At 72.6% G+C, this 55,333-nt stretch carries 53 protein-coding genes, 2 tRNA genes and 1 riboswitch; of the genes, 21 read left to right on the forward strand and 34 right to left on the reverse strand.

Annotation, left to right across the window (positions count from 1 at the left end):
• Positions 1-65: 65 nt before the first annotated feature.
• The gene (locus ACIQUR_RS12565) at positions 66-1,097 is read right to left on the reverse strand and encodes an SIS domain-containing protein (protein ID WP_403662711.1); all 1,032 of its coding nucleotides are present in this window, start codon (positions 1,095-1,097) and stop codon (positions 66-68) included.
• Between the two features lie 194 nt (positions 1,098-1,291).
• Between ACIQUR_RS12565 and nagB the strand changes: the two genes are divergently transcribed.
• On the forward strand, positions 1,292-2,077 hold the full coding sequence (gene nagB, locus ACIQUR_RS12570; protein ID WP_403662714.1) for a glucosamine-6-phosphate deaminase: 786 nt from the start codon (positions 1,292-1,294) through the stop codon (positions 2,075-2,077).
• A gap of 209 nt (positions 2,078-2,286) precedes the next feature.
• Here the strand turns inward: nagB and ACIQUR_RS12575 are convergent, their stop codons facing one another.
• The 4 genes from ACIQUR_RS12575 to ACIQUR_RS12590 form a co-directional block, all read right to left on the reverse strand.
• Complete coding sequence (locus ACIQUR_RS12575; protein WP_403662507.1) at positions 2,287-3,795, reverse strand: glycoside hydrolase family 3 protein; 1,509 nt, start codon at positions 3,793-3,795, stop codon at positions 2,287-2,289.
• 8 nt (positions 3,796-3,803) lie between these two features.
• Positions 3,804-4,667: a carbohydrate ABC transporter permease gene (locus ACIQUR_RS12580; protein ID WP_403662510.1), complete on the reverse strand. Its 864-nt coding sequence runs from the start codon at positions 4,665-4,667 to the stop codon at positions 3,804-3,806.
• On the reverse strand, positions 4,664-5,659 hold the full coding sequence (locus ACIQUR_RS12585) for a carbohydrate ABC transporter permease (protein WP_399945274.1): 996 nt from the start codon (positions 5,657-5,659) through the stop codon (positions 4,664-4,666). Before ACIQUR_RS12585 ends, ACIQUR_RS12580 begins: the two co-directional genes overlap by 4 nt.
• 78 nt (positions 5,660-5,737) lie before the next feature.
• Positions 5,738-7,024, reverse strand: coding sequence for an extracellular solute-binding protein (locus ACIQUR_RS12590; protein WP_399945271.1), 1,287 nt, complete (start codon positions 7,022-7,024; stop codon positions 5,738-5,740).
• 288 nt (positions 7,025-7,312) lie between these two features.
• Here ACIQUR_RS12590 and ACIQUR_RS12595 point away from each other — a divergent pair, with 288 nt between their 5' ends.
• The 6 genes from ACIQUR_RS12595 to ACIQUR_RS12620 all read left to right on the forward strand — a co-directional run bounded on the left by ACIQUR_RS12595 (position 7,313) and on the right by ACIQUR_RS12620 (position 15,121).
• Entirely contained in the window at positions 7,313-8,086 is a 774-nt protein-coding gene (locus ACIQUR_RS12595; RefSeq protein WP_403662515.1) for a GntR family transcriptional regulator, read from the forward strand.
• 227 nt (positions 8,087-8,313) lie between these two features.
• Complete coding sequence (locus ACIQUR_RS12600; RefSeq protein WP_403662518.1) at positions 8,314-10,536, forward strand: carbon starvation CstA family protein; 2,223 nt, start codon at positions 8,314-8,316, stop codon at positions 10,534-10,536.
• A complete protein-coding gene (locus tag ACIQUR_RS12605; RefSeq protein WP_403662521.1) occupies positions 10,533-10,727 on the forward strand; it encodes a YbdD/YjiX family protein in 195 nt (64 codons plus the stop codon). Before ACIQUR_RS12600 ends, ACIQUR_RS12605 begins: the two co-directional genes overlap by 4 nt.
• A gap of 92 nt (positions 10,728-10,819) precedes the next feature.
• The gene (locus ACIQUR_RS12610; protein ID WP_403662524.1) at positions 10,820-11,317 is read left to right on the forward strand and encodes a GNAT family N-acetyltransferase; all 498 of its coding nucleotides are present in this window, start codon (positions 10,820-10,822) and stop codon (positions 11,315-11,317) included.
• A gap of 158 nt (positions 11,318-11,475) precedes the next feature.
• Positions 11,476-11,552: riboswitch (cobalamin riboswitch) on the forward strand.
• 165 nt (positions 11,553-11,717) lie between these two features.
• Positions 11,718-14,108, forward strand: a complete 2,391-nt coding sequence (locus ACIQUR_RS12615) for a ribonucleoside-diphosphate reductase subunit alpha (protein WP_403662527.1) — start codon at positions 11,718-11,720, stop codon at positions 14,106-14,108.
• Positions 14,109-14,164: 56 nt separating this feature from the next.
• Positions 14,165-15,121, forward strand: a complete 957-nt coding sequence (locus ACIQUR_RS12620) for a ribonucleotide-diphosphate reductase subunit beta (protein ID WP_399945567.1) — start codon at positions 14,165-14,167, stop codon at positions 15,119-15,121.
• Here the strand turns inward: ACIQUR_RS12620 and ACIQUR_RS12625 are convergent.
• Complete coding sequence (locus ACIQUR_RS12625) at positions 15,073-15,276, reverse strand: hypothetical protein (protein WP_403662530.1); 204 nt, start codon at positions 15,274-15,276, stop codon at positions 15,073-15,075. The two genes, ACIQUR_RS12620 and ACIQUR_RS12625, sit on opposite strands and share 49 nt — an antisense overlap.
• Before the next feature lie 81 nt (positions 15,277-15,357).
• On the opposite strand from ACIQUR_RS12625, the gene ACIQUR_RS12630 reads away from it, so the two are divergent.
• On the forward strand, positions 15,358-16,341 hold the full coding sequence (locus ACIQUR_RS12630; RefSeq protein ID WP_403662533.1) for a helix-turn-helix domain-containing protein: 984 nt from the start codon (positions 15,358-15,360) through the stop codon (positions 16,339-16,341).
• 16 nt (positions 16,342-16,357) lie between these two features.
• On the opposite strand, the gene def is transcribed toward ACIQUR_RS12630, so the two are convergent.
• The 8 genes from def to ACIQUR_RS12670 all read right to left on the reverse strand — a co-directional run bounded on the left by def (position 16,358) and on the right by ACIQUR_RS12670 (position 23,999).
• The gene (gene def, locus ACIQUR_RS12635; RefSeq protein WP_403662536.1) at positions 16,358-16,996 is read right to left on the reverse strand and encodes a peptide deformylase; all 639 of its coding nucleotides are present in this window, start codon (positions 16,994-16,996) and stop codon (positions 16,358-16,360) included.
• Positions 16,997-17,106: 110 nt separating this feature from the next.
• The gene (locus ACIQUR_RS12640) at positions 17,107-18,102 is read right to left on the reverse strand and encodes a tetratricopeptide repeat protein (RefSeq protein ID WP_403662539.1); all 996 of its coding nucleotides are present in this window, start codon (positions 18,100-18,102) and stop codon (positions 17,107-17,109) included.
• 118 nt (positions 18,103-18,220) lie between these two features.
• Positions 18,221-19,540: an HD-GYP domain-containing protein gene (locus ACIQUR_RS12645; protein WP_403662542.1), complete on the reverse strand. Its 1,320-nt coding sequence runs from the start codon at positions 19,538-19,540 to the stop codon at positions 18,221-18,223.
• A complete protein-coding gene (locus tag ACIQUR_RS12650) occupies positions 19,537-20,955 on the reverse strand; it encodes an HD-GYP domain-containing protein (protein ID WP_403662545.1) in 1,419 nt (472 codons plus the stop codon). Before ACIQUR_RS12650 ends, ACIQUR_RS12645 begins: the two co-directional genes overlap by 4 nt.
• Before the next feature lie 210 nt (positions 20,956-21,165).
• Positions 21,166-21,483 (reverse strand): mycothiol system anti-sigma-R factor, encoded by a 318-nt coding sequence (gene rsrA, locus ACIQUR_RS12655; RefSeq protein WP_399945236.1) that lies wholly within the window; start codon positions 21,481-21,483, stop codon positions 21,166-21,168.
• Entirely contained in the window at positions 21,480-22,124 is a 645-nt protein-coding gene (locus ACIQUR_RS12660; RefSeq protein ID WP_399945234.1) for a sigma-70 family RNA polymerase sigma factor, read from the reverse strand. Before ACIQUR_RS12660 ends, rsrA begins: the two co-directional genes overlap by 4 nt.
• Before the next feature lie 383 nt (positions 22,125-22,507).
• Positions 22,508-23,167, reverse strand: coding sequence for an alpha/beta family hydrolase (locus tag ACIQUR_RS12665; protein ID WP_403662549.1), 660 nt, complete (start codon positions 23,165-23,167; stop codon positions 22,508-22,510).
• Positions 23,168-23,183: 16 nt separating this feature from the next.
• A complete protein-coding gene (locus ACIQUR_RS12670; protein WP_403662552.1) occupies positions 23,184-23,999 on the reverse strand; it encodes an SOS response-associated peptidase in 816 nt (271 codons plus the stop codon).
• A gap of 78 nt (positions 24,000-24,077) precedes the next feature.
• On the opposite strand from ACIQUR_RS12670, the gene ACIQUR_RS12675 reads away from it, so the two are divergent.
• From ACIQUR_RS12675 to ACIQUR_RS12690, 4 genes are all read left to right on the forward strand, one after another.
• Positions 24,078-24,791, forward strand: coding sequence for a M50 family metallopeptidase (locus tag ACIQUR_RS12675; protein WP_403662555.1), 714 nt, complete (start codon positions 24,078-24,080; stop codon positions 24,789-24,791).
• Between the two features lie 67 nt (positions 24,792-24,858).
• Positions 24,859-26,199 (forward strand): 3-phosphoshikimate 1-carboxyvinyltransferase, encoded by a 1,341-nt coding sequence (gene aroA, locus ACIQUR_RS12680; RefSeq protein ID WP_403662558.1) that lies wholly within the window; start codon positions 24,859-24,861, stop codon positions 26,197-26,199.
• Positions 26,200-26,203: 4 nt separating this feature from the next.
• Positions 26,204-27,214, forward strand: coding sequence for a ribosome small subunit-dependent GTPase A (gene rsgA, locus ACIQUR_RS12685; protein ID WP_403662561.1), 1,011 nt, complete (start codon positions 26,204-26,206; stop codon positions 27,212-27,214).
• Between the two features lie 127 nt (positions 27,215-27,341).
• Complete coding sequence (locus ACIQUR_RS12690; protein ID WP_403662564.1) at positions 27,342-27,665, forward strand: DMT family transporter; 324 nt, start codon at positions 27,342-27,344, stop codon at positions 27,663-27,665.
• On the opposite strand, the gene ACIQUR_RS12695 is transcribed toward ACIQUR_RS12690, so the two are convergent.
• Complete coding sequence (locus ACIQUR_RS12695; RefSeq protein ID WP_403662567.1) at positions 27,631-28,293, reverse strand: TetR/AcrR family transcriptional regulator; 663 nt, start codon at positions 28,291-28,293, stop codon at positions 27,631-27,633. The genes ACIQUR_RS12690 and ACIQUR_RS12695 overlap by 35 nt on opposite strands.
• Before the next feature lie 142 nt (positions 28,294-28,435).
• Between ACIQUR_RS12695 and hisN the strand changes: the two genes are divergently transcribed.
• Complete coding sequence (gene hisN, locus ACIQUR_RS12700) at positions 28,436-29,239, forward strand: histidinol-phosphatase (RefSeq protein WP_403662570.1); 804 nt, start codon at positions 28,436-28,438, stop codon at positions 29,237-29,239.
• A gap of 159 nt (positions 29,240-29,398) precedes the next feature.
• Entirely contained in the window at positions 29,399-29,791 is a 393-nt protein-coding gene (locus ACIQUR_RS12705; RefSeq protein WP_403662573.1) for a cyclic nucleotide-binding/CBS domain-containing protein, read from the forward strand.
• Positions 29,792-29,861: 70 nt separating this feature from the next.
• Here the strand turns inward: ACIQUR_RS12705 and ACIQUR_RS12710 are convergent, their stop codons facing one another.
• Entirely contained in the window at positions 29,862-31,331 is a 1,470-nt protein-coding gene (locus tag ACIQUR_RS12710; RefSeq protein ID WP_403662576.1) for a catalase, read from the reverse strand.
• A 125-nt stretch (positions 31,332-31,456) separates the two neighbouring features.
• Here ACIQUR_RS12710 and ACIQUR_RS12715 point away from each other — a divergent pair, with 125 nt between their 5' ends.
• Positions 31,457-31,873, forward strand: coding sequence for a Fur family transcriptional regulator (locus ACIQUR_RS12715; protein WP_399945206.1), 417 nt, complete (start codon positions 31,457-31,459; stop codon positions 31,871-31,873).
• A 166-nt stretch (positions 31,874-32,039) separates the two neighbouring features.
• On the opposite strand, the gene ACIQUR_RS12720 is transcribed toward ACIQUR_RS12715, so the two are convergent.
• The 4 genes from ACIQUR_RS12720 to ACIQUR_RS12735 all read right to left on the reverse strand — a co-directional run bounded on the left by ACIQUR_RS12720 (position 32,040) and on the right by ACIQUR_RS12735 (position 37,357).
• A tRNA-Met gene (locus tag ACIQUR_RS12720) sits at positions 32,040-32,113 on the reverse strand.
• 46 nt (positions 32,114-32,159) lie between these two features.
• The gene (locus ACIQUR_RS12725; RefSeq protein ID WP_403662579.1) at positions 32,160-34,130 is read right to left on the reverse strand and encodes a sel1 repeat family protein; all 1,971 of its coding nucleotides are present in this window, start codon (positions 34,128-34,130) and stop codon (positions 32,160-32,162) included.
• A 236-nt stretch (positions 34,131-34,366) separates the two neighbouring features.
• Positions 34,367-34,440, reverse strand: a tRNA-Met gene (locus tag ACIQUR_RS12730).
• A gap of 61 nt (positions 34,441-34,501) precedes the next feature.
• On the reverse strand, positions 34,502-37,357 hold the full coding sequence (locus ACIQUR_RS12735; protein ID WP_403662717.1) for a UPF0182 family protein: 2,856 nt from the start codon (positions 37,355-37,357) through the stop codon (positions 34,502-34,504).
• A gap of 128 nt (positions 37,358-37,485) precedes the next feature.
• Here ACIQUR_RS12735 and ACIQUR_RS12740 point away from each other — a divergent pair, with 128 nt between their 5' ends.
• Complete coding sequence (locus tag ACIQUR_RS12740) at positions 37,486-38,055, forward strand: PPA1309 family protein (RefSeq protein WP_403662582.1); 570 nt, start codon at positions 37,486-37,488, stop codon at positions 38,053-38,055.
• A gap of 45 nt (positions 38,056-38,100) precedes the next feature.
• Here ACIQUR_RS12740 and ACIQUR_RS12745 read toward each other — a convergent pair whose 3' ends face one another.
• The 4 genes from ACIQUR_RS12745 to ACIQUR_RS12760 all read right to left on the reverse strand — a co-directional run bounded on the left by ACIQUR_RS12745 (position 38,101) and on the right by ACIQUR_RS12760 (position 41,241).
• Positions 38,101-39,186, reverse strand: coding sequence for a PDZ domain-containing protein (locus ACIQUR_RS12745; protein ID WP_403662585.1), 1,086 nt, complete (start codon positions 39,184-39,186; stop codon positions 38,101-38,103).
• A 21-nt stretch (positions 39,187-39,207) separates the two neighbouring features.
• A complete protein-coding gene (locus ACIQUR_RS12750; protein ID WP_399945196.1) occupies positions 39,208-39,387 on the reverse strand; it encodes a hypothetical protein in 180 nt (59 codons plus the stop codon).
• 91 nt (positions 39,388-39,478) lie between these two features.
• Positions 39,479-39,940 carry a molybdenum cofactor biosynthesis protein MoaE gene (locus tag ACIQUR_RS12755; RefSeq protein ID WP_403662588.1) on the reverse strand — a complete coding sequence of 154 codons (462 nt, stop codon included), beginning with the start codon at positions 39,938-39,940 and terminating at the stop codon, positions 39,479-39,481.
• A 179-nt stretch (positions 39,941-40,119) separates the two neighbouring features.
• Positions 40,120-41,241 (reverse strand): SDR family oxidoreductase, encoded by a 1,122-nt coding sequence (locus ACIQUR_RS12760; protein ID WP_403662591.1) that lies wholly within the window; start codon positions 41,239-41,241, stop codon positions 40,120-40,122.
• 204 nt (positions 41,242-41,445) lie between these two features.
• Between ACIQUR_RS12760 and ACIQUR_RS12765 the strand changes: the two genes are divergently transcribed.
• Together ACIQUR_RS12765 and ACIQUR_RS12770 are read left to right on the forward strand one after the other, a co-directional pair.
• Positions 41,446-42,846 (forward strand): zinc-dependent metalloprotease, encoded by a 1,401-nt coding sequence (locus tag ACIQUR_RS12765; RefSeq protein ID WP_403662594.1) that lies wholly within the window; start codon positions 41,446-41,448, stop codon positions 42,844-42,846.
• Positions 42,843-43,367: an NUDIX hydrolase gene (locus ACIQUR_RS12770; RefSeq protein ID WP_403662597.1), complete on the forward strand. Its 525-nt coding sequence runs from the start codon at positions 42,843-42,845 to the stop codon at positions 43,365-43,367. The genes ACIQUR_RS12765 and ACIQUR_RS12770 overlap by 4 nt, the downstream gene beginning before the upstream one ends.
• A gap of 91 nt (positions 43,368-43,458) precedes the next feature.
• On the opposite strand, the gene ACIQUR_RS12775 is transcribed toward ACIQUR_RS12770, so the two are convergent.
• The 4 genes from ACIQUR_RS12775 to ACIQUR_RS12790 form a co-directional block, all read right to left on the reverse strand.
• Positions 43,459-44,190 (reverse strand): AIM24 family protein, encoded by a 732-nt coding sequence (locus tag ACIQUR_RS12775; protein ID WP_403662600.1) that lies wholly within the window; start codon positions 44,188-44,190, stop codon positions 43,459-43,461.
• Positions 44,191-44,208: 18 nt separating this feature from the next.
• A complete protein-coding gene (locus ACIQUR_RS12780) occupies positions 44,209-44,886 on the reverse strand; it encodes an AIM24 family protein (protein WP_403662603.1) in 678 nt (225 codons plus the stop codon).
• Between the two features lie 8 nt (positions 44,887-44,894).
• Positions 44,895-46,526: a TerD family protein gene (locus ACIQUR_RS12785; protein WP_403662606.1), complete on the reverse strand. Its 1,632-nt coding sequence runs from the start codon at positions 46,524-46,526 to the stop codon at positions 44,895-44,897.
• A 153-nt stretch (positions 46,527-46,679) separates the two neighbouring features.
• Positions 46,680-47,387 (reverse strand): M48 family metallopeptidase, encoded by a 708-nt coding sequence (locus ACIQUR_RS12790; RefSeq protein WP_403662609.1) that lies wholly within the window; start codon positions 47,385-47,387, stop codon positions 46,680-46,682.
• A gap of 3 nt (positions 47,388-47,390) precedes the next feature.
• Here ACIQUR_RS12790 and ACIQUR_RS12795 point away from each other — a divergent pair, with 3 nt between their 5' ends.
• Entirely contained in the window at positions 47,391-48,533 is a 1,143-nt protein-coding gene (locus tag ACIQUR_RS12795) for a TOMM precursor leader peptide-binding protein (protein WP_403662612.1), read from the forward strand.
• A gap of 41 nt (positions 48,534-48,574) precedes the next feature.
• Entirely contained in the window at positions 48,575-49,918 is a 1,344-nt protein-coding gene (locus tag ACIQUR_RS12800) for an ABC1 kinase family protein (protein WP_403662615.1), read from the forward strand.
• Positions 49,919-49,947: 29 nt separating this feature from the next.
• On the opposite strand, the gene ACIQUR_RS12805 is transcribed toward ACIQUR_RS12800, so the two are convergent.
• The 5 genes from ACIQUR_RS12805 to ACIQUR_RS12825 form a co-directional block, all read right to left on the reverse strand.
• Complete coding sequence (locus ACIQUR_RS12805) at positions 49,948-50,154, reverse strand: hypothetical protein (RefSeq protein WP_403662618.1); 207 nt, start codon at positions 50,152-50,154, stop codon at positions 49,948-49,950.
• A gap of 119 nt (positions 50,155-50,273) precedes the next feature.
• Complete coding sequence (locus tag ACIQUR_RS12810) at positions 50,274-50,600, reverse strand: hypothetical protein (RefSeq protein WP_403662621.1); 327 nt, start codon at positions 50,598-50,600, stop codon at positions 50,274-50,276.
• Positions 50,597-50,965: a WhiB family transcriptional regulator gene (locus ACIQUR_RS12815; protein WP_399945165.1), complete on the reverse strand. Its 369-nt coding sequence runs from the start codon at positions 50,963-50,965 to the stop codon at positions 50,597-50,599. The genes ACIQUR_RS12810 and ACIQUR_RS12815 overlap by 4 nt, the downstream gene beginning before the upstream one ends.
• Before the next feature lie 175 nt (positions 50,966-51,140).
• Complete coding sequence (locus ACIQUR_RS12820) at positions 51,141-51,530, reverse strand: hypothetical protein (RefSeq protein ID WP_403662624.1); 390 nt, start codon at positions 51,528-51,530, stop codon at positions 51,141-51,143.
• A 114-nt stretch (positions 51,531-51,644) separates the two neighbouring features.
• Positions 51,645-53,759, reverse strand: coding sequence for an ATP-dependent DNA helicase UvrD2 (locus ACIQUR_RS12825; protein ID WP_403662720.1), 2,115 nt, complete (start codon positions 53,757-53,759; stop codon positions 51,645-51,647).
• 259 nt (positions 53,760-54,018) lie between these two features.
• On the opposite strand from ACIQUR_RS12825, the gene ACIQUR_RS12830 reads away from it, so the two are divergent.
• Positions 54,019-54,273 (forward strand): mycoredoxin, encoded by a 255-nt coding sequence (locus ACIQUR_RS12830; RefSeq protein WP_399945160.1) that lies wholly within the window; start codon positions 54,019-54,021, stop codon positions 54,271-54,273.
• Positions 54,274-54,363: 90 nt separating this feature from the next.
• Here the strand turns inward: ACIQUR_RS12830 and nudC are convergent, their stop codons facing one another.
• Positions 54,364-55,326: an NAD(+) diphosphatase gene (gene nudC / locus ACIQUR_RS12835; protein ID WP_403662627.1), complete on the reverse strand. Its 963-nt coding sequence runs from the start codon at positions 55,324-55,326 to the stop codon at positions 54,364-54,366.
• Between the last annotated feature and the right edge of the window lie 7 nt (positions 55,327-55,333).

Here is a 55,333-nt window from a genome sequence, read left to right on the forward strand (position 1 = left end):
GCCCGCCGGTGCTTCCCCGCGGGCGCTCCCCGGGCGCCCGCCCGCCCCGTGCGGCCCGGCACGCCTCAGTGCGTCTCGGTGACCTTCGCCAGGGCGCGCGGGGCGTCCGGGTCCTGGCCGCGGGCGAGGGTGACCTCGTACGCCAGGAGCTGGAGCGGGAGGATCTCCAGGACCGGCTGGAGTTCCTCGGGCAGCCCGTCCACGGGCAGCACGAACCCGGCCGCGGCGGCCTCGACCTGGGGCCGGGGGCCCACCACGACGAGGTCGGCGCCCCTCCCCCGGAGCCGGTCGAGCACCGGCCGCAGCGCCTCGCCGCCGCGGCCCTCGGTGACCACCGCGATCACCGGGGAGACGTTGTCGACCATCGCCAGCGGGCCGTGCAGCAGGTCCGCGCCCGAGTAGGCGAGGGCGGGGATGTAGCTGGTCTCCATGAGCTTGAGCGCGGCCTCGCGGGCCGTCGGGTAGCCGAACCCGCGCGAGGTGATGACCATCCGCTCGGCGAACCGGTACCGGGCGGCGAGCGTACGGACCTCCTCGCGCCGGGCCAGGATCCGCTCCGCCAGCTCCGGTACGGGCGCGGCGGCCTCCGCGGCCCCGTCGCCGCCGCGCAGCCCCTCGGCGAGGAGGTAGAGGGCGAGCAGCGAGGCGGTGTACGTCTTGGTGGCCGGCAGGGCCCGCTCCGGGCCGGCCAGCACGTCGACGTGGTGCTCGGAGACGGCCGCCAGGGCGGAGTCGGGGTTGTTGGTGACGGCCAGGGTGACGGCCCCGGCGGCGCGGGCGGCCTGGGTGGAGGCGACCAGGTCCGGGGAGCCGCCGGACTGGCTCACGGTGATCACCAGCACGTCCTGGAGCCGGGGGGTGGCCCCGTAGGCGGTCGTGGTGGACATCGAGCTGAGGCCGCAGGGCAGGCCCAGCCGCACCTCCAGCAGGTACTTGGCGTAGAGGGCGGCGTGGTCGGAGCTGCCGCGGGCGGCGAGCAGGACGAAGCGCGGGCGCTTCTGGGCGATGGCCTCGGCGGTGGCGCGGATCGCCTCCGCGCCCTCGGTCAGCAGGCGGCGCAGTACGGCGGGCTGCTCGTCCATCTCGGCGGACATCATCCGCCCGGGACGCTCCACGGCGCTCACCCGTCCAGTCTGGCCCGGCGGCGGCCGGGCGGCACCCCCGGCGGACGCGCGGGAGCGCCCGATCCGGCCGACGATGGAAGGTGCGCAGACCCGGGTGCGAAGGGCCAAGCTCTGCTAGATTGGTCTATACCACCAAGACTTCCTTCTCCCAGATCGGCAGGCCCAGCGTGGAAGTTGTCATCGTCCCGGACGCGAAGGCGGGCGGAGAGCTCATCGCGGAGGCCATGGCCTCCCTGGTACGCCGCAAGCCCGACGCCCTGCTCGGCGTGGCGACCGGCTCGACCCCGCTGCCCATCTACGAGGCCCTCGCCGCCAAGGTCCGCGGCGGCGAGGTCGACGTCACCCGTGCCCGCATCTGCCAGCTCGACGAGTACGTCGGCCTGCCGGCCGGGCACCCGGAGTCCTACCGTTCCGTGGTCCTGCGCGAGGTCGTCGAGCCCCTGGGGCTGTCCGAGGCCTCCTTCATGGGCCCCGACGGCACCGCCGAGGACATCGTGGGCGCGTGCGAGGCGTACGACGCGGCGCTCGCCGCGGCCGGCGGCGTCGACCTCCAGCTGCTCGGCATCGGCACCGACGGGCACATCGGCTTCAACGAGCCCTGCTCGTCGCTCGCCTCGCGCACCCGCATCAAGACGCTCACCGAGCAGACCCGGGTGGACAACGCGCGCTTCTTCGACGACGACATCGACCAGGTGCCCCACCACGTCATCACCCAGGGCATAGGCACCATCCTCGACGCCCGCCACCTGGTGCTGCTGGCCACGGGCGAGGGCAAGGCCGAGGCCGTGGCCCAGACGGTCGAGGGCCCGGTCTCCTCGCTCGTCCCGGCCTCCGCGCTCCAGCTGCACCGGCACGCCACCGTCGTGGTCGACGAGGCGGCCGCCTCGAAGCTGAAGCTGGCGGACTACTTCCGGCACACCTTCGCCAACAAGCCGGCCTGGCAGGGCCTGTAGGGGCGGGGCGCCACGGCGCCGCTCCACACGACGGAAGGGCCCGGCTCCTGGGGGAGCCGGGCCCTTCCGCGTATCCGGGATGCGCCGCTGCCTGGGGGCGGTCCCGGTGCCGGTGATCCGTACGGGCCGGGGCCGTACGGAGCCTGGAACGGCGGGGACGGGGCGCCCCTCCTCGGGCGCCCGGCCCCCGCCGGGGTACGGGTGCGGGGTCAGAGCCCCGCGATCACCTCGGCCGCGGCCGTGCCGCTGACGCGGGAGGCGCCGTGCGTGGCGATGTGCACCGCCCCGCGGGGCTCGGCGCGCGGCAGGCCCATCTCGACCACGACCGTTCCGGGCCGGGCGGCGAGCACGGCGTCGAGGGCGGCGGTCATCCACGGGTGCCGGTGGGCGTCGCGCACGACGAGCACGACCGTACGGTCGCCCGAGGCGGCCAGGATCGCGCCGGCCACGTCCGTGCCCTCGGCGTACGTCCCCGCGGTGGTGTCCGGCAGCAGGGCGGCCAGCGGCCCGGCGAGCCCCCAGGGGGTCTCGTCGCCGACCGCGATGTTCGCGACCGGGCTGAGGGTGGCGACGTACGGGGCCTTCACCGTCACCTCGGCGGTGCGGGTGACCCGTACCGCGCGGCGGGCGGCGACCAGGCCGATGTCCGCCGTGCCGGGCGCGTTCCCCTCCTCGCCGGACGCGCCCGGCCCGTCGGCGACCCGGGCCTGCCGGGTCCAGTCGGCGAGGGCGCGCACCCGGGCAGCGGCGTCGGCGAGCCGCTCCTCGGGCAGGCTGCCCTCGCGCACGGCCGCGACCAGCGCGTCGCGCAGTCGCAGCACGGTCTCCTCGTCGGCGAGCCCGCCGCCGACGCAGATCGCGTCGGCGCCGGCGGCGATGGCGAGGACGGAGCCCCGCTCGATGCCGTAGGTGCCGGCGATGGCGTTCATCTCCATGCCGTCGGTGACGATCAGGCCCTGGTAGCCCAGCTCCTCGCGGAGCAGGCCGGTGAGGATCTGCGGGCTGAGGGTGGCCGGACGGGTGGGGTCGAGCGCGGGCAGCAGGATGTGCGCGCTCATGACGGCCTTGGTGCCGGCGGCCATCGCGGCCTTGAAGGGCACGAGTTCGCGGGCGTAGAGGGTGTCCAGGTCGGCGTCGATGCGCGGCAGGGCGTGGTGGGAGTCCACGCTGGTGTCGCCGTGGCCCGGGAAGTGCTTGGTGCACGCGGCGACGCCGGCGGCCTGGAGGCCCTCGACGTAGGCGGCGGTGTGCCGGGCGGCGAGGCGGGTGTCGGCGCCGAAGGACCGCACACCGATGACCGGGTTGTCCGGGTTGGAGTTGACGTCCGCGGACGGGGCCCAGTTGAGGTTGACCCCGCAGGCCGCGAGGCGGCGGCCGAGCTCGCGGGCGACGTCGTGGGTCAGGCCGGTGTCGTCGACCGCGCCGAGGGCGAGGTTGCCGGGGAAGGAGGAACCGTCGCGCACCTCCAGGCGCGTGACGTCGCCCCCCTCCTCGTCGATGGCGACGAGTACGTCGTCCCGCTCGGCCCGCAGCTGCGCGGTGAGCGCGGCCAGCTGGCCGGGCGAGGTGATGTTGCGGCCGAACAGGCCGACCGCGGTGAGCCCTTCGCCGACCCGGCGGAGCAGCCAGTCGGGGGCGGTGGTGCCCAGGAAGCCGGGCTGGAGCACGGCCAGGGCGTCGCGGGTCAGGGTGTCCGTCTGGTGGGCGGTGATCGTCATCGGGAGGGTCATCCCTTCACTGCGCCCGCGGTGAGACCCGCGGCCATCTTGCGCTGGACGATGAGGAACAGCACGACGATCGGCACGGCCATCATGGTGGAGCCGGCCATCATCGGGGCGAACTCGGTGCCGTTCTTCGTGGTGAAGTTGCCGAGCCAGACGGTGGCCGTCTGGTTCTGCTGGCTCATCAGCATCAGGGCGTACAGGTACTCGTTCCACGCCTGGATGAAGCCGTAGACGGAGGTGGCCACCATGCCGGGGGCGAGCAGCGGGAAGACCACGCGGAGGAAGGCGCCGGTCGGCGTGCAGCCGTCGACCATCGCGGCCTCCTCCAGCTCCTTGGGGATGTTGACGATGAAGCCGCGGAGGGTCCACACCGTGAACGGGAGGATGAAGGTCAGGTACGTGATGATCAGGCCGGTGAGCTTGTCGTACTGACCGAGGTCGTTCAGCAGCAGGAAGACCGGGATGATCATCGCGACCAGCGGGACCATCTGGACGGCGAGGATGCCGACGATCACGATCTTCCGGCCGCGGAAGGCGAACCGGGAGATGGCGAGGGCGGCCAGCATGCCGACCAGGATGCCGATGACGACCACAACGGACGAGACGAGCATGGAGCGCCCGACCGGGCCCCAGAAGTCGGCGATGTCGAGCGCGCGCCGGAAGTTGTCCAGGGTCCAGGTGTGGGGGAAGAAGTGCGGGTCCGGGTCGATGGCGTCCTTGGCCGGCTTGAACGCCGTGTTGAGCATCCAGTAGACCGGGAAGCCGGCGGTGACGAAGACCAGGAGGCCGAGGAGGTTCCAGCCGAGCTTGGACTTCCGGAAGCCCTTGCGGCGGGCGAGGCGCGGGGTCGCGGCGGTCGAGGTCACTCCACCTCTCCGATCTTGAGCATCTGGCGCATGTAGACGGCGACGACGCCCAGCAGGAGCAGGACGGTCACGAGGGCGATCGCGGAGCCGCCGGAGTAGTCGTTGACCACGAAGGCCTTCTGGTACGAGTACGTCGTGAGCAGCTGGAACTCGGCCTCGGGGTTGCCGTTGCGCATGACGAAGACCTGCGGGAAGACACCCATGTCCCAGATCACCGAGAGGGTCGTCAGCATGACGATGATCGGCTTGAGGATCGGGAGGGTGACGTGGCGGAACACGCCCCACGCGCCGGCGCCGTCGAGGCGCGCGGCCTCCTCCAGCTCCTTGGGCACCTGGGTGAGGCCCGCGCTGAGGGTGATGACCACGAACGGGACCGCGCCCCAGACCACCAGGAGCATGATCACCGCGAGGCCCTGGGGGCCGCTGGCGAACCAGTTGTGGCCGATCATCTCGACGCCCGGCAGCTTGCTCAGCAGGTAGTTGAGCACGCCGTAGTCGGCGTCGAAGAGCCACTTGAAGACGGCGGTGGCCACGATGATGGGCATGCCCCAGCTCGCCACCAGGGCGATGCTGATGAGGGCCTTGACCCAGCCGGAGACCCGCTGGAGCAGCAGGGCGATCAGCATGCCGAGGACCATGGTGAGGACGACCGCGCCGCCGGCGAAGAGGACGGTCCGCAGGACCACGGCCCAGAACTCCCCGTCGCCGAGGATGGCGGTGAAGTTCTGGAAGCCGACCCACTCGGCGTCCTTGAAGCCCCACAGTTCGGACTTGCCGAAGCTCTGGAAGGAGAGGGAGACCAGGCGCAGCAGCGGGTATCCCATGACCAGCACGATGACGAGCAGGCAGGGGGCCAGCAGCAGCCAGGGGGTCACGGAGCCCCCGCGGCGGTCCCCTCTGCGCGGCGTGCCCGTACTCCCGGTCGCGGCTTTGGACGAAGGCGTTTCCTTCGCCGGTGGCAGATCGGCGGTGGTGGTCTGTGCGGCACTCATCGCGCGCTCCTCAGCGGTCCCTCTCTTGGTACGGGCAGCAGGGCCCCGCCTTCAGCGGCGGGGCCCTGCCCGGTCAGGTCACTTGGTGTTGATGACCTTGTCGATCGCGGCGTCGGCGGCCTTGGCCGCGTCCTCGACCGACTTCTTGCCGGTGCCGATCTCCTGGAGCATGGTCTGCAGGACCTTGGCCTTCTCGACCTGGCCCCAGCCCGGAGCGGTGGGGACGAACCAGGAGGACTCGGCCGCGGTGGCGGCGACCTGGGTCTTCGGGTCGGCCTTCAGCGGGCCGAGGTCCGTCTTGTTGTTCGGCAGGTTGCCCTTGGCGATGAGGCCGGCCTGGCCCTTGGCGCCGGTGAAGGCGTTGATCCACTCGGCCGCGATGTCCTGGGCGTCGGACTTGGACGGGATCGCCAGGTCGGAGCCGCCGAGGAAGACCGGGAGGTTCTTGCCGTTCGGGCCGGGCATCACGAAGTTCTCGAGCTTGTCGGCGAGCTTGCCGACCTTGTCGTTCTCCGGCGTGGCCGCGGTGCCGCCCTCCCACGCCGCGGCGAAGATCGCGGCGGAGTTGCCCTGGCCGAAGACGACCGGGCGGTCGGCCTCGTCCTTGGTCTTGTCGGCGTGCATGTACTTGTCGAGGATCTCCTTGTACTGCTTGAGACCCTTGAGCGACTCGGGGGAGGACAGGGAGGACTTCCACTGGCCGCCCTCGTTCTTGGCGATGGCGCCGCCCGCGTCGTAGACGAAGGACATGGCCGCGTACCAGTCGGGCGAGGGCTGGTACCAGGCGCTGAACTTCGCGCCCTTCTTCTTCTGGATGGCGTCGAGCGCGGCGGTCAGCTCGGCCCAGGTCTTCGGGGCGGCCTTGACGCCCGCCTCGGCGGCGACGTCCTTGCGCCAGGTCCCGACGCGGCCACCGGCGTAGTAGGGGACGCCGTAGGTCTTGCCGTCGTAGGTGACGGACTCCTTCAGGGCGTCGAGCCACTGCGCGGAGTTGTCGAACTTGGACGGGTCGACCTCGGCGAAGGCACCGGTCGACATGTAGCCGATCATCTCGGAGTTGCCCATCTCGACAACGTCCGGGGCCTTGTCCGTGGCGAGCACGGCGTCGAGCTTGGCGTTCTTGTCCGGCCAGCCGTAGTACTCGTGCTTGACCTTCAGGCCCGGGTGCTTCGCGATGATCGCGTCGTCGGCGGCCTTGACCAGGTCCGGCCAGTTGTTCTGCGCGTCGACGGTCAGCCAGACGGTCAGCTCCTTGGCGCCGGAGGCCTTGTCGCCGCCCTCCTTCTTGCCATCGGTGCCACCGCACGCCGCGAGACCGATCACCATGCCCGCGACACCAACCGCCGCGATGAGCTTGCGCTTCACGCCACCCTCCTCAGGGATGCCTGCACTCCCCCTGCCCGCCGTACGTGAAATACGCCAAGTACTGCCGTGGGGCCGGGATCTGATCCATATTGGTTTAGACCAGTAGCCTGGAGCTTGGCCTAGACCTTTGGGGGTGTCAAGGGTCTAATAAACGAGGTGCCAGTCCGTTACCGGACCGACACCTCAGGGAGGGGCGACGTCCGTGCTCCGGCCCGTGTCACGATGTGACCGCAAGAGACGGAGGAGCCGGTGACGGCTGTGAAACTGGAGTCGGGAAGGACGGCGGCGATGGCCACCGAAGGGGCGCTTACCGAGCCCGAGGGCGGGGCGGCCACACGTACCGCCCGCGTGCCCAAGTACTACCGACTCAAGCGGCATTTGCTCGATATGACCGAAACGCTCCCCCCGGGTACCCCGGTGCCCCCGGAGCGGACCCTCGCGGCCGAATTCGACACCTCCCGGACCACCGTCCGGCAGGCCCTCCAGGAGCTCGTGGTCGAGGGCCGCCTGGAGCGGATCCAGGGCAAGGGCACCTTCGTCGCCAAGCCCAAGGTCTCCCAGGCACTGCAACTGACCTCCTACACCGAGGACATGCGCGCCCAGGGCCTGGAGCCGACGTCCCAGCTGCTCGACATCGGCTACGTGACCGCGGACGACACCCTCGCCGGGCTGCTCAAGATCGCACCCGGCGGCCGCGTCCTGCGCATCGAGCGCCTGCGGCTGGCCAGCGGCGAGCCCATGGCCATCGAGACCACGCACCTCTCGGCCAAGCGCTTCCCGGCCCTGCGCCGCTCGCTCGTCAAGTACACGTCGCTCTACACCGCCCTCGCGGAGGTGTACGACGTCCACCTCGCGGAGGCCGAGGAGACGATCGAGACCTCCCTGGCCACCCCGCGCGAGGCCGGCCTGCTCGGCACCGACGTCGGCCTGCCCATGCTGATGCTGTCCCGGCACTCCCTCGACGCGGACGGCGAGCCGGTGGAGTGGGTGCGGTCCGTCTACCGCGGCGACCGGTACAAGTTCGTCGCACGGCTCAAGCGGCCGGCGCCCCCCTCGGCCTGACGCCCGGGTCGGCCCGATGCGCGGGCCGGCCGGACCGGGTCGGGCGGACCCGGGTCGGCCGGACCCGGGTCGGCTGACCTGCCCGGACACCGGGGACCCCGTACCGGATTGCGGACGGGGTCTTACGCCCGGCGGTCCGCTCCCCGTAGATTCCCTGCGATTGCGTAGATGATCACGAGGGGACGAGGGTCATGCCGGAACCGGAATCAACAGGTACACAAGGGGACATGGCGGGCTCGGCCGGTACGGCGGGCTCGCCTTCTCCGTCTCCGCGGCCGGGTCCGTCCGGCCGTCTGACGCCGAAGTCCGTCGCCGTCTGGACGCTGGTGGCGCTGGTCGGCGCGGCGGGCTGGACCGTGCTCGCGCTCTCCCGGGGCGAGGAGGTCTCGGCCGCGTGGATGCTCGCCGCGGCCCTGGGCTCGTACGCCATCGGGTACCGCTTCTACTCCCGCTTCATCGCCCACCGCGTACTCGGCGTCGACAAGACGCGGGCCACCCCCGCCGAACGCCTTGACAACGGTGTCGACTTCCACCCGACGGACCGCCGGGTGCTCTTCGGCCACCACTTCGCCGCCGTCGCGGGCGCCGGCCCGCTGGTCGGCCCGGTGCTGGCGGCCCAGATGGGCTACCTGCCCGGCACCATCTGGATCGTCGTCGGCGTGATCTTCGCCGGCGCCGTGCAGGACATGGTGACCCTCTTCTTCTCCACCCGCCGCGACGGCCGCTCGCTCGGCCAGATGGCGCGCGAGGAGATCGGCCCGGTGGGCGGCGCCGCCGCCCTGATCGCGGTCTTCGCCATCATGATCATCCTGCTGGCCGTGCTGGCGCTGGTCATCGTCAACGCGCTCTCGCACTCCCCGTGGGGCGTCTTCTCCATCGGCATGACCATCCCGATCGCCCTCTTCATGGGCGTCTACCTGCGCGTGCTGCGGCCGGGCCGGGTCACCGAGGTCTCCCTCATCGGCGTCGCCCTGCTGCTGCTCGCGCTCGTTGCCGGCGGCTGGGTCGCCGAGTCCTCCTGGGCCGAGTTCTTCACCCTGAAGCCGACCACGCTGGTGCTCTGGATGGTCGGGTACGGCTTCCTGGCCTCGGTACTGCCGGTCTGGCTGCTGCTCGCCCCGCGCGACTACCTGTCCACCTTCATGAAGGTCGGCACCATCGCGCTGCTGGCGCTGGGCGTGGTCATCGCGATGCCGACGCTGAAGATGGACGCGGTCACGTCGTTCGCGTCGCGCGGCGACGGGCCGGTCTTCGCCGGGTCGATGTTCCCGTTCGTCTTCATCACCATCGCGTGCGGCGCCCTCTCCGGCTTCCACTCCCTGGTCTCCTCGGGCACCACCCCGAAGATGGTCCAGAAGGAGACCCAGGTCCGGATGATCGGCTACGGCGCGATGCTGACCGAGTCCTTCGTGGCCGTGATGGCCATGATCGCGGCCTGCATCATCGAGCCCGGCCTCTTCTTCGCGGTCAACTCCCCCGCGGGCGTGGTCGGCACCACCGTGCAGTCCGCCTCGGAGGCCATCGCGGGCCTGGGCTTCACCATCTCCCCCGAGGCGCTCGCGCAGGCCGCCAAGGACGTGGAGGAGGCCACCCTGCTCTCGCGCACGGGTGGCGCGCCGACCTTCGCCCTGGGCATGTCCGAGATCTTCTCGGCCGTGATCGGCGGCGCCGGGATGAAGGCCTTCTGGTACCACTTCGCGATCATGTTCGAGGCGCTGTTCATCCTCACCACCCTGGACGCGGGCACCCGCGTGGGCCGGTTCATGCTCCAGGACACCCTCGGCAACGTCTACAAGCCGTTCCGACAGGTCAGCTGGAAGCCCGGCGTCTGGATCGCGAGCGCGCTCGTCTGCGGCGCCTGGGGCTACTTCCTGTGGGTCGGCGTGAACGACCCGCTGGGCGGCATCAACCAGCTCTTCCCGCTCTTCGGCATCGCCAACCAGCTGCTGGCCGCCGTCGCCCTGGCCGTCTGCACCACGCTGCTGGTGAAGTCCGGCCGCCTGAAGTGGGCCTGGGTGACGGGCGTCCCGCTGGCCTGGGACGCGGCCGTGACGCTCACCGCGAGCTACCAGAAGGTCTTCTCCGAGGACCCGCGGGTCGGCTTCTTCGCCCAGCGCGACAAGTACCTCGCCGGCATCGACGCGGACAAGGTGCTGCCGCCCGCCAAGTCCATGGACGACATGCACACGGTGGTCACCAACTCCACGGTCGACGGCGTGCTGTGCGCGCTGTTCGCGATCCTGATCCTGGTGGTGCTGTTCGACGCGCTGTGGGTGTGCCTGAAGGCCGTCCGCAAGCCGGAGTCGGTGGTGCTGCACGAGACGCCGTACGTCGAGTCGAAGATCATCGCCCCGGCCGGCCTGATCGCCACGGCCGAGGAGAAGGCGGAGCTCGCCGCCGCGGGTCTCGACACGGGCGGCGGCCGCGTGAAGGAGCCGGTCTCCTCATGACCGCGGCAGGCCTGCTGGGCCGGATCCGTTTCTACGTCCGCGAGTTCACCGGCGAGGCCGCGTACGAACGGTACGTCGCCCACGCCCGCGGCCACGACCCGGACGCCCCCGTCCCGACCCGCCGCGAGTTCGAGCGGGCCCGCACGGACGCCCGCGAGGGCGACCCGCGCGAGGGCTTCCGCTGCTGCTGAGCCGTACCCCGGGCCCGGGGTGCCGCCGGAGGGCCGTCACCGCACCACGCGGGGGCGGCCCTCCGCCGTACGGCTGCTGCACACTGGACGCCATGGACATCGTGATCAGGGAAGCCCGGCCGGACGAGTACGCGGAACTGGGCGAGATCACCGCCCAGGCCTACCTGAAGGACGGCCTGCTCGACCAGAACGAGACGGACGACTACGCGAACACCCTGCGGGACGTGGCCCGCCGGGCCGCCCACGGCGAGATCCTGGTCGCCGTCGCGGACGACCGGCTGCTGGGCGGCGTCGCCTACGCGCCCCCGGGCAGCGAACTGGCCGACATCGCCACCGGGGGCGAGGCGGAGTTCCGGATGCTGGCCGTCGCCCGCGAGGCCCGCGGCCGCGGTGCCGGCGAGGCCCTCGTACGCGCCTGCATCGACCGCGCCCGCGCCACCGAGGGCGTCACCCGCATCGTGATGTCCACCCAGCCGGCGATGCGGGGCGCCCAGCGCCTGTACGAACGCCTGGGCTTCACCCGCACCCCGGAGCGCGACTGGTCGCCGGTCCCGCGGCTGGAGCTGCTGACGTACGGGCTGGACCTCTAAGGCCCCGCCGGTCACCCCCGCCCGCCTTCTCGACGGTGCCTCTCCGGCGATAGCGGAGAGGCACGACGCCGGGACTCCCCGTCGCGGGCGACACAACATCTAGGGGGTCACACAGACCACCGCCCCCACATGTATGCTCATCCTCGCTGTCGCCGCAGGGGAATCCGGTGCGAATCCGGAACTGTCCCGCAACGGTATGAAGTGCACGCATACGCGCACTCCCAGTCCGAAGACCTGCCGACGGCGCGCCCGGGTCGACCGAACCGGGCGCCGACCACGTCCGGGCCTCGCGGTTGGGCCGGTGGACGCCATGCGGAGCACGCGTACCTGCCACGCCCGCATGCGCCCCCGCACGCCCCGCCACGCAGGCCGGGAGCCGAGCGAGGGAGAGCCCCCCATCGTGACCATCGCGCCTGCCGCACCGCGCGCCGAGTCCGACCCGTCCGAGGCCGAAGGCCCCGGCACCGCGCTGCTGCGCACCCTCACCGACCTCACCGCCGACCTCCCCGACACGGACCCCGGCCGGGTCGCCGCCGCCGCGCTCCGCGGCCGGAGCGCCGACGCGGACGAGGCCGAACTGCGGGGGCTCGCCACCGAGGCGGCCGCGGGGCTCATCTCCGAGGACCCGGCCTACTCCCGGCTCGCCGCCCGGCTCCTGACCCTCGCCATCGCCGACGAGGCCACCGGCCAGGGCGCGACCTCCTTCTCCGCCTCCGTCGCCGTGGGCCACCGCGAGGGCCTGATCGCCGACCGCACCGCCGAGTTCGTCCGCCTGCACGCGGCCCGCCTCGACTCCCTCGTCGAGGCCGCCACCGCCGAGGGCGCCGACGACCGCTTCGGCTTCTTCGGCCTGCGCACCCTGCACAGCCGCTACCTGCTGCGCCACCCGATCACCCGCCAGGTGGTCGAGACCCCCCAGCACTTCATGCTGCGCGTGGCGTGCGGCCTCGCCGCGGACGACAGCATCGAGGCGGTCGAGGAAGTCGCCTCGCTGTACCGCCTGATGAGCCGCCTGGACTACCTCCCGTCCTCGCCGACGCTCTTCAACTCCGGCACCCGCCACCCGCAGATGTCCTCCTGCTACCTGCTGGACTCCCCGCTGGACGAGCTGGACTCGATCTACGGCCGCTACCACCAGGTGGCGCGCCTGTCGAAGCACGCGGGCGGCATCGGCCTCTCGTACTCCCGCATCCGCGCCCGCGGTTCGCTGATCCGCGGCACCAACGGGCACTCCAACGGCATCGTCCCGTTCCTGAAGACCCTCGACGCCTCCGTCGCCGCGGTGAACCAGGGCGGCCGCCGCAAGGGCGCCGCCGCCGTCTACCTGGAGACCTGGCACGCGGACATCGAGGAGTTCCTGGAGCTCCGCGACAACACCGGCGAGGACGCCCGCCGCACCCACAACCTCAACCTGGCCCACTGGATCCCGGACGAGTTCATGCGCCGCGTGAACGCCGACGCCGAGTGGTCGCTGTTCTCCCCCGCCGACGTCCCCGAGCTGGTCGACCTGTACGGCGACGAGTTCGACGCCGCCTACCGCAAGGCCGAGGCCGCGGGCCTGGCCCGCAAGACCATGCCCGCCCGGGACCTGTACGGCCGGATGATGCGCACCCTCGCGCAGACCGGCAACGGCTGGATGACCTTCAAGGACGCCTCCAACCGGACCGCGAACCAGACCGCCCTGCCGGGCCGCGTCGTGCACTCCTCGAACCTCTGCACCGAGATCATCGAGGTCACCAACGACGACGAGACCGCGGTCTGCAACCTGGGCTCGGTCAACCTCGGCGCCTTCGTCCACCCGGAGATCCAGGACATCGACTGGGCCCGCCTGGACGACACCGTCCGCACCGCGGTGACCTTCCTCGACCGGGTCGTGGACATCAACTTCTACCCGACCGAGCAGGCCGGCCGCTCCAACTCCAAGTGGCGCCCGGTCGGCCTGGGCGCGATGGGCCTCCAGGACGTCTTCTTCAAGCTGCGGCTGCCGTTCGACTCCCCCGAGGCCAAGGCGCTCTCCACGAAGATCGCCGAGCGGATCATGCTCGCCGCGTACGAGGCCTCCTGCGACCTGGCCGAGCGCAGCGGCCCGCTGCCGGCCTGGGCCGAGACCCGGACCGCCCAGGGCGTGCTGCACCCCGACCACTACGGCGTCGAGCTGCACTGGCCGGAGCGCTGGGACGCGCTGCGCGCCCGCGTGGCGAAGACCGGCATGCGCAACTCGCTGCTCCTGGCCATCGCCCCGACCGCGACCATCGCGTCCATCGCCGGCGTCTACGAGTGCATCGAGCCCCAGGTCTCCAACCTCTTCAAGCGCGAGACCCTCAGCGGCGAGTTCCTCCAGGTCAACGGCTACCTGGTGGAGGAGCTGAAGAAGCTCGGCGTGTGGGACGCGCAGACCCGCGAGGCGCTGCGCGACGCCTCCGGCTCGGTGCAGGGCTTCAACTGGATCCCGGCCGAGGTGCGCGAGCTCTACCGGACCGCCTGGGAGATCCCGCAGCGCGGCCTGATCGACATGGCGGCGGCCCGTACGCCGTTCCTCGACCAGAGCCAGTCGCTGAACCTGTTCCTGGAGACGCCCACCATCGGCAAGCTCAGCTCGATGTACGCGTACGCCTGGAAGCAGGGCCTGAAGACCACGTACTACCTGCGCTCGCGCCCGGCGACGAAGATCGCCCGCGCGGCCTCCGGCACGGCCGTCCCCGCTGCCGCCACTCCCCTCCCGCAGGCCGTCGACGCCGACGCGCTGGCCTGCTCCCTTGAGAACCCCGAGTCCTGCGAGGCCTGCCAGTGAGCACCACCCGATCCCAGAACCTGCTCGACCCGGGCTTCGAGCTGACCCTCCGCCCGATGCGCTACCCGGACTTCTACGAGCGCTACCGGGACGCGATCAAGAACACCTGGACGGTGGAGGAGGTCGACCTCCACTCCGACGTGGCGGACCTGGCCAAGCTCAGCCCGGCCGAGCAGCACATGATCGGCCGCCTGGTGGCGTTCTTCGCGACCGGCGACTCGATCGTGGCGAACAACCTGGTCCTGACGCTGTACAAGCACATCAACTCCCCGGAGGCGCGCCTGTACCTGTCGCGCCAGCTCTTCGAGGAGGCCGTGCACGTCCAGTTCTACCTGACGCTGCTGGACACCTACCTGCCCGACCCGGAGGACCGCGCGGCGGCCTTCGCGGCGGTCGAGAACATCCCCTCGATCCGCGAGAAGGCGCAGTTCTGCTTCAAGTGGATGGACTCCGTCGAGAAGATCGACCAGCTGGAGACGGCCGCCGACCGCCGCCGCTTCCTGCTGAACCTGATCTGCTTCGCGGCCTGCATCGAGGGCCTGTTCTTCTACGGCGCCTTCGCGTACGTGTACTGGTTCCGCTCGCGCGGCCTCCTGCACGGCCTGGCCACGGGCACGAACTGGGTCTTCCGCGACGAGACCATGCACATGAACTTCGCGTTCGAGGTCGTGGACACGGTCCGCAAGGAGGAGCCCGAGCTCTTCGACGACGCGCTCCGGCAGCAGGTCACCGACATGCTCAAGGAGGCCGTCGAGGCCGAGCTGCAGTTCGGCCGCGACCTGTGCGGCGACGGCCTGCCCGGCATGAACACCGAGTCCATGCGCGAGTACCTCCAGTGCGTGGCCGACCAGCGTCTGGTCCGCCTGGGCTTCGCCCCGGTCTACGGCTCCGAGAACCCCTTCTCCTTCATGGAGCTCCAGGGCGTCCAGGAGCTGACCAACTTCTTCGAGCGCCGCCCGTCGGCCTACCAGGTCGCCGTGGAGGGCACGGTCGACCTGGACGAGGACTTCTGAGTCCGCACCCGGACCCCTTCCGCGCCGGACCGGCCGGCGGCTGCCCCGCGCAGCTGCCGGTCGGTCCGGCGTTCGCGGTGGAGGCCGTACAGGGCCGGAGCCGACAGGAGGGTGAGGACGGACAGGACCGTGAGGTGGTTCAGGAACGTGGTCATGGGACCACTCTCCGGCGCCCGCGAAGATCCGGACAGTGGCAGGACTGTCGTAAGACATCGAATTACTGCCACACTGGGCGCATGCTGAAGGCCGCTCCCGCACTCAAGAACGTCGCCGTCGCCCTGGTCGACGGGGTCGCCCCCTTCGAACTCGGCATCTTCTGCGAGGTCTTCGGGATCGACCGCGGCGAGATGGGGCTGCCCGTCTACGACTTCGCGGTCTGCGGGGTCGAGGAGCCCCAGGTGGTGGGCGGCGACCAGCTGTTCACGATCGCCACCCGGTACGGGACCGAGCGGCTCGCCGAGGCCGACCTGATCTGCCTGCCCGCCGACCGGCGGGCTCCCGCCCGGGACTACCCCGAGCCCCTGCTGGACGCGCTGCGCGCCGCCGTGGACCGGGGAGCACGCGTACTCAGCGTGTGCAGCGGGGCGTTCGTCCTGGGGGCGGCCGGGCTGCTCGACGGGCGCCGGTGCACCACGCACTGGATGCACGCCGCCGCGCTGCGGGAGAAGTACCCGCTGGCCCGGGTGGACCCGGACGTGCTCTACGTCGACGAGGGCCCGGTCGTCACGGCGGCCGGCACGGCCTCGGGCATCGACGCCTGCCTGCACCTGGTGCGGCAGGCCCACGGGGCGGAGGTCGCCAACACCATCGCGCGGCGCATGGTCGTACCGCCGCACCGGGACGGCGGACAGGCCCAGTACATCCGGCGGCCGCTGCCCCGCACCGCGTGCGACGTGGTCGGGGACACCCTCGACTGGATGGTCCGGAACCTCGACGGGGAGATCACCGTCGAGCAGCTCGCCGAGCGCGCGCACATGTCCCCGCGCACCTTCGCCCGGCGCTTCCTCCAGGAGACCGGCACCACGCCGTACCAGTGGGTCCTGCGCCAGCGGGTGCTGCTGGCGCAGGAGTTGCTGGAGTCGACGGACGACACGGTCGACGCGATCGCCGGCCGCTGCGGCTTCGGCAGCGCGGCGGCGCTGCGGCACCACTTCCTGCGGGCGCTGGGCACCACGCCCAACGCCTTCCGCAGGACCTTCCGCGGCCCGCGGGCCGCCTGAGACCGCGAGGCGGCGACTACGCGTTCGGGACCGTCTCGTAGCGCGGCGTGCCCTCTTCCATCTGGCGCAGGGCGTCCTTGCGGTCGCGCTTCGAGAGCCGGTCGATGTAGAGGTAGCCGTACAGGTGGTCCGTCTCGTGCTGGAGGCAGCGGGCGAAGTAGCCGGTGCCGCGGACCTTGATCGGGTTGCCCTGGGCGTCCTGGCCGGTCACCTCGGCGTAGTCCGGGCGGGCCAGCGAGGCGTACGCGGTGGGGACGGAGAGGCAGCCCTCGTTCGAGTCGTCCAGGACCCGCTGCGAGGCCGGCAGCTCGACCAGCTTGGGGTTGACCACGACACCGGTGTGCCGCACGCCCTCGTCGTCCGGGCAGTCGTACACGAAGACCTTCAGGTCCACGCCGATCTGGTTGGCGGCCAGGCCCACGCCCTCGGCGGCCTTCTGGCTGGCGAACATGTCGTCGATCAGCGAGGCGAGCTCGTCGTCGAACTCGGTGACGTCCTTGCACTCGCGGTGCAGGACGGGGTTGCCGACCACGGTGATCGGGCGGGCGGTGCCGCGCTCGCGGTGGGCGAGCTCGCGCGCCTCGCAGTCCTCGGTGTCCACGACGTATCCGTCGTTGACCTCGCCGACCTGCTGCTCCGTCTCCTGCTGGGCCATGTCCGCCGTACGCCTTCCCTCAAGTCACCGTCTGTACCCGTACAGCCTACGGGCAGGCGCCCGCGCCGGGGCACCTGCCGGGGACCCCTCCGGGGCGGGGCCCTGCGGGGTCAGCAGACCTCTTCGAGGTCACGCCACTCCCGGGTGTCCGGGCTGTCGGCCACCCAGCCGTCCAGGAGGCCGCGCACCAGCCCCGCCGGGGCCGCGATGCCGCATTCGCGCTCCGGCACCCACAGGGACCCGGAACCGGCCGTACGGTGCCCCAGGGGGCCGGGATGGCCCGGTTCGCTGTGGTCGTGCGGGTCCACGTGCTCGCCGTCGCCCTCGCCGCTGGGCATGGCGCTCTCCGAACACGTCCGGCACAGCAGCCGCACCGACGAGGACCAGTCCTCCGCGGCGAATCCGGCGTCCGAGGCCAACTGCTCCAGGGCGTCGCGGTCCGCCTCGGTGGCCGCCTCCAGCAGCACCACCCAGGTGGGCACCGGCGAGGGCGCCCAGAGCTCGATCTCGTCGAAGACCGGGTACGAGGGCCCGGCGGCCGTCACGCGCTCGCCGTGCGGGACGCCGTCGTGCAGGACCACCTCGCCCCAGCGGCGCCCGGAGGACGGCAGCGGGATCGAGAGGACCTCCATCCGGGCCGGATCGAGCCTCCGGCCCCACACGACCTCCGCCTCGCCCTCGGGCGACAGGCGCACCGCCGCGCTGCCCAGCTCCATGCCCACGGGCTCGCCCGTGGACGCCCCGCCGCGGGGGTCGCCGGGCACCTTCAGTCCGTACGCCTGCCAGGCGCGCCGGGCCAGCGGCCAGTCCTGGAGCGCGGTGGCCGCGATCCCCACGTTCCACCAGTCGGGGGCGCCCGTCTCGCGGTCGAGCAGGGCCACGGCCCGCAGCCCGGCCGCCCTGGCCTGTTCCCAGTCGTGCCGGAACTTGTGCAGCAGGGCCAGGTTGAACCAGGACTCGGAGAGCCAGGGCTCGAGGTCCGCGGCACGCGTCAGCAGCGCCCCGGCGTCGTCGTACCGGCCGTCGCCGATCAGCGTGAACGCGCGGTCGGTCGCCTGCCGCCACGAGGCGGAGGGCCGATGCCGTACCTTCCCGAAGATCCTCACAATTCCCGCCTATGGGGGCACCCCCAGTGCTAGCTGGGGGACCTACGGTGCAGCCTTGCGGACTCTCTTACTTCGCATCCAACCATGCCCACTCGGACGGCCGCTCATTACCCATGGGTTACCCGTGTGGGGAGGCACTGACTCCGGCCCTCCCGGACGGGCCCCCGCCGCGCTGCAGCACCCGTGCCAGGCACTCGACGACCTCGGGCTGGTAGTCGTGGGCGGTGCCCAGCCTGAGGTGCTCCAGGGCGGCCAGCGAGCCGGCCGGGTGACGGCCGGGGCCCACGAGGTCGTCGTACGCGTTGACCGCCCGGACGATCCTGGCCGCGACCGGCTGCTCGCGGTACGGCTCGGCCTGCCGCTCCACGACGACGGCCACCTCCGCGGGCACCCCGGTCTGGCGGGCGACCTCGCCGCCGAGCCGGGCGATCCGCTCCCGCTCGACGGCGGGCAGCACGGCGGTGGCGCCGCTCGGGACCGGGTCGACCAGGGAGAGCTGGCCGATGTCGTGCATCAGCGCCGCGTACTCCAGCACCGTCAGCTCGCGCTCCGACAGACCCAGTTCGCGGCCGACGGCGCAGCTGAGGGCGGCGACCCGGCGGGAGTGGCCCGGCCTCGTGTAGCCGGCGATCTCGGTGGCGCGGGCCAGGGAGGTGATGGTCTGGCGGTACGTCGTGCGGATCGCCGAGATCCGCCGGAAGGACAGCTGGGTGAGCAGCAGCGGCACGCTGAACACCGGCAGCGCCCACAGCCCCGCCACCCCCACGCCGAGGGCCATCACCACACCACTGGCGCAGATCGCCGAGCCGATGCCCAGCAGGGCGCGCAGCTCGTCGCGGAGCAGGGGCCCGTACGGCCATCCGGTGCGCGCCCCGGCCAGCGCGGCGGCCAGCACCGCGTCGCACAGGGCGGTCAGCCCGAGCAGCAGGACGAGGTACACCGCGAGCAGCGGGCCCTGGCCGAGCAGGTCCCCCAGCCGGCCGGAGTTGTAGAGGGGCTGGAAGCAGACGGCGGCGAAGGTGACGGTCAGCACCCGGCGGGCCACGTGGTCCAGGGCGGGCCCACGGCCGAGGGCCACGTGCGGGACCACCCCGACCAGCGCGGCGGCCACGACCACGGCCACGATCTGGAGCACCCCGTGGTGGGTGGGCTGCCCGGCGTTCTGGCCGAGCAGGGCGTACGCGAGGGCCCCCGCGGAGCCGAGCGGCGCGGGCTGGCGGCCGCCGGCCGGGGCGTGCCCGGCGCCCTCCGCGGAGTCGCGGCGGGCCAGCTCGCCGATGGTGATCAGGACGCCGAAGGCGAGGGCCGTACCCGGTTGCACGACGCCGTGCCAGAGCGTCCAGCCGAGCCCGGCCACGGTCAGCGCGCCGGCCGCGCCCCGCACCAGGGCCACGGTGGCGCCGCGGGACCGGACCGTACGCGCGCCCGCGGCCCTCACCGGCCCCCTCCCCCGGGGCGCCCGGCGCCCCGCCCGGCCCCGCGGGCCGCGGGCGGCACCGGGGGCCCGCCGGGGCGGGGCAGCGGCACGTTCCCGCGCGGGGCGGCCACCGCCACGGTGTCCTCGTCGGAGGTGACCGAAGGGTGCCAGCCCTCCCGCTCGACGGCCCGCAGCAGGGCGCCCACCATCGCGGGGTCGAACTGGGCGCCCGCGCAGCGCAGCAGTTCGGCGAGCGCGGTCTCCACCGGCCGGGCCCTGCTGTAGGAGCGGGTGGAGGTCATCGCGTCGAAGGCGTCGGCCACGGCCACCACGCGGGCCAGCACGGGGATCTGTTCCCCGGTCAGCCCGTAGGGGTAGCCGGAGCCGTCCACCCGCTCGTGGTGGTGCAGGATCGCGGCGCGGGCCTCGCCGAGGAAGCCGATCCCGCGCACCATCTCGTGCCCGTACTCGGGGTGGAGTTCGATGACGCGGCGCTCCTCGGGCGTCAGGGGGCCGTCCTTGCGCAGCAGCCGGGTGGGGACGCCGAGCTTGCCGACGTCGTGCAGGATGCCGGCGAAGCGCACCACCTCCAGCCGGTCCTCGGGCATGCCCAGCTCGCGGGCGATCATCGCGGAGGCCTGGCCGACCCGCTCGCTGTGTCCCCGCGTGTAGCGGTCCTTGATGTCGACGGCCTGGACGAGGGCGCGGATGGTGGCCTGGTGGGCGGCGCGCTCGCGGTGGTACTGGGCGAAGACCCAGCAGGAGATGTACATCGGCAGCAGGACGAGCAGCGCCGCGGGCGCCCCGTAGGGGCTGTGCCAGAGGACGGCCATCATGAGCCCGGCGAGGCCGTGTACGCAGAACGGGGCGAGGGAGCGCGGCAGCAGGCCGTGCCAGGCGGTGCGGGCGGGCCGGCGCTCGGCGAGGGCCAGGACCCCGCCGTCCAGGGCGGTGAGCACGAGGCAGAAGGCAGCGGCGGCGGCCGCGGCCGGCAGGAGCAGGTACGGGAAGTCCGGGACGCGCAGCGGAGCCGCCCCGCCGAGGGCCGCGGGCCCGCGCAGGAGTCCGTACGCGTGTCCGGCGGCCCAGGCGGCGACCGCCTGCTGGGCGGCGTGCCAGACCCGGCGGACCGTCGCGGGCCGCTGCTCGACCTTCCCGGCGAAGGCCCCCGGCGCGGCGACGAGGGCCGCGGCGGCGGGCGGCAGGAGGAAGACGGCGGCCAGGACGACGGGGAAGAAGGCCCCCATGCCCTCCGGCACCCGGCTCCCGAGGAACGGGCAGACCCGCACCAGTTCCACCGCGAGGTAGAGCGAGGCGAGCAGGCCGACGGTCGGCCAGGGGGTGCCGGCATCGAACAGCGCGGGGCCGGCACAGCCGAAAGCGCCGAGAACGGCGCACAGGATATAGACACGCGCCCCCGGCGGAAGTGCCCGCATGGCGCTCTCCTCCCCGTGTGCCTGGGCAAGCCCGGTACCGAATCGAATCGGCGGTACCGAATGGGGAGAATATGGGGCCCGACCACGTGCCGGGCCGCATTTTCACATTGCGCCGTCCGGGTGCCCCCGGATTAGCACCTTCGGGTGAACGACGTTACGTTCCGGAAGCGTCCGTCGGAGTGAGCGCCCGGGTGGGACCCGCGTGGGCGTTCAGGTCGTGGCGGGTCCCGCGGCGGCGGGTCCCGCGGTGATGTCCTGGTCGGGAACGACCTGGCCGGAGCGGATCAGCTCGATCCGGCCCATCACCTTGGAGCGCAGGTCGCTGGGGACGTCGTCCGATCCGCAGCAGCGCTTCACCAGCTTCTTCACGGCCTGTTCGAGGCCGTACTTCTCCAGGCAGGGCGAGCATTCGCCGAAGTGCGTTTCGAACTTCGTGCAGTCGCTGTCCGGCATCTCGTGGTCGAGGAACTCGTAGAGGTGGTCCAGGACCTCAGAGCAGTCCGTCTCGTGCGGCTCTCCGCAGCTCATGAGCCCGAGCCTTTCCGATCGTTCGACTCTCCCGCGCCGGCCGGGACCAGCCCGCGGTCACGGGCGTAGTCCTCAAGCATTCCGCGGAGTTGGCGGCGGCCACGGTGCAGTCGCGACATGACCGTACCGATGGGTGTACCCATGATGTCCGCGATCTCCTTGTACGCAAAGCCCTCTACGTCGGCGAGATAGACGGCGATGCGGAACTCCTCCGGAATGGCCTGGAGGGCTTCCTTCACGTCCGAATCGGGCAGGTGGTCGAGTGCCTGCGATTCGGCGGAGCGCAGACCGGTCGACATGTGCGACTCGGCGCGGGCCAGCTGCCAGTCCTCGATCTCCTCCGCCGCGCTGCGCTGCGGCTCGCGCTGCTTCTTGCGGTAGGAGTTGATGAAGGTGTTGGTCAGGATGCGGTACAGCCACGCCTTGAGGTTGGTGCCCTCGCGGAACTGGTGGAAGGACGCGTACGCCTTCGCGTACGTCTCCTGTACGAGGTCCTCCGCGTCGGCCGGATTGCGCGTCATGCGCAGCGCGGCCGAGTACATCTGGTCGAGGTAACCGAGGGCGTCCCGCTCGAAGCGCGCATTGCGCTCGGCGGCCGTCTCCTCCACATGGCCGTCGTCGGTGCCAGTGACAGGACCCACCTCCTCCAACGCCGTGGCGGGACCGTACGCGGACCCGCTCGAATCGGAGAATAGTCGACCCTCCCGGCCGTCCGCCGCCCGGACAGGGGCCTGCCTGGGCGTCGGCAGTACCGTGCGAGCCCAGCCATCGCTGGAGGATGCCCCCAGGTCAGCGGCCTGCGGGCGGTCCGGGCAGATGGTCGAACCCATGCGGTCCCTCTCCTCTGGCGAGCTTCGTGTACGTGCCGACGTCTGGCACAACAGAGGGTTCCTTCGGCACATTCCCCCGGGCCCCCCGGTTTGTCAGGTGTCGGTCACCACACGCCGGCCGGGAATGGAGCGGGGCCTTCCGGAAAACCCGCCGGGCCCGCGGCCGGAGGGCGTACCGGCCGTACGCACCCGGCTCAGGGCGACAGCCGCTCCAGCCAGTCCCCGACCGCGCCGGCGATCAGCTCCAGGGCCGCCTCCTGGCCCGCCTCGGCCTTCTTCGGCACCGCGAAGCCGTGGTCGCCGGCGGGCACCTCGACCAGCTCGTACGTGCCCTCCGGGAACTCCTCCGGCCGCCCGAAGGGGTCCCGGCCGCCCTGGACCACCAGGGTGGGCAGGCCCGCGCCGGTGAGCTCGTCGGCCCGGGACTTCTCCGGCCTGCCCGGCGGGTGCAGCGGGAAGGCCAGCGCCAGCACGGCGTGCGCACCCAGCTCGGCCCCGGTGCGGCAGGCCACCCGGGCGCCCGCGCTGCGGCCGCCCGTGACGACGGGCGGGCCGGGTGCGGTGAGCGCGGGCCAGAGCGCCCGCCAGCCCTCGTCGAGGACCTTCGGCGCGGCGGCCACCTTCCGGCCGGCCACCCGCCACGGCTGCTCGACCAGTGCCACGGTGATCCCGCGGGCGGGCAGGGCCGCGGCCAGGGCCTGGAGGTCCCGGGCCTCGATGCCGCCCCCGGCGCCGTGGCCGAGGGCCAGGACGAGGCGGGCGGCGCGGGCGGGGTGCCAGGTGATCCTGGCCTCGCCCGCGGGGGTGTCGACGGTCTCGGTACGGGGCGCGGTGCGGGGTGCGGAGGGCGTCACGGGGCCATCCTGCCCGTCACCAGAGGGTGCCCAGCTCAGGCGCGGCCAGCTCGTGCAGCAGTTCGGGGCCGTTGTTGCGGACGTTGCTCACGGCCGTGGCGACCGGGTAGGCCCGCATCAGGCCCTCGGGGGGCGGGGCCAGCAGGCCGCGCAGCCGGTCCAGGTCGGTCTGCCGGGGGTCGAGCCAGGCGTCCCACCGGTCCGGGGTGAGCATCAGGGGCATCCGCGGGTGTATCTCGGCCAGGGAGGCCGGGCCGTCGGCCGGGGCGACGCCCAGCGGCGCGGTCTCCGCCTCGGTGGTGATCACCGAGCAGGTGACCCACCAGGCCGACGGATGGTCGTCGGGCACGGTGCGGTCGCGCCAGAACTCGTATATCCCGGCCATCGCGAAGACCGACCCGTCGGCCGGCAGCACGAAGTACGGCTGCTTGCGCGGGCGCTTGCGCTTCCCCTCGACCTCCAGCTGCCGCTCGTCCGCGCCGGTGACCCACTCGTAGTAGCCGTCGGCCGGGACGATGCAGCGGCGCTGGGCGAAGGGGCGCCGGAAGGAGGGCTTCTCGTGCAGCGACTCGGCCCGTGCGTTGATCATCCGGGCGGCGCCGTCGGGGTTCTTGGCCCAGGAGGGGACCAGTCCCCACCTGAGCGCGCGGAGCTGGCGAACCGGGCGCGGGTCCTGCGCGTCCTTCAGGGGGCGGTCGAGGACGACGTACACCTGCTTGGTGGGCGCCACGTTGTAGTCGGGCTCCAGGGCTTCCGTGGGCTCCCACTTCTCGATCCCGAAGGCCTCGACCAGGTCCTCCGCCCCGCGACTTGCTGCATAGCGTCCGCACATGCCTGCCACACTGCCATGTCCCTCCCCCGGCCAACGCCGGGAGGTACCCCCAGCCCCTTCGAAGGAGTCAGCCACCAGATGGACAGCAACGCGATAGGCAGCCTCTGGGACCGGCTCACCGGGCTCCAGCCCGCACCCGACACGTGGCTGGTCGTGGCCACGGCCCTGGCCGCCCTGGCCGTCGTGGTGCCGCGGCCCGTGTGGCGCCTGTCGCGCAACGCGATCACCATCGCGCACGAGGGCGGCCACGGCCTGCTCGCCGTGCTCACCCGGCGCCGGCTGGACGGCATCCGGCTGCACTCGGACACCAGCGGCCTGACCGTCAGCCGCGGCCGCCCGACCGGTCCCGGCATGATCCTCACGGCCGCCGCCGGGTACACCGCTCCTCCGCTGCTGGGCCTCGGTGGCGCCTGGCTGCTGTCCGGGCACCGGATCACGCTGCTGCTGTGGGCGGCGACGGCCCTGCTGGCCGCGGTGCTGGTGATGATCAGGAACGCGTACGGGGTGCTGACGGTGGTCCTGACCGGCGGCGCGTTCCTGCTGGTGTCCTGGCTCGCGCCGACCGACGTCCAGGCGCTGTTCGCGTACGGGGTGGTGTGGTTCCTGCTGCTCGGCGGGGTGCGGCCGGTCTTCGAGCTGGGCGCCCAGCGGCGGCACGGGGGCGCGCCCGACTCGGACGCCGACCAGCTGGGCCGGCTCACCCACGTGCACCCGGTGGTGTGGCTGCTCTTCTTCCACGCCGTTTCCCTCTGCTCGCTGATCGGAGGCGGGCGCTGGCTGCTCGGCCTGTGAGTTCAGGGCGTGAGACGACCCGCTTCCGGGCAGGGGGGCGCCTGGCCGAGCAACTAAAGTGAGGGGCATGACCCAGACCCCCGCGCTCCCCGCCCTCTGGCCCGCCCCGCTCGCGGACGGGCCCGTCCGTGCCACCGTGACCGTGCCGGGGTCCAAATCGGTCACCAACCGCGCCCTGGTGCTGGCCGCGCTGGCCTCCGAGCCGGGCTGGGTGCGCCGCCCACTGCGCTCCCGTGACTCCCAGCTGATGTCCGACGCGCTGCGCGCCATGGGCGTGGGCATCGAGGAGACCGTGTCCTCCAGTTCCGCGGGGGCCGGCGAGAGCGGCGAGGCCTGGCGGGTCATCCCGGCCGGACTGCACGGCCCGGCGACGGTGGACGTGGGCAACGCGGGTACGGTCATGCGCTTCCTCCCGCCGGTCGCGGCCCTCGCCGACGGCCCCGTCCGCTTCGACGGCGACCCCCGTTCGTACGAGCGCCCGCTCGGCCAGGTCATCTCCGCGCTCCGCACGCTGGGCGCACGGATCGACGACGAGGGCCGCGGCGCCCTCCCGCTGACGGTGCACGGCGGCGGGGCCCTGGACGGCGGCACGGTCGAGATCGACGCCTCCTCCTCCTCCCAGTTCGTCTCCGCGCTGCTGCTCTCCGCACCCCGCTTCAACCAGGGCGTCGAGGTGCGGCACGTGGGCGAGACCCTGCCGTCGCTGCCGCACATCCGGATGACGGTGGAGATGCTGCGCGCGGCCGGCGCCCAGGTCGACACCCCCGAGGCGGGCGGCGAGAAGAACGTCTGGCGGGTCTCCCCCAGTGCCCTGCTCGGCCGGGACCTGGTCGTGGAGCCCGACCTGTCGAACGCGCAGCCGTTCCTGGCCGCCGCGCTGATCACCGGCGGCACGGTGACGATTCCCGACTGGCCGCGCCGCACCACCCAGCCGGGTGACGAGCTGCGCCGCATCTTCACGGAGATGGGCGGCTCCTGCGAGCTGACCGACGAAGGCCTGGTCTTCACCGGCTCGGGCCGGATCCACGGCATCGACGTGGACCTGGGCGAGGTCGGCGAGCTGACCCCCGGCATCGCGGCGGTGGCGGCCCTGGCGGACTCCCCGTCGACCCTGCGGGGCGTGGCGCACCTGCGGCTGCACGAGACGGACCGGCTGGCGGCGCTGACCAAGGAGATCAACGAGCTGGGCGGCGACGTCACGGAGACGGCCGACGGCCTGCACATCCGCCCGCGGCGCCTGCACGGCGGGATCTTCCACACGTACGACGACCACCGGATGGCCACCGCGGGCGCGATCATCGGCCTGGCCGTCGAGGGCGTGGAGATCGAGAACGTGGCGACGACCGCCAAGACCCTCCCCGACTTCCCGGCCATGTGGACGGGCATGCTCAAGGGTTCGGGAGCCTGACGCGATGCGCCGGTACGGCAAGCACACCGACGAGGACGACATCCGGGCCCGCCCCAACCCGAAGGGCAACCGGCCCCGGACGAACATCCGGCCCAAGCACGAGGACGCGTCCGAGGGCTTCGTCCTCACCGTCGACCGGGGCAGGCTGACCTGTCTGGTGGAGGACCGCACCGTCACCGCGATGAAGGCCCGTGAACTGGGCCGGAAGGCCGCGGTGGTGGGCGACCGGGTGGGGCTCGTCGGTGACCTGTCCGGCAAGAAGGACACCCTGGCGCGGATCGTGCGCATCGAGACGCGCAAGTCGGTGCTGCGGCGCACCGCGGACGACGACGACCCGTTCGAGCGGGTGGTGGTCGCCAACGCCGACCAGCTGGCGATCGTGACGGCGCTGGCGGACCCGGAGCCGCGGCCCCGGCTGATCGACCGCTGTCTGGTGGCTGCGTACGACGCGGGCCTGGAGCCGCTGCTGGTGCTGACCAAGTCGGACCTGGCGCCCGCGGACAAGATCCTGGAGACCTACGCGACGCTGGGCCTGGCACACGTGGTGGTCAACCGCGACGAGCTGCACAACGGGGACGCGGCGGACCGGGTGCGGGAGCACCTGACCGGCCGGATCACGGCCTTCGTCGGCCACTCGGGCGTCGGCAAGACCACGCTGGTCAACTCGCTGGTGACGGAGGACCGGCGGCGCGCGACCGGCCACGTGAACGCGGTGACCGGCCGCGGCCGGCACACCACCACCTCCGCGCTGGCGCTGCCGCTGCCCTCGGGCGACGGCTGGGTCATCGACACGCCCGGCGTCCGGTCCTTCGGCCTCCACCACGTGGACCCGTCGCGCGTGATCCTGGCCTTCCCCGACCTGGTGGAGGGCACGGAGGGCTGTCCGCGCGCGTGCAGCCACGACGAGCAGGACTGCGCGCTGGACGAGTGGGTGGCCGAGGGGCACGCGGACCCGGCGCGGCTGTACTCGCTGCGGCGGCTGCTGGCCACGCGGGAGCGGCGCGAGGGCGACTGACCCCAGGATCCGCCGGGCCGCGGGCCCGTCGCGTGGCAGGCCGACGTTTGCCGGGCGGGGGGTCTGGTAAATGCATAATCGCACCAAGTGACGCGAAGCGGTCACCGAATGCGGGGAGGCATGCATCATGGCGTGGCTGCTGGTCGTGGTCGCGGGGATCCTGGAAACCGGTTTCGCGGTCTGCCTCAAGCTCTCGCACGGCTTCACCCGCCTGTGGCCGACGATCGCCTTCGCGTGCTTCGCGCTGGGCAGCTTCGGACTGCTGACGCTGGCCCTGAGGAAGCTGGACGTGGGCCCGGCGTACGCGGTGTGGACGGGCATCGGGGCGGCCGGCACCGCCATCTACGGAATGGTCTTCCTGGGGGACCTGGTCTCCACCCTCAAGATCGTCTCGATCACGCTGGTGATCGTCGGGGTCATCGGCCTCCAGCTCTCCGGCTCCGCGCACTGAACCCGCCGGGCGGGCCCGGCCTGAACTCGGCGGCCCGGGGCTCGCCGGGCCGTTCGGCGATGCCGAGGAGTTCGCGCAGGGCCGCCTCGCCGGGTTCCTCCGGCGGCGCGATCACACAGGACAGGGCCACGCGTACGGCCAGCTCGCAGCGGCGTACGGTGCCCTCCTCCGGTTCCAGCGCGGCGGCGGCCCGGTCCCGTACCGCCCGGGCCAGTTCGGCCGGTCCGGGCACTCCGGCGTCGGCCCGCCGCTGCGCCGGCACCGCGGAGGGGGCGCGCGCGGGCCCGGGGCGCGGCACCGGGAGCCGGTCGTCCCAGCAGCCGGTGAGCAGGGCCCGTACGAGGGGGTGGGCGCGGGCGGCGCGTACGGTCCACTCGGCCACGGCCAGCAGGCGTTCGCGGCCGGCCGCGTGGGAGACCAGGGCCCGGTCCACCCCGTCGAGGTACCAGTCGGTCTCGCGCCGGAGCAGGGCCCGGGCGAGGCCGTCCTTGCCGCCGAACTCGTTGTAGAGGGTCTGCCGCGACACTCCCGCGGCAGCCGCCACGTCCACCATCCGCACGACCGGCCAGGGCCGGGCCGTGAGCGCCGCCCGTGCGGCTTCCAGCAGGGCTTCCCGCGCTGTCGGCATCCCCGCGCCTCCCTCCCCGGCACGGCCGGGAACCTCACGTCCTCGCCAGCGTTGACGGGCCCGGTGACGCTGTCAAGGAGTGCCGCGGGGGTGAGCGCGGGGCCGTGTGGTCGGCCCCCTTCCGGGCCGATACTGTTCGGCCATGCCCGAGTATGACGATGATCTGCGCCTTGCCCATGCCCTGGCGGACGCCGCCGACGAGGTCACGATGGCCCGCTTCAAGGCTCTGGACCTGAAGGTGGAGACCAAGCCGGACATGACTCCGGTGAGCGAGGCGGACACGGCCACGGAGGCCGCGGTGCGCCGGCTGATCGAGGAGGCGCGGCCCTCGGACGCGATCCTCGGCGAGGAGTACGGGCTGGTGGGCGACGGTCCCCGGCGCTGGGTCGTCGACCCCATCGACGGCACGAAGAACTACGTCCGCGGGGTGCCGGTCTGGGCGACCCTGATCTCCCTGATGGCGGCGGACGAGAACGGCCGGTTCCGGCCGGTGGTCGGCGTGGTCTCCGCCCCGGCGCTGGGCCGCCGCTGGTGGGCCGCCGAGGGCGCGGGCGCGTTCGGCGGCGGGAGCCTGGCGGCGGAGGGCCCGATCGGGGTCTCCAAGGTGGCTTCGCTGGGCGACGCGTCCTTCGCCTACTCCTCGCTCACCGGCTGGGAGGAGCAGGGCCGGCTGCCGGGCTTCCTCGACCTGACCCGGGCCTGCTGGCGGACCCGCGGCTACGGCGACTTCTGGCCGTACATGATGGTGGCCGAGGGCTCGCTGGACCTGTGCGCCGAGCCGGAGCTGAACCTGTGGGACATGGCCGCCGTCGCGGTGGTCGTCCAGGAGGCGGGCGGCAGGTTCACCAGCATCGACGGCGTGGACGGGGTGGACGGCGGCAACGCCGCCGCGTCGAACGGCCTGCTGCACGACGAGATGCTCCGGCACCTGCGCCCCCGCGACTGACGGCCGCTCCCGCTCACCGAGCGTGCCCCCTTGATGGCCCAGGGCCGCCGTGGGAATCTGAGAATCCTCCGCTTGTGCGCTTGTGAATCCGTTCTCTAGCAACGGCCGATCCGGCGCTCCGCCCGAGCGGGGGTCTCACCCTAGGAGGTGGCTCTCTTCATGCTCGTCCGCGACGCCATGAGCACACTGATCCTGACCCTCGGCCCCGCCCACACCCTCAGGCAGGCGGCCTGCCTGATGTCCGGCCGCAGGGTCGGGGCGGCCGTCGTCCTCGACCCCGAGACCAGCGGCATCGGCATCCTGACCGAGCGCGACATCCTCAACTCCGTGGGCGCGGGGCACGACCCCGACCGCGAGACCGTCTCCGCCCACACCACCAACAACGTCGTCTTCTGCACCCCGGACGCCACGCTCCAGGAGGCCGCCGAGGCCATGGCGCACGGGGGTTTCCGGCACCTGATCGTCCTGGAGGACGGCGGCGCGGTGGGCATCGTGTCCGTCCGCGACATCATCCGCTGCTGGGTCCCGGCCCGGCGTACGGTCCCCGCGTAGGGATGAGCACGGCGGCGGGCCGGCACCCCCGGGGGTGCCGGCCCGCCGTTCGCTCCGGCGAGCGGCCGCGTCAGCCGCGCAGGGCCTGGACGGCGGCCTCCAGCCGCTTGCCGAAGTCTCCGTCCGCCCTGCGGAAGTTCTCGATCGCCCGCTCGGCGATGTCGTCGCGGGAGACCTTGGCGATGAAGCCGGACAGGTTCTCGACGAGCCGGCCCTTCTCGTCCTCGGACATCAGCCGGTAGAGGTTGCCGGCCTGCACGAAGTCGTCGTCCTCGGCGTGCAGCGGGGCGGCGTGGTCGCCGGTGACGCCGGTGACCGGCGTACCGGCCCACAGCGGCCGGTCGGTCTGGTGCGGGCCACCGAAGGAGTTCGGCTCGTAGTTCTTGGCGCCCCCGTGGCGGCCGTCGTAGAGGAAGCCGTCGCGGGAGTTGGTGCGCGCCTCGGTGGCGTGCGGGCGGTTCACCGGCAGGTGGTCGGCGTTGATGCCGACGCGGTAGCGGTGCGCGTCGCCGTACGCGAAGAGCCGGCCCTGGAGCATCTTGTCCGGCGAGGGGCCGATGCCGGGCACGAAGTGCGCCGGGCTGAAGATCGACTGCTCGACCTCGGCGAAGATGTTCTCGGGGTTGCGGTTGAGCTCCAGCTTGCCGATCTCGATCGGCGGGTAGTCCGCGTGCGGCCAGACCTTGGTCAGGTCGAACGGGTTGAAGCGGTACGTCGCCGCGTCCGCCGCGGGCATGATCTGGACCTGCACGGTCCAGGTCGGGAAGTCGCCGCGCTCGATGGACTCGCGCAGGTCGCGCTGGTGCGAGTCGGGGTCCTCGCCGGCGAGCCGGTTGGCCTCGGCCTGGGTGAGGTTCTTGATGCCCTGGTCGGTCTTGAAGTGGTACTTGACCCAGAAGACCTCGCCGGCCTCGTTGTTCCACTGGAAGGTGTGCGAGCCGTAGCCGTTCATGTGGCGGTACGAGGCGGGGATGCCGCGGTCGCCGAACAGCCAGGTCACCTGGTGGGTGGACTCGGGCGAGAGGCCCCAGAAGTCCCAGACGTTGTCCGCCTCCTGGGAGCCGGTGTACGGGTCGCGCTTCTGGGTGTGGATGAAGTCGGGGAACTTGATGGCGTCCCGGATGAAGAAGACCGGCGTGTTGTTGCCGACGAGGTCGTAGTTGCCCTCCTCGGTGTAGAACTTCAGCGCCCAGCCGCGGGGGTCGCGGCGCGCGTCGGCGCCGCCGAGGCTGTCGGCCACCGTCGAGAAGCGCAGGAACGTCTCCGTCTGCTTGCCGACCTCGGACAGGAACTTGGCCCGGGTGTAGCGGGTGACGTCGGCCGTGACGGTGAAGGTGCCGTACGCGCCGGCGCCGCGGGCGTGCACGACGCGCTCCGGGATCCGCTCGCGGTTGAAGTGGGCGAGCTTCTCCAGCAGCAGCTGGTCCTGGACCAGCACCGGGCCGCCGACGCCGGCCGTCTCGCTGTTCTGGTTGTCGGCGACCGGAGCCCCGGCCTCCGTGGTGAGCGGTCCCTGCGTCACGTGCGCCTCCTGCGTCATGTCCTGACTTGTCCTGTCCTCGACTGCGTCGGAACCGATCCTACGATAGACATTGTCCAAGTCAAGCAAGGGTCCAAGTCCGCACTGATTCGGGATCAAGGTCGCCCCGCTGTTACGCTGGCGCCATGAGTGACCTGCTCGAAAGACTTCGCGGACGCGGCTGGCGCATGACGGCCCAGCGGCGCGTCGTGGCCGAGGTCCTGGACGGCGACCACGTCCACCTCACGGCCGACGAGGTCCACGCGCGCGCAGTGGTCAAACTGCCCGAGATCTCCCGCGCGACCGTGTACAACACGCTGGGCGAACTGGTGTCGCTCGGCGAGGTGCTGGAGGTCTCGACCGACCGGCGCGCCAAGCGGTACGACCCCAACGCCCACCGGCCGCACCAGCACCTGGTCTGCGCCCGCTGCGGCGCCATCCGCGACGTGCACCCCGCCGGCAACCCGCTGGCCGACCTCCCCGACTCGGAGCGCTTCGGCTTCGTGGTCTCGGACGTGGAGGTCACCTACCGCGGCCTCTGCCCGGGCTGCGCCTCGGCCTGATCGGTCCCTCCGACGCCAGCATGCCCCCCGGTGATCCACCGGGGGGCATGCGCGTACGCGGGTATGTCAGGTCATGCCGGCCGGCGGCGGGCGCCCGACGGCGGCACCGCGGGGGCCGGGAACACGACGAAGGCCCGGATCCTGAGGATCCGGGCCTTCGCGCTAGTAGCGGGGACAGGATTTGAACCTGCGACCTCTGGGTTATGAGCCCAGCGAGCTACCGAGCTGCTCCACCCCGCGTCGGTGAACCCCACACTACGTCACGGTCGCCGAGCAGGGCAAATCCTTACGCGGTGAGCTCCTCGTCGAGGGCCTCACGCAGCCGCTCGGCCCGCGCGGCCACCTCGGAGGGACCCAGTTCCATCGCCCGGGCGCACCACTTGCGCCCCTCGTTCAGGTCGCCGTGGCGGGCCGCGAGCAGCGCGAGCCGGAGCGCGGCACGGCCGTGCCCGGCCACCGCGGCGCGGGTCCACCACAGGGCGGCCTCCGGCTCGCTGCCCTCGCGGGCCAGCAGCAGCCCGAGGTTGAACGCGCCGTTGCGGCTGCCCGCCTCGGCCGCCTCGCGGTACCAGCGGGCGGCGGCGCCCAGCTCGCCCCGGCCCGCGGCCAGCATGCCGACCCGGACCTGGGCGCGCCGGTGCCCCTGCTCGGCCGCGCGCTCGTACCACTCCTCGCTCTCGGTCTTCGCGGGCGGGCCCGCACCCAGCCCGGGAGGCTCCGGGGGCGGCTGGAGGGACTCCAGCAGCGCGGCCAGGCGGAAGGCGGCCTCGGCGCTGCCGCCGCCCGCCGCGCAGCGCAGGTGGCGCTCGGCCGCCCGCTCCTCGCCGTCCCTGACCAGGGCGATGCCGACCTGGAGGGCCGCGTCGGTGTGCCCCGCGGCGGCGGCCCGCTCGTACCACTTCAGGGCGGAGCGGTCCTCGTCGCGGCTGGCGAAGAGGATGCCGAGGTTGAACGCGGCGTCCACGCTGCCCGCCTCGGCCGCCTTGGAGAACCAGGGCTCGGCCCCGGCCGCGTCCCCGGCCTGGAGCAGCAGGATCGCCAGCGCGTTGGCGGCCTCGCGGTGACCGGCGTACGCGGCGCGGCGGTACCACTGCTCGGCCTGCGGCACCCGGTCCTGGGCGGCGCAGAGCAGCCCGAGGTTGTACGCGCCGTTGTGGTCGCCCGCGTCCATGGCGGCGCGGTACCACCGCTCCGCGGTCTGGGTCTCCCCGCGGGCGGCGTGCAGCGCGCCCAGGGCGTTCGCCGCGTTCCCGTCGCCGTCCTCGGCGGCCCGCAGCCACCAGGTGGCCGCGCCCTCCTCGTCCCCGGCGTCGCGCAGCAGGAAGCCCAGGGCGCAGGCCGCCCGGGCCTCGCCCTGCTTGGCGGAGGACAGGTACCAGCGCCCGGCCTCCTTCAGCTCGCCCCGGGCCTCCAGCAGGCTGCCCAGGTGCAGGGCGGCCCGGCGGTGCCCGCGGGCCGCGGCCTGCCGGAACCACTGCTCGGCCTCGCCCGGGTGCTTCTCGGCACCCGTGGCCGGGCCCTTGGCGGACTTCGCGCGCAGCCGCCTGGCGAGCCGGTAGGCCGCCTCGCGGTGGCCCTGCTCGGCGGCGGCCCGCAGCCACTTCTCGGCGCCCTCGTCGCCGCGGTGCTCCAGCAGGTCGGCGAGCGCGTACGCGCCCAGGGCGTGCCCGGACTCGGCGGCCTGCCGCAGCCAGTACTCGGCCGCGGGCTCGTCCCCGCGCTCGCGGTAGTGGCGGCCCAGGGCGTGCGCGGCGGGGGCGGAGCCGGCGACGGCGGCCACCCGCCACCAGCCGGCGGCCTCCTCGGGGTAGCCGCGCTGGAGCAGCAGGACACCCAGGTTGTTGGCCGCGGCCCGGTCGCCCTCGCCGGTGGCGCCGCGGAGGTAGGGCTCGGCGCCGTCGAGGTCGCCGCGGCGCAGCAGCAGCGCGCCGAGCACGCTCATGGCGCCGGGGTCGCCGGCGTCGGCGGCGGGGCGGTAGCGGGCCTCCAGCTCCACGTCCTCGACCGCCTCGTTGACGGCGTCGGCCAGCGCGGAGTCGGGCCCGGCCGGCGCGGAGTCGGCCGCGGTCGGCGCGGGGTCGGCCGCGGCGGACGCGGGCGCGCCGGCGGCCGCACGCGCGGTGCCGTGGGCGGCGTCAGCCGCCGCGTCGGCGTCGGGCCGGTGGTCCGCCGTCCCCGTCACCTTCGCTTCGTCGGAATCCGCCCGCACAAACCGCCCTGTCTCCAGCAGAGTTGACCTGTCCCCCATAAATCCCATCGTCGCATCACCTGCAACCCGCGTACACCTGGTATGTCGCAGCCAGTGAGGTCACTACAGCGTTTTGTCGACATGCCCACAGAGAGATAAGTCAAACACGGACCCGGCCCAACTCCCCCCGCATGGGGGACACATACCGAAACCGGCATATGACGAAGGCCACTCGGGTCCGTTCGCGGGCGCTCCCGGAGGTACGACGAAGGCCCGGATCCTGAGGATCCGGGCCTTCGCGCTAGTAGCGGGGACAGGATTTGAACCTGCGACCTCTGGGTTATGAGCCCAGCGAGCTACCGAGCTGCTCCACCCCGCGTCGGTGAAACCACCGTATCACGACGCGGGGCGGAGCCTTCCCGATCGACCGGGCGGCGCGGCTACTGCTTGGGCTGGGGTGCCTTGGCCTCGGCCTCGGTGGCCCGCTTCAGCGCCGCCTCCAGCTCGTCCTGGGCCTTGCCGTACGCCGCCCAGTCGCCCGCCTTCAGCGCCTTGTCGGCGTCCTCCAGCGCCTTGCTCGCGTCGGCCAGGGCCTGCTTGACCGTCGGGTTCTGGGGAACCGTGTCCGGCGGCTGCACCGTGCCGTCGGCCGGCGGCTTGGTGGTCGGGGGCTCGGCCCCGAAGACCACGTTCAGCGCCTTCTCCAGGGTGTCCTCGAAGGCCGTCTGCTCGCCGTAGGTCACCAGGACCTTCTTCAGCAGCGGGTACTTGAGGCCGCCACCGCGGACGTACACCGGCTCGACGTAGAGCATCCCGCCGTCCAGCGGCACGGTGAGCAGGTTGCCGTACTCCACCTGCGAGTCGCCCCGGCTCAGGATGTTGATCTCCTGGGCGATCTCCGGCTTCGAGTTGAACCGCGACTGCACCAGCTTGGGTCCGTCGACCGGGTTGGCCGTGGGCAGCTTCAGCACCCTGATGCTGCCGTAGTCGGACGTCGCCGGGTCGGCGTTGACCGCCATGAACGCGGCCAGGTTGTCACGGCCGTTGGGCGTGAACGTGGTGGTGAGGGAGAAGTCCTGCGCACCGCGGCCCGGCATCTTCATGGAGAGGTAGTACGGCGGGACCGCCGTGCCCTCCTTGGTGGTCGGGTCCTTCGGCACCGCCCACACCTCGCTGCCGCTGAGGAACGTCTGCGGGTCCTTCACGTGGTAGCGGGTGAGCAGCTCGCGCTGGACCTTGAACAGGTCCTGCGGGTAGCGCAGGTGCTGCATCAGGCTCTGCGGGATCTCCTTGCGGGCCTCGACCGTGCCGGGGAACGCCTTCATCCAGGTCTTGAGGACCGGGTCCTGGGTGTCCCACTGGTAGAGCTTGACCGTGCCGTCGTACGCGTCGACGGTGGCCTTCACCGAGTTGCGGATGTAGTTGACCTGGTTCTCCTGCGCGACGACCGCGCGCTGGGAGTTGGTCAGGGAGTCCGCGGTGGTGTCGCCGAGGGTGGTGCGGGAGGCGTACGGGTAGCCGTTGGTGGTGGTGTACGCGTCCACGATCCACTGGATGCGGCCGTCGATCACCGCCGGGTAGGCGGCGCCGTCGATGGTCAGCCAGGGGGCGACCGCCTCGACGCGCTCCTTGGGCGTGCGGTGGTACAGGATCCGCGAGCCCTCGCCGATGGCGCCCGAGTAGAGGATCTGCGGCTCGCTGAAGGTCAGCGCGTACGCGGCGCGGTTGAGCGGGTTGTCGAGGTTGACGCCGCTCTTGCCCTCGTACCGGGTCTCGACCTCGCGCCTGTCGTCGGAGTAGTCGAGTTCGAGCTGCGGGCCGCCGACGATGGAGTACTGCCTGGTCTCCTCGCCGTAGTAGATCCGCTGCTCGTACTTGCCCAGCTCGCCCTTGGAGGGCAGGCCGGCCTCCGTGAAGACGGGCTTGCCGTCAGGGGTGACCTCGGTGCCCTTGGCCGCGACCGCGCCGTAGCCGTGGGTGTACCGGAAGTGGTCGTTGATCCAGTTGTTCTTCGGGATGCCCTGGAGGTTCAGCTCGCGCAGGCCGATCACGGTGTCCTGGCCCTTGTACCGGTCGACGGCGAGGGTGGACGGGAAGCCGTAGTAGCCCTTGTTCTGCTGGAGCTGCTGGAAGGCCGGCGACACGATGTTCGGGTCGAGCAGGCGGATGCTGGCCGTGGTGTCGGCGTCCTGCCGGAGCTTGTTCTTGTCCGTGGTGTTCGCCGTACCCGGGTACTCGGTGACCTGCGTCTTCTCGATCCCGTAGGCCTCCTGGGTGGCCTTGATGTTCTTCTGGACGTACGGCGATTCCTTGGCCTGCTCGTTCGGCTGGACCTGGAACTTCTGGACGATGGCCGGGTAGAGGCCGCCGATCAGGATCGCGGAGAGCACCATCAGGCCGAAGCCGATCACCGGCAGCTGCCAGGTGCGGCGCCACAGCGTCGCGAAGAACAGCGCGGCGCAGATCGCGGCGATGCAGAAGAGGATGGTCTTGGCCGGCAGGTAGGCGTTGGCGTCGACGTACCGGAGGCCGGTCCAGTTGTCGGCCGCCTTGAAGTCGCTGGACTTCACCGCGAGGCCGTACCGGTCGAGCCAGTACGCGACCGCCTTGAGCGAGACGAAGAGGCCGAGCAGCACCGACAGGTGGCCGGTGGCCGCGGCGGTCGCCCGGGCGCCGGGGCTGGTCAGGCGCAGCCCGCCGTACAGGTAGTGCACGACGACGGCGGCGATCAGCGACAGCACGATGGCGGCGAAGCCGAAGCCGAGCAGGAAGCGGTACCAGGGCAGGTCGAACGCGTAGAACGACACGTCGAGGCCGAACTGCGGGTCCTTCTTGCCGAAGGCGACGCCGTTGACGTACATCAGCCAGGTGCGCCACTGGCCGGCGGCCGACGCGCCGGCGATCAGCCCGACGAGCGCGGCGATCCCGGTCAGCAGCCACTTCTTGTACGGGGCGATGCCCATGCGGTAGCGGTCGAGGCTCTGCTGCTCCAGCGACATGGCGCTCAGCGGGGGCCGCAGCCGGTGGGCCAGCCAGATGTTGAACCCGACGGCACCGGCCATCAGCAGGCCGAACACGGCGAAGAGCCCGGTCTTCGTCCACAGGGTGGTGGTGAAGACGGAGGAGTACTGCACGGACCTGAACCACAGCCAGTCGGTCCAGAAGCCCGCGAACATGATGAACGCCATGGCCAGGACGGCCAGGACGCCCAAGGTCATCAGCAGGGTCCGGGCACGCCGGGACGGGCGGCCGACTCTGATCCGTGGCCCGGACGGGCCTCCGCCGCGGTCCGGCATCTGGAAAGCCAAGGTGCGCACCTCGAAGTCGCTGTGTGTCGGTAGAGCGGGCACCCGATCGTAGAGCCCACTCGTGCAACTTACTGAGGCTTCGGTCAGTTCCCGGTATCGGGCGGAAAGGAGGCAGGATGTTGCCCATGTCCAACGTTTCCCCCTCCGGCACCCCGATGGCGGCCAGCCCGCTCACCCGTGCCGTCCTCGAAATCGACGAGTACGCGGCCGGCCTCGGCTGGGACCAGCCGACCCGGCTGTTCGCCCTCGTCGACACCGCGAAGCTGCGCGCCCAGGAGCCGCAGCTGGCCGAGCAGCTCGGTCTCGACCGGACCGACAGCGGCGCCGCCACCCTGACCCCGGTCCTGCAGGACGAGCTGCCGGCCGGCACCGCCCTGGACGAGTTCCTGGGCACCATCGCCTGGCCGGACGCCGTCACGGGCTGCGCCCTGACGGTGGAGCGGCTGATGCTGCCGCCGTCCGCCGAGGCCGCCGTACCGCAGGACCTGGACGAGGAGCGGCTGGCCGAGTGGGTGGCCCGGCACCCGGAGCGGCAGGAGGTCCGGATGACCGTGGCCGTGCTGCGCGACGGGGCCCGCGAGTCGGCCGTACGGCTGCGCGAGAAGGACTCCGCGAGCGAGGTGCTGACCGGCGCGGACCTGGTGCCGGGGCTGGCCGAGGCGCTGGCCTCGACCTTCGAGGCGTAGCGCCCCCGGCGGGCGCGGGACGCCCTCAGCGGGTGCGGGACGCGGTCAGGGCGTGCACTGCGGCAGCCCTGCCGTGTCCCCCTTGCCGATCTTCTTCAGGGCCTGCACCGCGTCGCCGATCGTGCCGACCTTGACCAGGGTCAGGCCGTCCGGGGTGTTCTTCGCGGCGGAGGAGCAGTTGTCCGCGGGGGTGAGGAAGTACCGGGCGCCCGCCTCGCGCGCGCCGATGGTCTTCATCTGGATGCCGCCGATCGGGCCGACCTTGCCGTCGTCGTCGATGGTGCCGGTGCCCGCGACGAAGTTGCCGCCGGTGAGGTTCCCCGGGGTGAGCTTGTCGACGATGCCGAGGGCGAACATCAGGCCGGCGCTGGGGCCGCCGACGTCGGCGAGCTTGATGTCGATGGTGAACGGGAAGGTGTGGTCGGTCCCGGCCCGGATGCCGACGATCGCGTGACCGTCGTCGGGGGCCTTTCCGGCGGTGATCACGACCTTCTCGCCGCCCTTGGGCTCGCGGTGGGCCTTCTCGGCGGCCGCGGCCTCCTTGGCGGGGATGACGTCGAAGACGACCTTCTCGCCCGGCTTGTGCCGGGTGACGAGGGCGGCGACGTCCCCGGGGGCGTTCACCGGAGTGCCGTCGACGGACTTGACCACGTCGCCGGCGTGCAGCCGGCCCTCCGAGGGGCTGTCCTTCACCACGGAGGCCACCACGACGCGGGCGCTGACCGGGATGCCGAGCTCCCTGAGCGCGGCCACCTTGGCGCTCTCCTGGGACTGGCTGAACTCCTCGGCGTTCTCCTGCGTCGACTCCTCTTCCGTCTTGCCGTCGGGGTAGAGGTTCTCGTGCGGGACCACGATGTTGCCGCCGGAGAGCCAGCCGTACACGGCCTCGACCAGGTTCATGTCGTAGTCGGCGCCGGTGACGCGGACGGTCGTCATGTTGAGGTGCCCGGTGGTCGGGTACGTCGTGCGGCCGGAGATCTGCAGGACGGCCTCGCCGTGGGACTCGCCGAGCGTGTTGACCGTGGGGCCGGGGCTCATCTCCGAGTACGGGACCTTGATGAAGATCCCCGCACAGAGGAACGCGAACAGCACGAGGGTCGAGGCGAGCATCGTCGCGGTGCGGCGTGGCATGGAACGACAGTACGGGACGTGTCAGAAGGCGTCGGAACCGGAGTGCGCCTTGTCGGCCCGGTCCATGGCCTCGCGGAACCGGGCGTACCCCGCCAGCTCCGATATGTCACCTGAGGTGCGGTCCCGGGCGGCCCAGCTCGCCCATATCGCAGCTCCTACGGCGGCGAACAGCGGAATCAGCAACCAGGCCAGCGACGCCATTCCGGGCCTCCCTCCCATGGACCGACACGCGGTGTGTGTTGTGGAATCCAACGCTGGTCCTCGGGGCGGGGTTACGCAAATCGACGGGGCGTCAGCAGGCGCCGACCCACTCCTCGGTGCCGTCGGAGAAGCGCTGGTGCTTCCAGATCGGGACCTCGTGCTTGAGGTCGTCGATCAGCTTCCGGCACGCCTCGAAGGCCTCGCCGCGGTGCGGGCAGGACACGGCGACGACCACCGCGAGATCGCCCACGGTCAGATCGCCCACCCGGTGGACGGCGGCCAGGGCCCGGACCGGGTACTCGGCCACGACGCGCTCGGCGATGCGGCGCATCTCCGCCTGTGCGGTGGGGTGGCAGGAGTAGCCGAGGGAGTCCACGTCGGCCCCGCCGTCGTGGTTGCGCACCGTGCCGACGAAGAGGGTCGTGCCGCCCGTGGCGTCGTCGCCGACGGCCTTGAAGACCTCGTCGAGCGAGAGCGGGGTCTCACGGATCTCGAGCAGCCGGATCGGGTCCGCTGCGGCCTGCTCGCCGGGGTGGTCGAAGTGCGGTGCCATACCGTCCATCGTGCCCTACGGCCGGGAGATCGCCCAAGGGGCGTTTCGACCGGTGCGCGGGGCCGCGGATATGGAGCCTCCTACAGGCCGGAGGGCCGGGTCCGCGCCGGGCCGGGGGCCTGGCCCGGGGCCGGTGCGGGCGGCCGCGGCCCGGGTGCCGGGGGCCCGGGTCCGTACGGTCAGATCCCCCGGCGCTTGCGGGCCCGGCGCACGACGGCGGCCGCGCCCAGCAGGGCGACCGTCGCACCCGCGGCACCGGCGGCGGTGGCGTCCTTGCGGCCGAGCCGGCGGCCGGCGACGGTGTGGCGCCCGGCCACCTCCTGCAGCAGCTCCGCGAGGACCTCCTCGTTGGTCCACCGGGGGCGCCAGCCCGCGTCGTGCAGCCGGCTCACGCTCACCACCCAGGGGTGCATCGTGTACGCCAGGTCCCCGGCCGGAGACGGGGTGAGGCCGATCCGGTGCAGCCGGGCGGCGGCGCCCAGGGCCACGGCCGAGGGCAGCTCCATCCGGCGGATGCCGCTGAGCTCCTCGACCTCCTCCTGTTCGAGCCAGCCCTCGCAGCCCACCGCCAGCTCGCCCTCGACCTTCTCCAGGGCCGCGTACTCCAGGGCGCTGACCAGGTCCTCGACGTGGCAGAACTGCCAGGTCGGGCGGGAGCCGGCGACGACGAGGAGCCGCGGGGACTCGAAGTAGCGGGTGAGCGCCGTGTCCGTGCCGCCGACCAGCACGGCGGGGCGGACCACCGAGACGTTCAGGCCCGGGTGGGCGCGCGGGGCCCGGCGGCCCAGGCGCTCGATCTCCAGCAGGTCGCCGACGCCGGTGGCCTCCGCGGTGGCGCGCAGCTCGGCGTCCTCGGAGAGCGGGATGTCGTTGTCCGGGAGCGCGCCGTAGACCATCGCGGAGGTGCACAGCACGACCCGGCGCACGCCGGCCGCCGCGGAGGCGGTGAGCACGGTCTGGGTGCCGCGCACGTTGTACGCCGTACGGGCGGCCGGGTCCGTCTCCAGGTCGAGGTCCAGCGCGAGGTGGACGACGACGTCGGCGCCGCGGAGCTTGTCGGCGATGGCCGGGTCGCGGACGTCGAGGACGTGCCACTGGGCGGCGGCGCAGTCGCCCCGCCGCTCGTCGATCGCGACGACCTGCCTGACCTCGTCGGACTCGGCGAGGCGGCGCACGAGCGCGGCGCCCACGCCCGAGGCGGCGCCGGTCACGGCCACCACGGGACCGCGTACGCCGCCGTTTCGCCTAGGGCGAACCTCGTCGTCGTGCGCTGCTCGGAGCTGTGGATCTGGGGAACTCACCGGGCGTCTCCAGCGGTTGTCTTCAGTACGGGCGCGTCGTGACGCGTACGTACCAGGTGATGTCCATCCTGCCGCAGCCCCGGAGCCGGCGGAGCACCGAGCCCGGAACCGGGTGTGGTGTCTACGCTGGTGGTGTTGTCGGACCATTGTTGTCGGACCATTGCCGTCGGTTCCCGCCGGCGGCCTGACGAGCCGAGGAAACCCGTGAGTGACACCCCATTCGGATTCGGCCTTCCGCCGGAGGAGCCGGAGAACGGCGACGAGGGCAAGAAGAAGGGCGGCCAGGGCGGCCCGAATCCGTTCGGGTTCGGCGGGGCCGGGCTGCCGGGCGGTGCGGACAACCCGTTCGCCGCGATGTTCGGGTCGGTGAACCCGGCCGATCTGGGGGCGGCCTTCCAGCAGCTCGGCCAGATGCTGAGCTACGAGGGCGGTCCCGTGAACTGGGACATGGCCAAGGACATCGCCCGCCAGACCGTCGCCCAGGGCACCTCGGACGGCGTCAAGGACTCCAGCGTCGGCCCCGCCGAGCGGGCGGCCGTCGAGGAGGCCGTGCGCCTGGCGGACCTCTGGCTGGACGGCGTGACCTCGCTGCCCTCGGGCGCGGGCACGGCCGTGGCCTGGAGCCGCGCCGAGTGGGTCGAGGCGACCCTGCCGGTGTGGAAGGAGCTCGTCGACCCCGTGGCCGAGCGCGTCGGCGCGGCCATGGGCAGCGTCCTGCCCGAGGAGATGCAGGCCATGGCGGGCCCGCTGCTCGGCATGATGCGTTCGATGGGCGGGGCCATGTTCGGCCAGCAGATCGGCCAGGCCGTGGGGACGCTCGCCGGCGAGGTGGTCGGCTCCACCGACGTCGGGCTGCCGCTGGGCCCGGCCGGACGTGCCGCGCTGCTGCCGCTCAACATCGAGGCCTTCGGCAAGGACCTCGGGGTGCCGTCGGACGAGGTCCGGCTGTACCTGGCGCTGCGCGAGGCCGCCCACCAGCGGCTGTTCGCGCACGTGCCGTGGCTGCGCTCGCACCTGTTCGGCGCGGTCGAGGGGTACGCGCGGGGGATCAAGGTCGACACCTCGAAGCTGGAGGACGTGGTCGGCCAGCTCGACCCGGGCAATCCCGAGCAGCTGCAGGAGGCCCTCCAGGGCGGCATGTTCCAGCCGCAGGACACCCCCGAGCAGAAGGCCGCGCTGGCCCGCCTCGAGACGGCGCTCGCGCTGGTCGAGGGCTGGGTGGACGCGGTGGTCCACGAGGCGGCCAAGCCCCGGCTGACCTCGGCGGACGCGCTGCGCGAGACCCTGCGCCGGCGCCGCGCCTCGGGCGGTCCCGCGGAGCAGACCTTCGCCACGCTGATCGGTCTGGAGCTGCGTCCGCGGCGGCTGCGGGACGCGTCCCGCCTGTGGGCCTCGCTGACCGACGCGCGCGGGGTGGACGGCCGGGACGGGCTGTGGGAGCACCCGGACATGCTGCCGACGGCGACCGACCTGGACGACCCGGACGGCTTCGTGCACCGCGAGCAGCTGGACTTCTCCGAGATCGACAGGATGCTCGGCGAGGCTGCCGAGCGGCGCGGTGAGCAGGACGGCACGGGCGAGGGCAAGGGCGACGACGAGAAGTGAGCCTGCACGACGACGCGGTCCTCGTCCTCAAGGGGTACGAGGACCAGCCCGAGCTGCGTGACGTCTACCTGGAGCACCTCGCGGCGCACCCGGACGGGGTCTACAAGCCCTGCACCGCCGGTCACGTCACCGGCAGCGCCCTGGTGATCGACCCGGTCGGCGGCCGGGTGCTGCTGACCCTGCACAAGAAGCTGGGCATGTGGCTCCAGATGGGTGGTCACTGCGAGCCCGGGGACGCCACGCTGGCGGACGCCGCGCTGCGCGAGGCCCGTGAGGAGTCCGGCATCGCGCACGGCCTGACCCTGCTGCCGGGCGGCCCGGTGCGGCTGGACCGGCACCCGATCCCGGCCCCGTGCAACTGGCACCTGGACGTCCAGTACGCGGCGCTGGCGCCGGCCGAGGCGGTGGCGGAGATCAGCGACGAGTCGCTGGACCTGCGCTGGTTCCGGTACGACGAGGTGGCCGGGGTGGCCGACGAGTCGGTCGTACGGCTGCTGGAGGCGACGCGGGCCCGGCTCTGACGGTGCCCGTACGTCCTGCCCGTACGACGGGGGCGGTCCCACGGTGTGGGACCGCCCCCGTCGCGTACCGGCGGGTGCCGGGGAGAGCGGATCAGGCGCGGCTGCCGCCCATGGAGTTGCCGCGCAGGCCGAAGCCGAAGGCGCCGCCGCGCAGGTGCAGCGGGGGCATCAGCTCGCTGGGCTGCACCAGCACGTACCCCTGGCCCTGGAACTGCATCTCCCAGCCCTCGCCCGTGGCACCGCGGCGGCGCCAGACCGAGGAGGTGGAGGTCGGGGCCTGCATCTGGGTGCGCAGCGTGGTGGACCAGGCGATGACGGCGTCCGCGTCCGCGCAGATGTTGCTGTTCGGCGTGACCTCCAGGACCAGCGGCTCGCCCGAGGTGAGCAGGGCCACCTGGCCGCTGCCGGTGAGCTCCAGGTTGTAGGCGCCGGCCGAGGCCACGCCGACCGCGCTGTCCACGGCGACGATGCCCACGCCGAGGGTGGAGTCGAAGGCGAGGACCGAGGCGCTGTCGACGGTGATGCCGCCGCCGACGTCCATGACGTGGATGTGCTGGGCGAAGTTGGCCAGGTAGACCTGTCCGACGCCCTTGCACTTCATCAGTTCCAGGCGCTCGTGCGTCATCCGCTCGACGTTGCGCCAGCTGCGGTTCTTGTACTGGCTCTGGAAGTCCACCTGGCCCTCGAAGGCGACCATCGCGCCCTGGCGGGCGAGGACGGAGCCGGGGCCCTGGCCGATCTCGACCTTGAGCAGCTGGGAGTTCTGCAGGGTGTAGCGCCCGGTCGACTGGACCGGGACGTGTGCGAAGAGTGTGCTGTGCATGGTGGCTCGGTGCTCCTCTCAGCCCCGGATCTTGAAACGGTCGCCGGTGTCCTCGCTGGGCTGGACGACCACGAAGCCCTGGCCCTTGAAACCGATCTGCAGGGCCTCGCCGCTGCCCCGGCCGATCAGGGCGCTCGCCTTGACGGTGCGCTTGGCCTTGAGGTCGAGGCCGGTGGTCCAGGCGACGAGCGCGTCCGGGTCGACGTACGTCTCCCGCTCGGCGCAGTCGAGGACGGTGGGGATGCCGCGGCTGACCAGGGCCACCCAGCCGGTGCCGCGGATGACCAGGTTGGTCAGGCCGGAGCCGGAGAGCTTGGCGATGCCCTTGACCGGCTCGATGGCGAGCTGGAGGGAGGCGTCGCAGGCCAGGAGGGTGGCGCCGTTGACCGAGAGGGCCTCGTTGTTGAGGTGCAGGACGACCACGTCGGCTCCGTAGTCGGCGAGGTAGAGGTCGCCGTCGCCGCGGCAGAGCATCAGCCGGCCGCCCTCTCCGGTGACCATCTCCTCGGCGGAGCGGCGCAGCGTCGCGGGGGCGGCGTCGAACTGGACGTAGCCGTTGTACGCGATCATCGAGCCGGCCTTGGCGATGAGGTCCTGGCCGGTGACCATCGTGACCTTGAGGGTCTTCGCGCTGTGGACGGCCATCCGGACCCCGGTGGGCGCGGCGCTGTGGGCGTTGAGTGTGTACGTATCCATGGCCTGCCTCACGCCTCGAAGGGCTGGACGACGACGAAGTTGCCGGGGGCGCCCCGGAACTGGAGGTTGACCGCCTCCGACTGGGCGCTGGCGTAGCCGGAGCGGCGCAGGCGCAGTGCGGTGGTCGTGACGGCCTGGGCGCCGGCGGACCAGGCGATCACCGCGTTGCCGTCGACGTACGTGGCCTGGCCGACGGGGAGGACCACCGGGGTGCCGCGGGTCTTGACCACGACGGCGCCGGTGCCGGAGAAGGCCATGGCGAAGAAGCCGCCGCCGGGCAGGCCGGCGCCCTCGATGCGGCGCACCTCGGTGTCGAGGTTCTCGTCGAAGGCGAGGACGCCGTGGGCGCTGGTGTAGATCTGCTCGCCCTCCAGGCGGATCACGAAGACGCGGCTGGCCTCGTCGGCGAGGAAGACCTCGCCCTCGCCGGAACAGCGCATGAGGGACATGCCCTGGCCCGTCAGCTGGCCGGTGAGCTTGCCGAGCAGGCCCGAACCCTTGTGGGCGAAGTCGATGTCGCCCTGGTAGGCGACCATGCTGCCCTGCTTGGCGAGGATGGCGTGGCCCTTGGCGAGGGTGGCGCGGACCTGCTGGGGGTTCTGCTCGGTCCAGCGGTCCCCCGCCGCCGCCTCGGCGTACTTGGTGAGGACGACCCGCAGGCCGGCCTCCGGGGGTACGGGCGCCAGCTGCTGGCCGCCGAAGGGCTGGCCGGGGATGCCGGGGGGCGGGGTGCCGGGCGGGGTGGTGCCGGGGTAGCCGGGCGGGGTGGTGGCGGCGGGGTAGCCCGGCGGGGTGGTGGCCGGCGGTGCCGCCGGGGCGAAGGGGGCCGGGACCGCGGCGGGGGGCGCGGACGGCGCGCCGAAGGGGGCGGCCGGCGCCGGAGGCGCGGTGGGGGCCACGGGTGCGGCGGGCGCGGGCGGCGCCGCGGGCGTGAAGGGGGCCACGGGGGCCGGGGGCGCGGGCGGCGCGCCGAAGCCGGCCGTCTGCGGGGTGGGGGTGCCGAAGGCCGGGGCGGGCGCGGGGACCGGGGCGGGCGCCACGGGGGCCGCGGGGGCGGGTGGCGGGGCGAAGCCGGGGACGGGCGCGGGAGCCGCGGGCTGCGCCTCGGGCTCCTCCGCGACCTCCCCGCCGAAGTTCTGCAGCAGGGCCGCGAGGCCGCCGTCGAAGCCCTGGCCGACCGCCGCGAACCGCCAGACGTCCTTGAGGTAGAAGTCGCCCAGCATCACGGCGCGCTCGGTGCTGAACTCGGCACCCGTGAAGGCGTACCTGACGACCTCCTCGCCGCCCGCGACGACCCTGATGTAACCGGGGCCGACCTGCGACATCTGTCCGGCGCCGTCGATCGTGGCGGTGAAGCTCAGCTTGTGGATCGAGGCCGGGATCCGGTCGAGCGTGACGCGGAAGGACTCGGTGTCGCCGGCCTGGGGGCCCAGCTGCTGGATGGCCTCCTCCGGGGACTTCGGCTGGTTGAAGAAGACGAAGTAGCGGTCGTCCGACAGCCGCTCGTCGGCGTCGAGGCCGAAACAGCTGATGTCGAACGTCAGCCCGGGGCCCGAGATCTGCACGCCGACATAGAGGTCCGTCCCCGCCGTGAGGTCACTGATCTTGGCCTTGTGGCCGCGTTGGAATTCCCTGGCCATGCGTACGACCGTCCCCCATCCCGAAATGTGAATGCGTTCAGCGAGTCAGGCTAACGGCAATCTTCGAGATCCAGCCAAGCCGGTACGCAGCCGGTACATTTCACGTCCCGTCACCGGTGGGGTGGCGGTCCCGCGTTACGGGGCGGAGGCGCGTCAGGTCTCGCGGGGGGCCGGGAGGTGCGGGAGGCGGTCGGCCGCGACGACGCCCTCCAGGTAGCCGCGGGCCCGCTCGGTACGGGGGTACGCCTCCAGCAGCCGCCAGAAGCGGGGGCCGTGGCCCGGGACCAGCAGGTGGGCCAGCTCGTGCAGCAGGACGTAGTCGACCACGTACTCGGGCATGCCCTGGAGACGGTGGGACAGGCGGATGCTGCCCTCAGCGGGGGTGCAGGAGCCCCAGCGGGTGTTCTGGTTGGTGACCCAGCGGACCGAGGCGGGGCGGGCGCGGCCGTCGTAGTACTGCTCGGACAGGCGCGCGGCGCGCGCGGTCAGCTCGGCGTCGCCGAGCGTCCGCTTGCTCTCCTGCGCGGCCAGTTTGTCGAGCATCAGGCCGACCCAGCGCTGCTCCTCGGCCTCGGACATCCGGGCAGGGATGAGGACGACCGTGCGGTCGCCTTCCCGGTAGGCGGAGACGGTCCTGCGGCGGCGCGCGCTCCGGCGGACTTCGACGGCGCTGTGCGGTGGATCGGCGGACACGCCCAAGACCGTACCGGGTGGCCGTGGCCGAAGTCCTCCCCCTGCCGGGTTTGAACGATTAATAGCCTTAATTCCTGCCGCCTGTGGACAACCCCCGGCCGGGGGTTCCGGGGACGGGCATTCTCGCTGGTGTGCGGGAGGGTCCCGGCATCCACGGAAGTGAGGCATGTGATGTATCCGAAGGTGAAACCTGCATTGGCGCGCGCCTGGCGCGATCTCCAGACGGTCCAATTCGGGGTGGCGCCCGCGCACGCGGTGGTGTTCGGTCCGCTCGACAACGCCGCGGGCGGATTCCTGGACCTGCTCGACGGCACGCGCGCGCTGCCGGCGCTCCGCGAGGCGGCCGCGGCGCTCGGGCTGCCCGAGGGGCACGCCGACCTGCTGGTGCGGCGGCTCGCCGGAGCGGGGCTGCTGGACGACTCGACCGCCGGCGGCCCGGCCGCGCAGGCGATGCGGCGCCGGATGGACATGGTCGAGCGGTTACGCCCGGACCTGGGCTCGCTGTCGCTGGTGCGGCGGGAGCCGGGCGGCGCCCTGCGCGGGCTCGCGGCCCGGCGGGCCGCGCGGGTCCAGGTGCGGGGGCTGGGCCGGGTGGGCGCGCTGGTCGCGGCGGTGCTCGCGGGTGCCGGGGTCGGCCGGGTCGAGGGGGTGGACGGGGGCGTCGTGGAGCCTAGTGACGTGGCGCCCGGCGGCCTGCCGCAGGACTCGGTGGGGATGCGGCGGGACGACGCGGTGCGGCAGCTGGTGCGGGCCGCGGCTCCGGCGGCGCCGCCGAGGAGCGGGCCGGCGGCCGGTGCCGGGGCGGCGGAGCCGGGGCTGTCCCTGGTGGTGGTCGCGCCGCGGCGGGGGCTCGCCGGGTACGCCCCGGACCCGGCGGAGACGGCCGACTGGGTCGGCTCCGGTACCCCGCACCTGTTCGCGGGGGTGCTGGAGGGGACGGGGGTGGTGGGGCCGCTGGTGCTGCCGGGGGAGACCGCCTGCTCGGGGTGCCTGGAGCGGGACCGGGTGGCGCGGGACCCGGCGTGGCCGAGGCTGGTCACGCAGTGGCGTTCGGGGCGGGGGCGGGCGGGTCCCTCGTGCGACATGGGGGTGGCCACCGCGGTGGCCGGGCTGACCGCGGCCCATGCCCTGGCCTTCCTCGACGGCCGGTTGCCCGCGTCCGCCGGGGCGCGCTGGGAGGTCGCGGTGCCCGAGCTGGACTGGCGGCGGGACCCCGTACCCGCGCACCCCGACTGCCCCTGCGGGGCGGCCCGGAGCGGAGAGGGGGAGCGCACCGGCGTCGGTCGAGAGCCGCAGGACACAATGGCCGGGTAACCGCCGTCCGCGGCGCGGCTGTGTGGGAACTGGAGGGGCGCATGTCTGATCTTCCCCGGAAGGCGGTCACCCGTACCGTCAAGCTGGCCGCGCTGCCCTTGGGCATCGCGGGGCGGGCCACCTGGGGTCTGGGCAAACGGATCGGCGGGAAGTCCGCGGAACTCGTGGCGCGGGAGCTGCAACAGCGCACGGCCGAGCAGCTGTTCCGCGTCCTCGGGGAGCTGAAGGGCGGCGCGATGAAGTTCGGGCAGGCCCTGTCCGTCTTCGAGTCGGCGCTGCCGGAGGAGGTGGCCGGCCCGTACCGCGCCGCGCTGACCAAGCTCCAGGAGGCGGCTCCGCCGCTGCCGGCGGGGACGGTGCACCAGGTGCTGGCCGAGCGGCTGGGCGAGGACTGGCGGGACCTGTTCCTGGAGTTCGAGGACAAGCCGGCCGCGGCTGCCTCGATCGGGCAGGTGCACCGGGCGGTGTGGCACGACGGGCGGGAGGTCGCGGTCAAGGTCCAGTACCCGGGTGCCGGTGAGGCCCTGCTGTCGGACCTGACGCAACTGGGCCGGTTCGCCCGGCTGCTGGGGCCGCTGATCCCCGGCATGGACCTCAAGCCGCTGATCACGGAGATGCGGGACCGGATCGAGGAGGAGCTGGACTACGCACTGGAGGCGGAGGCCCAGCGGTCGCACGCCGACGTGTTCGCCGACGACCCCGACGTGGTGGTGCCGGACGTGGTGCACCAGGGCGAACAGGTGCTGGTGACCGAGTGGATGGAGGGGACACCGCTGTCGGAGGTGATCTCCGACGGCACGCAGGAGCAGCGGGACGCGGCCGGTCAGCTGCTCGCGCGCTTCCTGTTCTCGGGCCCGGCGCGGACGGGGCTGCTGCACGCCGACCCGCATCCGGGGAACTTCCGTCTGCTGGAGGACGCGGACGGCGGCCTGCGGCTGGGCGTGCTGGACTTCGGCACCGTCGACCGGCTGCCGGGCGGTCTGCCGGCGACGATCGGCCGCTCGCTGCGGATGGCTCTGGAGGGCGACGCCGAGGCGGTCTACGAGGAGTTGTGCGCCGAGGGGTTCGTGCGGAGTTCGATCGAGCTGGATCCGGACGCGGTGCTGGAGTACCTGCGGCCGATCATCGAGCCGGCGGACCTGGACGAGTTCACCTTCACCCGGGGCTGGATACGCGGGCAGGCGGCGCGGATCGCCGATCCCCGGTCCCCGGCGCACCAGTTGGGCAAGCAGCTCAACCTGCCGCCGGCCTACCTGCTGATCCACCGCGTGACGCTGAGCACCATCGGGGTGCTGTGCCAGCTGGGCGCGACGGTGCGGCTGCGGGAGGAACTCCAGGCCTGGCTGCCGGGATTCCTCGCGGAGGAACCGGCCCTCGGGGACTGAGCCACCACAGGGTCACCACCTGGTCCGGGTCACCACCAGGACGAGTCCAGTCTGCCCTCGATGGCCCGGATGTTGGCCCGGGCACAGTCGTCGCAGAAGAACTGTCTGCTGCCGTTCTCCACGGAGCAGGTCCAGGTGACCGGGGGGCCCTCGGGGGCCTGCTTGCCACAGCGCGCGCACACGACGGCCCCGTTCGCGGGACCCGGCGGTGGGGGGTGGGGAGTCTGCTGGTCCACCTCCAGACGATATCGCCGCGAGGTGTTGACGGCGTCCGCAACGCACCGTGGGGACCGGTCCGTTCGGACCGGTCCCCACGGGAGGCGGATCGGGCTGGGTCAGCCTTCAGGCCGCTGGATCAGTGCATGACCGCCATGGCCAGCGCGCGGCGGGCGCGCATGGAGACGCGCTCGGCGCGCCGCTGCATGCGGCGGGCGGCGATCAGGCGCACGGCCTGACGTTCCGCCTCGACCTCACGCAGGCGTTCGTTCATATGGGCACGGGCCAGGGCTTCTGGGATGAGTTGCATTTCGCGGGTCCTGTTCTGACGCGAGATGTGCGCGCCGGGGGTGTTGAAGTCGGTGGTGGCGGAGCCGGACGGCTGCTCGGAGGTGTGGGGGGTCATCGGGGCCTGCTTCGGAGGTTCGTGCGTGAGGGGACGGTCGATGGTGCCGATGCCGGTCATGCCGCGACCGGGTTCTTGCGCGGGCGGCCACGGGGCCGCTTGCGGGCGACGACCACACCCTGGACGAAGAGCTCTCCGCCCCAGACGCCCCAGGGCTCGCGGCGCTCCTTCGCGCCGGCGAGGCAGGCCTCGACCAGCGGGCAGGTGCGGCAGAGCGACTTGGCGTACTCGACGTCGGCCGGGGACTCGGCGAAGAAGACCTCCGGGTCGTAGGTGCGGCACGGAACGGGCACGCCGAGGTTCTCGATGGCGTCGTCGAGCGCGGTGAGCGCGGTGAGCGGAGTCAAGGCGGAGTCCTCCGGGACTGCGGGCGGGGAGATCATCTGGGAGGGCGGTACGGACGGGGCGTGCGCTTCGAGTTGCACGGTGGTTTCTTTCCTCGTCTGTTCGGTTCGGCCTGTTGGCCGGGTTTCGGCTGGTACCGGGTGTTGCCAGTCCCGAGGCCCCTTCGCTCCGTCGTCCCCGTTCGGGGACAAACAGAAGGGCCGCGGATCCCGGGTGGGGTTCCGCGGCCCTGAAGGCGCCTGCCTGATCAGGAGATCAGGCTGGATCACTCCAGGGTTCGAGCCCACGGAAGGCCCACATCGTGTGGTGCTGCGTCGTCTGCTTCAGGGATCCGGCACCGGTGGCCGCAAAGGCATAGGCATCTGCCTGAGCCACTGCTACTGCTGCCGGTGCCTGGGTCGGTCGCTCGCTCCGCTCATTGCGCTCACGGACCGGAAGGGTCGCGAGGGCGGCGGGACCGCCGACGAAGGCAGCGGACAGACCGGTGCCCTGAGCAGCGGGAATGAACGAGACGAGCTGGGTGGAGCCGAGCAGGCAGGAAGCGGCGACCGAGCGATCGGTCATTTTGGTGAAGGTCATGAAGCTGGTCACTGGTCTCGCCTCCTCTCGGCGTCTCGGGGACGGTGGCCCGGGGGCCTGTCCCATGCGTATTCGGATAAGTACAGCACGGAGCGGGGGCCTCAGAGAAGCCACCGTTTCCGTTGCTAAGAACCTATGGGGAGCTGCGGGGCATGTGCAAACTATTTTTCCGACGAGTTTCTACGCGTCGTCCCCGTCCGCCTCCTCGGGGTCCTGACCTGCGCAGATGGCCAGGACGTCGGCTCCGAACCGCTCAAGCTTGCGGCCACCCACTCCTGAGATCATCGCGAGCTCTCCGCCGTCGGACGGCGCGGCCTCGGCGATCGCCATCAGGGTCTTGTCCGTGAAGACGCAGTACGCGGGCTGTCCCAGGCTCTTCGCCTGCCCCGCGCGCCAGTCGCGGAGGCGCTCGTAGAGTCCCTCGTCCATGTCGGAGGGGCAGTCCTCGCAGCGCATGAGCTTCATCTCACCCGCGTCGTTGAGCGTCTTGCCGCACACCCGGCACAGCACGGGGCCGCGGTGCCGCCTGCGGACGCCCCGCTCGATGCCGCCGGCCCCGCCGGTGCCGCGGGGGCCCCCGCCCAGGGAGCCGGGGCGCAGGCCGTTCAGGAAGCGGCTGGGGCGGCGGGACGCCCGGCCGCCCGGGGAGCGGGCCAGTGCCCAGGACAGCGTGAGGTGGAGCCGGGCGCGGGTCACTCCGACGTAGAGCAGGCGCCGCTCCTCCTCGATCTGGTCGTCGGTCTTCGCGTATGTGATCGGCAGCATGCCGTCGGTGAGCCCGACCAGGAAGACGGCGTCCCACTCCAGACCCTTGGCCGCGTGCAGCGAGGCGAGCGTGACGCCCTGCACGGTCGGGGCGTGCTGGGCGGCGGCCCGCTCGTCGAGCTCCACCACGAGGTCGGCCAGGGTGACCTCGCGCCGGGCGCGGGCGAAGTCCTCGGCGAGCCGGACCAGGGCGGCGAGCGACTCCCACTGGTCCCGCACGGCGCCGGAGCCGGCGGGGGGCTGCGGGGTCCAGCCGTTCGCGCTGAGGACGGCGCGGACCTGGGCGGGGAGCTCGACCACGTCGTCCAGCAGCGGGTCGTTCGCTCCGAAGCGGGCGGCGCTGCGCAGCTCGGCGATGGCCCGGCGCACCTCCTGGCGCTCGAAGAAGCGTTCGGCGCCGCGGAGCTGGTAGGGCACGCCCGCGTCGGCCAGGGCCTGCTCGTAGACCTCGGACTGAGCGTTGATCCGGAAGAGCACGGCGATCTCGCCGGCGGGTACGCCGCTCTTGATGAGGTCGCTGATCCGGCGGGCCACGCCCTCGGCCTCGGCCGGCTCGTCGGCGTATTCCGCATAGACGGGCTCGGGGCCGGGCTCGCGCTGGGAGACCAGCTCCAGCCGGTGGTCGGCCGCGCGCCCGCGGGCCTGCCCGAGCAGGCCGTTCGCCAGGTGCACCACCTGGGGGGTGGAGCGGTAGTCGCGGACCAGCTTGACCACGGTGGCGTGCGGGTGGCGGTTCCGGAAGTCGAGCAGGTGGTCCGGGGTGGCGCCGGTGAAGGAGTAGATGGTCTGGCTGGCGTCGCCGACCACGCAGAGGTCGTCGCGGTCGCCCAGCCAGAGTTCGAGGAGCCGCTGCTGGAGGGGGCTGACGTCCTGGTACTCGTCCACCACGAAGTGCTGGTACTGGGCGCGGACGGTCTCCGCGATGTCGTGGCGGTCCTGGAGGATGCCGACCGTGAGGAGCAGCACGTCCTCGAAGTCGATCATGACGCGGTCGCGCTTGAGCTGCTCGTACGTCGAGTAGATCTGGGCGATCTCCGCCGCGTCCCGGGGGGCCTCCCGGCCCGCCTTGTGGGCGGCGGCCGGGTAGTCGCCGGGGACGGTCTGGGTGACCTTGGCCCACTCGATCTCGCCCGTGACGTCCCGCAGCTCGTTCCGGTCGAGGCGGACGCGGCAGCGGGCCCCGGCCTCGGCGACCAGCTGGATCTTGCGCTCGACGAGCCGGGGCAGCTCCCCGCCGACGGCGCGCGGCCAGAAGTACTGGAGCTGGCGCAGGGCGGCCGAGTGGAACGTGCGGGCCTGCACCCCTCCGGCGCCGAGCGCGCGCAGCCGGCCGCGCATCTCGCCGGCCGCGCGGTTGGTGAACGTGACGGCCAGCACGCTCGCGGGCTGGAGCACGCCGGAGCGCACGCCGTACGCGATCCGGTGGGTGATGGCGCGGGTCTTGCCCGTGCCCGCACCGGCCAGCACGCACACCGGCCCCCGCAGCGTGGTCGCCACCTCGCGCTGCTCCGGGTCCAGGCCCAGGAGCACCGCGTCGGCCGACTCCGCTTCGGAGGGGAAGGAGGGGGAATGCGTTGCTGCTGTCACACAGCCATGCTGCCAGGTCCCACGAGGCGGACGCGGCGGTTGTCCACAGGGGAGGGGGGTCGGTCGTACGAATATGACTGATGCCACGGGGCAGGCGGCGGGAATGACCGGGGGCCGCCGTACGTTCGCATGGTCGGACCGACGTGGCCGTAAGGCCCCGCCGGTCCGCTCGTGACCACGTCCCCAGAGGAGCGCACCCACCATGCAGGGTTCCGTGACGATGTACAGCACCACCTGGTGCGGCTACTGCCGCCGGCTGAAGAGCCAGCTGGACCGGGAAGGCATCGCCTACACCGAGATCAACATCGAGCAGGACCCGGAGTCGGCCGCCTTCGTCGAGAAGGCGAACGACGGCAACCAGACCGTCCCCACCGTCCTGGTGGTCTCCTCCACCGGCAGCGAGCGGGTCATGACGAACCCGAGCCTGGCCCAGGTGCAGCAGGCCCTCGCCGTCTGAGGCCCGCAGCGCGCGACGCCGAGCCCCCGCCGAGGCGGGGGCTCCGTGCGTCACGGGCCCCCGCCCCGCGCGTTCCGGGGCCGCGCCGGGTCAGCCCAGCGGCTTCGGCAGCGGTTCGCCGTACCAGAGCTCGACGAGCCGGGCGGCGATCGAGATCCCCGACGGGGGCACGACCTCACCGGACTCGAAGGCCAGGCGCAGCTCCTCGCGGGAGAACCAGCGGGCCTCCTCGATCTCCTCGCCGTCCACGTTGATCTCGGAGCTGGTGGCCCGGGCCCGGAAGCCGAGCATCAGGCTGGACGGGAACGGCCAGGGCTGGCTGGCGACGTACTCGACCTCCCCGACGGTGACGCCGGCCTCCTCCCACACCTCGCGGACCACCGACTGCTCGATGGACTCGCCCGGCTCCACGAAGCCGGCGAGCGTGGAGAAGCGGCCCTCCGGCCAGTGCACCTGGCGGCCCAGCAGCGCGCGGTCCTGGTCGTCGGTGACCAGCATGATCACCGCGGGGTCGGTACGCGGGTAGTGCTCGGCCCCGCAGGCCGGGCAGCGCCGGACGTGCCCGGCCGCGGCCACCACGGTGCGCTCGCCGCAGCGCGAGCAGAAGCGGTGCAGCCGCTGCCAGTTCTCCAGCGCCACCGCGTGCACCATCAGCCCGGCGTCGCGCGGCGACAGCAGCAGCCCCGCCTCGCGCAGCCCCGCGGGGCGCGCGGACTGGTCCATCCGGCCCGGCAGCGAGTCCTTCTGGAGGGCGAAGTAGCTGACGCCGTCCTCGTCGGTGCCCAGGAAGTACCGGTGGGTCTCGGTCAGGGGCGCGTCGAAGGCCGGGGTCATCACGATCCCGGTGCCGCCGTCCGGGGTGTCGTCGATCAGCACCTGGCCGCCGGAGACCACGAAGACCCGCGTGGTCGGGTGGCTCCAGGCGGCCGCCAGCCAGGCCTCGTCGAGGCGGTGGTGGGCGGCCCGGTCGATGCCACTCGGCGCGGTCAGCGAGACCGGACGGCCCGCCGTCAGACCCAGGTTCTCGGTCGAGGTGCTCACAGGTGCTTCCAACTCCCCC

The organism is Streptomyces sp. NPDC101132 (assembly GCF_044759225.1).
Lineage (GTDB): Bacteria > Actinomycetota > Actinomycetes > Streptomycetales > Streptomycetaceae > Streptomyces.

What these genes read in the sequence shown, in the direction of transcription:
- ACIQUR_RS12650 (WP_403662545.1), bottom strand. Translation starts at nt 20,955, where the DNA reads ATGCGGGCACTTCCGCCGGGGGCGCGTGTCTATATCCTGTGCGCCGTT.
- ACIQUR_RS12575 (WP_403662507.1), bottom strand. Translation starts at nt 3,795, where the DNA reads ATGACGATCACCGCCCACCAGACGGACACCCTGACCCGCGACGCCCTG.
- ACIQUR_RS12830 (WP_399945160.1), top strand. Translation starts at nt 54,019, where the DNA reads ATGCAGGGTTCCGTGACGATGTACAGCACCACCTGGTGCGGCTACTGC.
- def (WP_403662536.1), bottom strand. Translation starts at nt 16,996, where the DNA reads ATGGCCCAGCAGGAGACGGAGCAGCAGGTCGGCGAGGTCAACGACGGA.
- aroA (WP_403662558.1), top strand. Translation starts at nt 24,859, where the DNA reads ATGACCCAGACCCCCGCGCTCCCCGCCCTCTGGCCCGCCCCGCTCGCG.
- ACIQUR_RS12795 (WP_403662612.1), top strand. Translation starts at nt 47,391, where the DNA reads ATGTATCCGAAGGTGAAACCTGCATTGGCGCGCGCCTGGCGCGATCTC.
- ACIQUR_RS12810 (WP_403662621.1), bottom strand. Translation starts at nt 50,600, where the DNA reads ATGACCGGCATCGGCACCATCGACCGTCCCCTCACGCACGAACCTCCG.
- rsgA (WP_403662561.1), top strand. Translation starts at nt 26,204, where the DNA reads ATGCGCCGGTACGGCAAGCACACCGACGAGGACGACATCCGGGCCCGC.
- ACIQUR_RS12595 (WP_403662515.1), top strand. Translation starts at nt 7,313, where the DNA reads ATGGCCACCGAAGGGGCGCTTACCGAGCCCGAGGGCGGGGCGGCCACA.
- ACIQUR_RS12630 (WP_403662533.1), top strand. Translation starts at nt 15,358, where the DNA reads ATGCTGAAGGCCGCTCCCGCACTCAAGAACGTCGCCGTCGCCCTGGTC.
- ACIQUR_RS12610 (WP_403662524.1), top strand. Translation starts at nt 10,820, where the DNA reads ATGGACATCGTGATCAGGGAAGCCCGGCCGGACGAGTACGCGGAACTG.
- ACIQUR_RS12715 (WP_399945206.1), top strand. Translation starts at nt 31,457, where the DNA reads ATGAGTGACCTGCTCGAAAGACTTCGCGGACGCGGCTGGCGCATGACG.
- ACIQUR_RS12725 (WP_403662579.1), bottom strand. Translation starts at nt 34,130, where the DNA reads ATGGGATTTATGGGGGACAGGTCAACTCTGCTGGAGACAGGGCGGTTT.
- ACIQUR_RS12565 (WP_403662711.1), bottom strand. Translation starts at nt 1,097, where the DNA reads ATGATGTCCGCCGAGATGGACGAGCAGCCCGCCGTACTGCGCCGCCTG.
- ACIQUR_RS12600 (WP_403662518.1), top strand. Translation starts at nt 8,314, where the DNA reads ATGGCGGGCTCGGCCGGTACGGCGGGCTCGCCTTCTCCGTCTCCGCGG.
- ACIQUR_RS12735 (WP_403662717.1), bottom strand. Translation starts at nt 37,357, where the DNA reads ATGCCGGACCGCGGCGGAGGCCCGTCCGGGCCACGGATCAGAGTCGGC.
- ACIQUR_RS12705 (WP_403662573.1), top strand. Translation starts at nt 29,399, where the DNA reads ATGCTCGTCCGCGACGCCATGAGCACACTGATCCTGACCCTCGGCCCC.
- ACIQUR_RS12820 (WP_403662624.1), bottom strand. Translation starts at nt 51,530, where the DNA reads ATGGGACAGGCCCCCGGGCCACCGTCCCCGAGACGCCGAGAGGAGGCG.
- ACIQUR_RS12755 (WP_403662588.1), bottom strand. Translation starts at nt 39,940, where the DNA reads ATGGCACCGCACTTCGACCACCCCGGCGAGCAGGCCGCAGCGGACCCG.
- ACIQUR_RS12620 (WP_399945567.1), top strand. Translation starts at nt 14,165, where the DNA reads ATGCGCTACCCGGACTTCTACGAGCGCTACCGGGACGCGATCAAGAAC.
- ACIQUR_RS12800 (WP_403662615.1), top strand. Translation starts at nt 48,575, where the DNA reads ATGTCTGATCTTCCCCGGAAGGCGGTCACCCGTACCGTCAAGCTGGCC.
- rsrA (WP_399945236.1), bottom strand. Translation starts at nt 21,483, where the DNA reads ATGAGCTGCGGAGAGCCGCACGAGACGGACTGCTCTGAGGTCCTGGAC.
- ACIQUR_RS12605 (WP_403662521.1), top strand. Translation starts at nt 10,533, where the DNA reads ATGACCGCGGCAGGCCTGCTGGGCCGGATCCGTTTCTACGTCCGCGAG.
- ACIQUR_RS12710 (WP_403662576.1), bottom strand. Translation starts at nt 31,331, where the DNA reads ATGACGCAGGAGGCGCACGTGACGCAGGGACCGCTCACCACGGAGGCC.
- hisN (WP_403662570.1), top strand. Translation starts at nt 28,436, where the DNA reads ATGCCCGAGTATGACGATGATCTGCGCCTTGCCCATGCCCTGGCGGAC.
- ACIQUR_RS12745 (WP_403662585.1), bottom strand. Translation starts at nt 39,186, where the DNA reads ATGCCACGCCGCACCGCGACGATGCTCGCCTCGACCCTCGTGCTGTTC.
- ACIQUR_RS12675 (WP_403662555.1), top strand. Translation starts at nt 24,078, where the DNA reads ATGGACAGCAACGCGATAGGCAGCCTCTGGGACCGGCTCACCGGGCTC.
- ACIQUR_RS12750 (WP_399945196.1), bottom strand. Translation starts at nt 39,387, where the DNA reads ATGGCGTCGCTGGCCTGGTTGCTGATTCCGCTGTTCGCCGCCGTAGGA.
- ACIQUR_RS12625 (WP_403662530.1), bottom strand. Translation starts at nt 15,276, where the DNA reads ATGACCACGTTCCTGAACCACCTCACGGTCCTGTCCGTCCTCACCCTC.
- ACIQUR_RS12785 (WP_403662606.1), bottom strand. Translation starts at nt 46,526, where the DNA reads ATGGCCAGGGAATTCCAACGCGGCCACAAGGCCAAGATCAGTGACCTC.
- ACIQUR_RS12585 (WP_399945274.1), bottom strand. Translation starts at nt 5,659, where the DNA reads ATGAGTGCCGCACAGACCACCACCGCCGATCTGCCACCGGCGAAGGAA.
- ACIQUR_RS12780 (WP_403662603.1), bottom strand. Translation starts at nt 44,886, where the DNA reads ATGGATACGTACACACTCAACGCCCACAGCGCCGCGCCCACCGGGGTC.
- ACIQUR_RS12695 (WP_403662567.1), bottom strand. Translation starts at nt 28,293, where the DNA reads ATGCCGACAGCGCGGGAAGCCCTGCTGGAAGCCGCACGGGCGGCGCTC.
- ACIQUR_RS12775 (WP_403662600.1), bottom strand. Translation starts at nt 44,190, where the DNA reads ATGCACAGCACACTCTTCGCACACGTCCCGGTCCAGTCGACCGGGCGC.
- ACIQUR_RS12790 (WP_403662609.1), bottom strand. Translation starts at nt 47,387, where the DNA reads ATGCCTCACTTCCGTGGATGCCGGGACCCTCCCGCACACCAGCGAGAA.
- ACIQUR_RS12690 (WP_403662564.1), top strand. Translation starts at nt 27,342, where the DNA reads ATGGCGTGGCTGCTGGTCGTGGTCGCGGGGATCCTGGAAACCGGTTTC.
- ACIQUR_RS12670 (WP_403662552.1), bottom strand. Translation starts at nt 23,999, where the DNA reads ATGTGCGGACGCTATGCAGCAAGTCGCGGGGCGGAGGACCTGGTCGAG.
- ACIQUR_RS12740 (WP_403662582.1), top strand. Translation starts at nt 37,486, where the DNA reads ATGTTGCCCATGTCCAACGTTTCCCCCTCCGGCACCCCGATGGCGGCC.